Annotated in this window: 43 protein-coding genes and 2 tRNA genes (1 of these 45 only partly in view); 20 read left to right on the forward strand and 25 right to left on the reverse strand. The window is 65.4% G+C overall.

Features of this window, described 5'->3' with window-relative positions; all coding sequences use genetic code 11:
- The 7 genes from ACO2Q1_RS13955 to ACO2Q1_RS13985 form a co-directional block, all read left to right on the forward strand.
- Nucleotides 1-88: the end of a DUF1467 family protein gene (locus ACO2Q1_RS13955; protein ID WP_423330084.1), read on the forward strand. Its footprint begins 161 nt before the window's first position; 88 of the gene's 249 nt are visible here — the last part of the coding sequence; its start codon lies off the left edge, out of view; it ends in the stop codon at nt 86-88.
- A 239-nt stretch (nt 89-327) separates the two neighbouring features.
- Nucleotides 328-1641 (forward strand): proline--tRNA ligase, encoded by a 1314-nt coding sequence (proS, locus tag ACO2Q1_RS13960; protein ID WP_423330085.1) that lies wholly within the window; start codon nt 328-330, stop codon nt 1639-1641.
- On the forward strand, nt 1638-2927 hold the full coding sequence (locus ACO2Q1_RS13965; RefSeq protein WP_423330086.1) for a lipoprotein-releasing ABC transporter permease subunit: 1290 nt from the start codon (nt 1638-1640) through the stop codon (nt 2925-2927). The genes proS and ACO2Q1_RS13965 overlap by 4 nt, the downstream gene beginning before the upstream one ends.
- A 7-nt stretch (nt 2928-2934) precedes the next feature.
- Entirely contained in the window at nt 2935-3636 is a 702-nt protein-coding gene (locus ACO2Q1_RS13970; protein ID WP_423330129.1) for an ABC transporter ATP-binding protein, read from the forward strand.
- Between the two features lie 89 nt (nt 3637-3725).
- Nucleotides 3726-4274 carry a hypothetical protein gene (locus ACO2Q1_RS13975; protein ID WP_423330087.1) on the forward strand — a complete coding sequence of 183 codons (549 nt, stop codon included), beginning with the start codon at nt 3726-3728 and terminating at the stop codon, nt 4272-4274.
- Between the two features lie 394 nt (nt 4275-4668).
- A complete protein-coding gene (dnaE, locus tag ACO2Q1_RS13980) occupies nt 4669-8127 on the forward strand; it encodes a DNA polymerase III subunit alpha (protein WP_423330130.1) in 3459 nt (1152 codons plus the stop codon).
- Complete coding sequence (locus ACO2Q1_RS13985) at nt 8127-8486, forward strand: GFA family protein (protein WP_423330088.1); 360 nt, start codon at nt 8127-8129, stop codon at nt 8484-8486. The genes dnaE and ACO2Q1_RS13985 overlap by 1 nt, the downstream gene beginning before the upstream one ends.
- 4 nt (nt 8487-8490) lie before the next feature.
- Here ACO2Q1_RS13985 and sseA read toward each other — a convergent pair whose 3' ends face one another.
- Both sseA and ACO2Q1_RS13995 read right to left on the reverse strand, forming a co-directional pair.
- Nucleotides 8491-9324 carry a 3-mercaptopyruvate sulfurtransferase gene (gene sseA / locus ACO2Q1_RS13990; protein WP_423330089.1) on the reverse strand — a complete coding sequence of 278 codons (834 nt, stop codon included), beginning with the start codon at nt 9322-9324 and terminating at the stop codon, nt 8491-8493.
- 33 nt (nt 9325-9357) lie between these two features.
- The gene (locus ACO2Q1_RS13995) at nt 9358-10821 is read right to left on the reverse strand and encodes a cryptochrome/photolyase family protein (protein ID WP_423330090.1); all 1464 of its coding nucleotides are present in this window, start codon (nt 10819-10821) and stop codon (nt 9358-9360) included.
- Nucleotides 10822-10957: 136 nt separating this feature from the next.
- On the opposite strand from ACO2Q1_RS13995, the gene kdsA reads away from it, so the two are divergent.
- The 4 genes from kdsA to ACO2Q1_RS14015 are packed head-to-tail and all read left to right on the forward strand — an operon-like array spanning nt 10958 to nt 15417.
- Nucleotides 10958-11824, forward strand: coding sequence for a 3-deoxy-8-phosphooctulonate synthase (gene kdsA / locus ACO2Q1_RS14000; RefSeq protein ID WP_423330131.1), 867 nt, complete (start codon nt 10958-10960; stop codon nt 11822-11824).
- Between the two features lie 37 nt (nt 11825-11861).
- Nucleotides 11862-13310, forward strand: a complete 1449-nt coding sequence (gene rfaE2, locus ACO2Q1_RS14005; RefSeq protein WP_423330091.1) for a D-glycero-beta-D-manno-heptose 1-phosphate adenylyltransferase — start codon at nt 11862-11864, stop codon at nt 13308-13310.
- Nucleotides 13307-14323, forward strand: a complete 1017-nt coding sequence (gene rfaD, locus ACO2Q1_RS14010; RefSeq protein ID WP_423330092.1) for an ADP-glyceromanno-heptose 6-epimerase — start codon at nt 13307-13309, stop codon at nt 14321-14323. The genes rfaE2 and rfaD overlap by 4 nt, the downstream gene beginning before the upstream one ends.
- On the forward strand, nt 14320-15417 hold the full coding sequence (locus tag ACO2Q1_RS14015) for a DUF3089 domain-containing protein (RefSeq protein ID WP_423330093.1): 1098 nt from the start codon (nt 14320-14322) through the stop codon (nt 15415-15417). The genes rfaD and ACO2Q1_RS14015 overlap by 4 nt, the downstream gene beginning before the upstream one ends.
- 72 nt (nt 15418-15489) lie before the next feature.
- On the opposite strand, the gene lpxB is transcribed toward ACO2Q1_RS14015, so the two are convergent.
- From lpxB to ACO2Q1_RS14100, 17 genes are all read right to left on the reverse strand, one after another.
- Nucleotides 15490-16662, reverse strand: coding sequence for a lipid-A-disaccharide synthase (gene lpxB, locus ACO2Q1_RS14020; protein ID WP_423330094.1), 1173 nt, complete (start codon nt 16660-16662; stop codon nt 15490-15492).
- The gene (lpxI, locus tag ACO2Q1_RS14025; protein ID WP_423330095.1) at nt 16659-17492 is read right to left on the reverse strand and encodes a UDP-2,3-diacylglucosamine diphosphatase; all 834 of its coding nucleotides are present in this window, start codon (nt 17490-17492) and stop codon (nt 16659-16661) included. Before lpxI ends, lpxB begins: the two co-directional genes overlap by 4 nt.
- Nucleotides 17489-18277: an acyl-ACP--UDP-N-acetylglucosamine O-acyltransferase gene (gene lpxA / locus ACO2Q1_RS14030; protein ID WP_423330096.1), complete on the reverse strand. Its 789-nt coding sequence runs from the start codon at nt 18275-18277 to the stop codon at nt 17489-17491. Before lpxA ends, lpxI begins: the two co-directional genes overlap by 4 nt.
- Before the next feature lies 1 nt (nt 18278).
- Nucleotides 18279-18749: a 3-hydroxyacyl-ACP dehydratase FabZ gene (gene fabZ, locus ACO2Q1_RS14035; RefSeq protein WP_423330097.1), complete on the reverse strand. Its 471-nt coding sequence runs from the start codon at nt 18747-18749 to the stop codon at nt 18279-18281.
- Between the two features lie 22 nt (nt 18750-18771).
- Complete coding sequence (gene lpxD, locus ACO2Q1_RS14040; RefSeq protein WP_423330098.1) at nt 18772-19782, reverse strand: UDP-3-O-(3-hydroxymyristoyl)glucosamine N-acyltransferase; 1011 nt, start codon at nt 19780-19782, stop codon at nt 18772-18774.
- Nucleotides 19783-19797: 15 nt separating this feature from the next.
- Nucleotides 19798-20385 carry an OmpH family outer membrane protein gene (locus tag ACO2Q1_RS14045; protein WP_423330099.1) on the reverse strand — a complete coding sequence of 196 codons (588 nt, stop codon included), beginning with the start codon at nt 20383-20385 and terminating at the stop codon, nt 19798-19800.
- Nucleotides 20386-20426: 41 nt separating this feature from the next.
- Complete coding sequence (gene bamA / locus ACO2Q1_RS14050) at nt 20427-22868, reverse strand: outer membrane protein assembly factor BamA (RefSeq protein WP_423330100.1); 2442 nt, start codon at nt 22866-22868, stop codon at nt 20427-20429.
- A 35-nt stretch (nt 22869-22903) separates the two neighbouring features.
- The gene (locus tag ACO2Q1_RS14055; RefSeq protein ID WP_423330101.1) at nt 22904-24121 is read right to left on the reverse strand and encodes a M50 family metallopeptidase; all 1218 of its coding nucleotides are present in this window, start codon (nt 24119-24121) and stop codon (nt 22904-22906) included.
- 23 nt (nt 24122-24144) lie between these two features.
- Nucleotides 24145-25353, reverse strand: coding sequence for a 1-deoxy-D-xylulose-5-phosphate reductoisomerase (gene dxr / locus ACO2Q1_RS14060; protein WP_423330102.1), 1209 nt, complete (start codon nt 25351-25353; stop codon nt 24145-24147).
- Entirely contained in the window at nt 25350-26168 is an 819-nt protein-coding gene (locus ACO2Q1_RS14065) for a phosphatidate cytidylyltransferase (RefSeq protein ID WP_423330103.1), read from the reverse strand. The genes dxr and ACO2Q1_RS14065 overlap by 4 nt, the downstream gene beginning before the upstream one ends.
- Nucleotides 26168-26899 carry a polyprenyl diphosphate synthase gene (uppS, locus tag ACO2Q1_RS14070; RefSeq protein ID WP_423330104.1) on the reverse strand — a complete coding sequence of 244 codons (732 nt, stop codon included), beginning with the start codon at nt 26897-26899 and terminating at the stop codon, nt 26168-26170. Before uppS ends, ACO2Q1_RS14065 begins: the two co-directional genes overlap by 1 nt.
- A 78-nt stretch (nt 26900-26977) precedes the next feature.
- Nucleotides 26978-27535: a ribosome recycling factor gene (frr, locus tag ACO2Q1_RS14075; RefSeq protein WP_423330105.1), complete on the reverse strand. Its 558-nt coding sequence runs from the start codon at nt 27533-27535 to the stop codon at nt 26978-26980.
- A 23-nt stretch (nt 27536-27558) separates the two neighbouring features.
- Nucleotides 27559-28293, reverse strand: coding sequence for a UMP kinase (gene pyrH / locus ACO2Q1_RS14080; RefSeq protein ID WP_423330106.1), 735 nt, complete (start codon nt 28291-28293; stop codon nt 27559-27561).
- A gap of 143 nt (nt 28294-28436) precedes the next feature.
- Nucleotides 28437-29378: a translation elongation factor Ts gene (gene tsf / locus ACO2Q1_RS14085; RefSeq protein WP_423330107.1), complete on the reverse strand. Its 942-nt coding sequence runs from the start codon at nt 29376-29378 to the stop codon at nt 28437-28439.
- 103 nt (nt 29379-29481) lie between these two features.
- A complete protein-coding gene (gene rpsB, locus ACO2Q1_RS14090; protein WP_423330108.1) occupies nt 29482-30333 on the reverse strand; it encodes a 30S ribosomal protein S2 in 852 nt (283 codons plus the stop codon).
- Between the two features lie 205 nt (nt 30334-30538).
- Nucleotides 30539-31855, reverse strand: coding sequence for a dicarboxylate/amino acid:cation symporter (locus tag ACO2Q1_RS14095; protein WP_423330109.1), 1317 nt, complete (start codon nt 31853-31855; stop codon nt 30539-30541).
- An 80-nt stretch (nt 31856-31935) separates the two neighbouring features.
- On the reverse strand, nt 31936-33054 hold the full coding sequence (locus ACO2Q1_RS14100) for an amino acid ABC transporter substrate-binding protein (RefSeq protein WP_423330110.1): 1119 nt from the start codon (nt 33052-33054) through the stop codon (nt 31936-31938).
- 96 nt (nt 33055-33150) lie between these two features.
- Between ACO2Q1_RS14100 and metC the strand changes: the two genes are divergently transcribed.
- Nucleotides 33151-34317, forward strand: coding sequence for a cystathionine beta-lyase (gene metC, locus ACO2Q1_RS14105; protein ID WP_423330111.1), 1167 nt, complete (start codon nt 33151-33153; stop codon nt 34315-34317).
- 190 nt (nt 34318-34507) lie between these two features.
- Here the strand turns inward: metC and ACO2Q1_RS14110 are convergent, their stop codons facing one another.
- The 6 genes from ACO2Q1_RS14110 to ACO2Q1_RS14135 all read right to left on the reverse strand — a co-directional run bounded on the left by ACO2Q1_RS14110 (nt 34508) and on the right by ACO2Q1_RS14135 (nt 36709).
- Nucleotides 34508-34771 (reverse strand): hypothetical protein, encoded by a 264-nt coding sequence (locus tag ACO2Q1_RS14110; protein ID WP_423330112.1) that lies wholly within the window; start codon nt 34769-34771, stop codon nt 34508-34510.
- A gap of 25 nt (nt 34772-34796) precedes the next feature.
- A tRNA-Arg gene (locus tag ACO2Q1_RS14115) sits at nt 34797-34873 on the reverse strand.
- A 21-nt stretch (nt 34874-34894) separates the two neighbouring features.
- On the reverse strand, nt 34895-35200 hold the full coding sequence (locus tag ACO2Q1_RS14120) for an ETC complex I subunit (RefSeq protein WP_423330113.1): 306 nt from the start codon (nt 35198-35200) through the stop codon (nt 34895-34897).
- Between the two features lie 76 nt (nt 35201-35276).
- Nucleotides 35277-35353 (reverse strand) — tRNA-Pro (locus ACO2Q1_RS14125).
- Nucleotides 35354-35404: 51 nt separating this feature from the next.
- Entirely contained in the window at nt 35405-35854 is a 450-nt protein-coding gene (locus ACO2Q1_RS14130; protein WP_423330114.1) for a DUF192 domain-containing protein, read from the reverse strand.
- 105 nt (nt 35855-35959) lie between these two features.
- Complete coding sequence (locus ACO2Q1_RS14135; RefSeq protein ID WP_423330115.1) at nt 35960-36709, reverse strand: cold-shock protein; 750 nt, start codon at nt 36707-36709, stop codon at nt 35960-35962.
- 171 nt (nt 36710-36880) lie between these two features.
- Between ACO2Q1_RS14135 and ACO2Q1_RS14140 the strand changes: the two genes are divergently transcribed.
- The 8 genes from ACO2Q1_RS14140 (at nt 36881) to ACO2Q1_RS14175 (ending at nt 45261) form a co-directional block, all read left to right on the forward strand.
- Complete coding sequence (locus ACO2Q1_RS14140; RefSeq protein WP_423330116.1) at nt 36881-38695, forward strand: DUF6538 domain-containing protein; 1815 nt, start codon at nt 36881-36883, stop codon at nt 38693-38695.
- A 19-nt stretch (nt 38696-38714) separates the two neighbouring features.
- Entirely contained in the window at nt 38715-40367 is a 1653-nt protein-coding gene (locus ACO2Q1_RS14145) for a terminase large subunit domain-containing protein (protein WP_423330117.1), read from the forward strand.
- A gap of 26 nt (nt 40368-40393) precedes the next feature.
- Nucleotides 40394-41710, forward strand: a complete 1317-nt coding sequence (locus ACO2Q1_RS14150; RefSeq protein ID WP_423330118.1) for a hypothetical protein — start codon at nt 40394-40396, stop codon at nt 41708-41710.
- Between the two features lie 10 nt (nt 41711-41720).
- Complete coding sequence (locus ACO2Q1_RS14155) at nt 41721-42074, forward strand: hypothetical protein (protein WP_423330119.1); 354 nt, start codon at nt 41721-41723, stop codon at nt 42072-42074.
- Nucleotides 42075-42140: 66 nt separating this feature from the next.
- The gene (locus ACO2Q1_RS14160; protein ID WP_423330120.1) at nt 42141-43049 is read left to right on the forward strand and encodes a major capsid protein; all 909 of its coding nucleotides are present in this window, start codon (nt 42141-42143) and stop codon (nt 43047-43049) included.
- A gap of 230 nt (nt 43050-43279) precedes the next feature.
- Nucleotides 43280-43732, forward strand: a complete 453-nt coding sequence (locus ACO2Q1_RS14165; protein ID WP_423330121.1) for a DnaT-like ssDNA-binding protein — start codon at nt 43280-43282, stop codon at nt 43730-43732.
- Nucleotides 43729-44730 (forward strand): phage minor head protein, encoded by a 1002-nt coding sequence (locus ACO2Q1_RS14170; RefSeq protein ID WP_423330122.1) that lies wholly within the window; start codon nt 43729-43731, stop codon nt 44728-44730. The genes ACO2Q1_RS14165 and ACO2Q1_RS14170 overlap by 4 nt, the downstream gene beginning before the upstream one ends.
- A 96-nt stretch (nt 44731-44826) precedes the next feature.
- Complete coding sequence (locus ACO2Q1_RS14175; protein WP_423330123.1) at nt 44827-45261, forward strand: hypothetical protein; 435 nt, start codon at nt 44827-44829, stop codon at nt 45259-45261.
- Nucleotides 45262-45500 lie beyond the last annotated feature (239 nt).

Genomic DNA, 45500 nt, shown 5'->3' on the forward strand with positions numbered 1-45500 from the left:
CATCACCACGACCTGGGTCTCGGCCATCGTCTGGGCGGTCATCATGCTGGTGATCTGGACCGGCGTGATGCCCCTGCCGACCTTCTGACGCCACGACCGGCCCTGGTTCACGACGGCCGGGGAACTCGAGCGCGAGCTTTGCTTTGCTGTCTCGGCCTGGCTTTTGCCCCGGCGGGGCTAGACCAAAATCGGTTCGGATTGATTCAATCCGAACTCAGATTTTGGTCCAGCATCAACGAATTGAGCGAGGATCTGGGTTCGAATGCGATCGCATTCGAACCGATCTCGCTTTATTGCTGCGCCGACGCTGATTGATTGGATTCCCTGATGCGCCTGTCGCGCTACTTCCTGCCCACGCTCAAAGAAGCCCCTTCCGACGCCCAGATCGTGTCGCACCAGCTGATGCTGCGCGCCGGTCTGATCAAGCAGGAGGCCGCCGGCATCTACGCCTGGCTGCCTCTGGGGCTGCGGGTGCTGCGCAAGATCGAGCAGATCGTGCGCGAGGAGCAGGTGAGGGCAGGGGCGGTCGAACTGCTGATGCCGACCCTGCAACTGGCCGACCTGTGGCGCGAGAGCGGCCGCTATGACGCCTATGGCCCGGAGATGCTGCGCATCACCGACCGGCACGAGCGTGAGCTGCTGTACGGCCCCACCAACGAGGAGATGGTCACCGACATCTTCCGCGGCTTCGTGAAGAGCTACAAATCCCTGCCGCTGAATCTCTTCCACATCCAGTGGAAGTTTCGCGACGAACGTCGTCCGCGCTTCGGTGTCATGCGCGGCCGCGAATTCCTGATGAAGGACGCCTATTCGTTCGATCTGGACGAGGCTTCGGCGCGCAAGGCCTACAACCGGATGTTCGTGGCCTATCTGAACACCTTCGCCCGCATGGGGCTGAAGGCCGTGCCGATGCGCGCCGACACCGGGCCGATCGGCGGCGATCTGAGCCACGAATTCATCGTCCTGGCGGACACGGGCGAAAGCGCCGTCTTCTGCGACCGCAAACTGGTCGAGATGCCCGCCCCCGGCGCCGACGTCGACTGGGACGACCTCCAGGCGATCGTGGACGAGCGCATCGCCCTCTACGCCGCGACCGAGGAAATGCACGACGCCGCCGCCTTCGAAGGCCAGACCGCAGAGGCGGACCGTCTGTCGGCGCGCGGCATCGAGGTGGGCCACATCTTCTACTTCGGCGAAAAATACTCGAAGCCGATGAAGGCTTCCGTACAGGGCCCGGACGGGAAGGAAACCCCGGTCCACATGGGCTCCTACGGCGTCGGCGTGTCGCGCCTGCTCGGCGCCATCATCGAGGCCAGCCACGACGACGCCGGCATCATCTGGCCCGAGGCCGTGGCCCCGTTCGATGTCGTCGTCATCAACCTGCGCGCCAATGACGAAGCCGTCTCCGCCGCCTGCGAGGACGCCGTCAAACAGCTGGAGGCCGCCGGCAAGGACGTCCTCTATGACGACACCGACGAGCGTCCGGGCGGCAAGTTCGCCACCGCCGACTTGATCGGCGTGCCCTGGCAGCTGACCATCGGTCCCAAGGGTCTGGCGGACGGCGTGGTCGAGCTGAAACGCCGCGCGACGGGCGAGAAGTTCACCCTGTCGCTAGCCGACGCCCTGGAGAAGCTGGCTTGACCGACGTCGGCATCAAGCCCGCCGGCCCCCTCTCCGGTTGGGAGGTCGGGCTGGCGGTCCGCTATCTGCGCGCCAAGCGCAAGGAGGGCGGCATCGCCCTGATCGCCATCATCTCCTATGTCGCCATCGCCCTGGCGGTCATGGCCCTGATCACGGTGATGAGCATCATGGCCGGCTTCCGCGCCGAGCTGCTGGGCCGGATGCTGTCGTTCAACGGGCACATGTACGTTCAGGGCGCGGTCCTCACGGCGCTGGACCGCGACCAGGCGCTGGAGCGGATCGCCAGGGTGCCGGGCGTTGTCAGCGTCAGCCCGATCGTCGAGGCCCAGAGCCTGGTTCGCGCCGGCGGCTATACGACCGGCGCCATCGTGCGCGGCCTGCGTCCCCAAGATCTGGCCAGCATGAACTTCGTGGCCGACAGCCTGACGCCCGAGGCCAGGCGCGGTTTCGGCCAGGGCGATTACGGCGGCGACCGCATCCTGATGGGCCAGAGCCTGATGGATCAGATGGGCCTCAAGGTCGGCGACCCGGTCACCCTGTATTCGCCCACCGGCGCCGACAGCGCCTTCGGCAATCTGGGTGGGCTGGAAAAGACCTATTTCGTCGGCGGCGCCTATTCGTCCGGCACGGCCGACTATGACCGGGCCTATATCTTCATGCCGCTGGAACAGGCCCAGCTGTTCTTCGGCAAGGACGGCGTCTGGGACGTGCTGGAGCTCAAGATCGCCGATGCGGACCGCGTCCAGGCCTATCTGGCCCCGGTGCAGCAGGCCGCCGGACCCGGCTCCGTCGTCACCGACTGGCGCCAGCGCCTGGCCGCCTTCTGGGGCGCGCTGAAGGTCGAACGGGTGGCCATGAGCATCATCCTGGGCCTGGTCGTCGCCATCGCCGCCCTGAACATCATCTCCGGCATCGTCATGCTGGTGAAGAACAAGACGCGCGATATCGCCATCCTGCGCACCGTGGGCGCCAGCCAGTCGTCCATGCTGCGCATCTTTTTCATGTCCGGCGCCCTGATCGGGGTTGCAGGCACCCTGACGGGCCTGCTGCTGGGCCTGCTGTTCTGCCTGAACATCGGCGCGATCCAGCACTTCCTCGAATGGGTATTCCAGACCCAGCTGTTCAACGCCGATGTGTATCAGCTGGAGTCGATCCCGGCCCTTGTGGACCCGCTCGACGTGTTCTGGGTCACCGTCTGGTCCTTCTTCATGAGCTGTGTCGCCGGCCTGATCCCGTCCTGGCAGGCCGCCAAACTCGATCCGGTGGAGGCTCTTCGCTATGAGTGAGCCCGTCCTGAACGACACCGTCCTGTCCCTGCGCGGCGTCACCCGCACCTATGACACCGCCACCGGCGGCCTCACGGTGCTCAAGGGCGTCGACCTGGACATCCGTCCCGGCGAGGTCGTCGGCCTGATCGGGCCTTCCGGCTCGGGCAAGTCGTCCCTGCTGCACGCCGCCGGTCTGCTGGAGCGGCCGACCACGGGCGAGGTCCACATCGACGGCGCCGTCGTCGGCGGTCTGGACGAACGCGCCCGCACCCACATCCGTCTGGCCAAGATCGGCTTCGTCTATCAGTTCCATCACCTGCTGCCCGAGTTCGACGCCCTCGACAATGTGGCCCTGCCGCTGCGCATCGCCGGCCACGGCTTGAAGCCAGCGCGCGATCGGGCCGCCGATCTTCTGGGCCGGCTGGGCCTCGGCGACCGGTTGAACCACCAGCCTTCGCAGCTGTCCGGCGGGGAGCGCCAGCGGGTCGCCGTGGCCCGGGCCCTGGCCAACCGGCCCCGCCTGCTGCTGGCGGACGAGCCGACGGGCAACCTCGATCCGGCCACCAGCCAGACCGTGTTCGAGGCCCTGCGCGATCTCGCCCACACGACGGGCGTCGCCGCCCTGATCGCCACCCACAACATGGAGCTGGCGGGCCATATGGACCGGGTCTTCGCCCTCAAGGACGGCCATCTGGAACAGCGCGCGGCCGAGAGCCAGGAATACTGACGCCGCCTCATCGGGGCGACGGAAGGCCGCGCTTGGCATTCCGGGCGAGCCGGGCCTAGGCTGACGCTCTCAGACAAACGAGGATCGCCATGAAGCCCCTGCTCATGAAACCCATGTTCCTGTCCGCCGTTCTGGCTACCGGTGTCATCGCCCTGGGCGCCTGCACCCCGGCCGACACCGGGAAGGCCGAGGCGCCGACCGCGCCGGTCACCGACATCACCCCGACCGCAGCCGCCGACATTCCCGACGCCGTGCGCGCCGTGGCCCTGGCGACCCGACCCGGCATGATCGTCTCGGAGGCCGAACTGAAGGAGCGGGAAGGGCGTCGCTACTACGATGTCGAGGGGACGCTGAACGGCGCGGAGATCGAGCTCGACATGCTGGAGACCCCGCAGGGTTGGCAGGTGGTCGAAATCCAGCGTGACATTCCCTGGGCTGAGGCGCCCGTGATCGTCTCGGGCGCGGTTCAGGCCCAGCGGGCGGGCTTCGCGCCGGTGCGGGTGATCGAAAGCACCCAGGCCGATGACGGATCGGTCATCTACGAGCTCTTCGCCGAGGGTCAGCCGGACACGCCGGCCGTCGAGGTGCGGGTACGGAACGGCCGCGCTGAAATCCTCAAGGAGGTCTGGCCCCACTGATCCGGGGATCAGCCCATGGCGTCGAAGTGATCCACAGGCCTTGACGGGAACGAAGTGAGAACATAGAACATTACAAGAACTCACAGGGCGACTTGGGGACAAGACCATGCCGAGACTGGTGCGTGACATGCTTTCGCTGGCTTCCTGCGGGGGCTTCGTCCTGATGGTCTGGAGCCTTGCTGTGGTCGTGACTCCGGCCTGATCCGGACTCTCCCGACTCTCTCGACTCCGTTTTGGCCGGGATGCTCCGGGCAGGGACGCTATCCACAGGCGTGCGGGCGGTGATTGCGGTCTGGCGGCGTTTTTCGGTGACGGCGGCCGCCGCTGTGTGAGACTCGGGGCAGGATGATCGCGTCGGGCGGTCGTGGCGCCCCAGGTCCCGGAGAGCGAACCGATGTACAGCCAGGGTTTCGTCCACCTCCGCGTCCGCTCCGCCTATTCGCTGCTGGAGGGCGCCATCAAGGCCGGCAAGGTCCCGACCCTGGCCCAGGCCAACGGCATGCCGGCGGTCGGGGTGGCGGATCGGGGCAATCTGTTCGGGGCGCTGGAATTCTCCGAGGCCGCCAAGGGGGCAGGGGTCCAGCCCATCATCGCCTGCGCCCTGCCGGTCACCGGCATCGGCGGCCAGATCGCCGAACGGTGGGCCAAGGTTCCCACGGTCGTCCTGATCGCCCAGACCGAGACGGGCTGGCTGAACCTCTCGGCCCTGTCGTCCGCGGCCTTCCTCGATACGGATCCCGCCGATGAGCCGGGCGTGCCCTGGTCGCGGGTCGTGGAGCTCTCCGAGGGTCTGATCCTTCTGTCGGGCGGTCCGGACGGCCCTGTTGATCCGCTCCTGGTCCAGGGACGCAAGGATGACGCCGTCGCCGCCCTTTCAGAAATGGCGCGCGTTTTCGGGGACCGCTTCTATGTCGAACTCCAGCGTCATGGCCTGCCGTCCGAGGCGGCGGCGGAAGAAGGGCTGATCGACTGGGCCTACGCCCATGATGCGCCCCTGGTCGCGACCAACGACGTCTATTACGCCAAGGCGGCGCAGGCCCGGTCGCATGACGCCCTGCTGTGCATCGCCGACGGGGCCTTCACCGGCCAGGAGGACCGCCGCCGCATCACCGATCAGCACTGGTTCAAGCCGGCCGACGACATGCGCCGCCTGTTCGCCGACCTGCCCGAGGCCTGCGACAACACCGTCGACATCGCCCGTCGCTGCGCCTTCCTGGTGAAAACCCACGCCCCCATCCTCCCGCGCTTTGACACCGGCGCCGGCCGTTCCGAATCCGACGAGCTGATGCACCAGGCCCGCGAGGGCCTGAGGGCGCGACTGAAGCAGGTCGTCCCGGCGGCTCCCGAGGAGGAATACTGGAAGCGGCTGGAATGGGAGGTCGGGATCATCGTCCAGATGGGCTTCCCCGGCTATTTCCTCATCGTTTCGGACTTCATCAAATGGGCCAAGGCCCATGCCATCCCCGTCGGACCGGGGCGGGGCTCCGGCGCCGGCTCGCTCGTGGCCTGGGCCCTGACCATCACCGACCTCGACCCGTTGCGGTTCGGCCTGCTGTTCGAGCGGTTCCTGAACCCCGAGCGGGTGTCCATGCCCGACTTCGACATCGACTTCTGTCAGGAGCGGCGCGAAGAGGTCATCAGCTACGTTCAGGACCACTACGGCAAGGACCGTGTGGCCCAGATCATCACCTTCGGCACCCTGCAGGCCCGCGCCGTCCTGCGCGACGTCGGCCGGGTGCTGCAGATGCCGCTCGGCCAGGTCGACCGTCTCTGCAAGATGGTGCCGAACAATCCCGCCAACCCGGTGACCCTGGCCCAGGCCATCGACCTGGAGCCACGCCTGAAAGAGGCGAGGGACGCCGAACCGGCGGTGGCGACCCTGCTGGCCACGGCTCTGGAGCTTGAGGGTCTGTATCGCAACGCCTCGACCCACGCCGCCGGCATCGTCATCGGCGACCGACCGCTGGTGGAACTGGCGCCCCTGTACAAGGATCCGCGCTCCGACATTCCTGCGACCCAGTTCAATATGAAGTGGGTCGAACCGGCCGGCCTAGTGAAGTTCGACTTTCTGGGTCTCAAGACGCTGACGGTTCTGGATCGCGCGCACGGCTTCCTCGCTCGGCGGGGCGCCGCGAGGGATTTCAACCTGTTGCCGCTGGATGATACCGCGACCTATGAGCTGATGGCGTCGGGCCAGACCGTGGGGGTGTTCCAGCTGGAATCCCAGGGCATGCGCGACACCCTGCGCAAGATGCGCTGCGGCTCCATTGAGGAGATCACCGCCCTGATATCCCTCTATCGGCCGGGGCCGATGGAGATGATCGACACCTACATCGACCGGAAATTCGGTCGGGCGGAGGTGGACTACCTCCATCCCACCCTGACGGAGGTGCTGACCGAGACCTACGGCGTCATCATCTACCAGGAGCAGGTGATGAAGATCGCCCAGATCCTGGCCGGATATAGCCTGGGCGAAGCCGACCTGTTGCGTCGCGCCATGGGCAAGAAGAAGAAGGAGGAGATGGACTTTCAGCGGGCCCGCTTCGTCAAGGGCGCCCTTGAAAAGTCCGTGCCCGAAACACAGTCGGGCTCCATCTTCGACCTCGTGGCGAAATTCGCCGGCTACGGCTTCAACAAGTCCCACGCCGCCGCCTACGCCCTGATCAGCTATCAGACGGGTTGGCTCAAGGCGAACCATCCGGTCGAGTTCTTCGCCGCCTCCATGTCGCTCGATCTGTCGAACACGGACAAGCTGGCCGTCTTCTACCAGGACGCACGAAAGTTCGAGGTGCCGGTCCTGGCGCCCGACGTGAACCGATCCTCCGCTGATTTCGACGTGTCGTGGGAAGATGAAAAGGGCGCGGTCCTCTACGCCCTGGGGGCCATTCGCAACGTCGGGCTTGAGGCGATGAAGCACGTCATCGAGGTGCGCGACGACGGCGGACGCTTCGTCGATATCTTCGATTTCCTGGAACGCGTCGATCCGCGGCAGGTCAACAAGCGCGCCCTGGAAGGCCTGGCCAAGGCCGGCGCCTTTGACGGCATCCATCCGAACCGGCGCCAGCTGGTCGAACAGGCGGACACCCTGATGGCCTACTGCCAGTCCGTCGCCGCCGAACGCGCCTCGTCCCAGGTCAGCCTGTTCGGCGCGGATCAAGCAAGCGCGGCGCGACCCCGTCTGAAGAGCGTGGAACCCTGGATCGGGCCGGAACAGCTGGATCATGAACTGTCGGCTGTCGGCTTCTATCTGTCGGGACATCCCCTCGAAGACATGACCCCGGCGCTGCGTCGCAAGCGGGTGACCTTCGTGGCCGAGGCCGGTCCGCTGGCCGAGGCGGGGCATGAGGCCTTCATGATGGCCGGCGTGGTGCGGCGGCGTCAGGAGCGCGCCAGCGCGCGCACGGGCGAGAAGTTCGCCTTCGTCGCCTTCTCCGACCCGACCGGAGAGTTCGAATGCCTGTTCCCGCCCGAACAACTTCGAAAATGCCGGGACGTGCTCGAGGTGGGTTCGGCCGTCATGGTCAAGGTTCGGGCGAAATCCGCCGACGGCGAGGTCCGCTACTTCGGCGATGACGCCTGGCGGCTGGATGAGATGATCGATGACGCCGGCGCCGCCCTGCGGGTCCATGTCTCGGCCCGATCGCTCGACCCGGCGGCGATCCGCGCCCGCCTGGACCGGGTCTCGGTCGCCGGAGGCGGCAAGGCCGGCAAGGGTGGCGAGATTTCGTTGGTCGCGTCGCTCGACGGTCGGCGGGAGGTCGAGTTGCGTTTACCCGGCCGCTATCGCCTTGATCCCGCCCTGCGCGGCGCCCTGAAGACCGCGCCGGGTGTTCTGATGCTGGAGGATGCGTGATGGCCGAAACGATGACACGGCGGGGCGGCTGTCAGTGCGGCAAGGTCGCCTTCGAGGTCGAGAGCGACCTGGAAGGCCTGATCGAATGCAACTGCTCCCACTGCTACCGCAAGGGTCTGGTGCTCAAGTTCGTACCCGCCTCGGCCTTCAGATTGATGCAGGGGGAGGGGGAATTGTCCGAACACACCTTCAACCAGCACCGGATCAAGCACCGCTTCTGCCGCACGTGCGGCGTCCAGTCGTTCGCTGAAGGCCAGTCCCCGGACGGTCAGACGATGATGGCGATCAACGTCCGCACCCTGGCCGACGTCGAGCCCTGGGACTGGACGGCCGAACGCGTGGACGGCCGCAGCTTCTGAGCGATCAGGCGCCGGTGACGACAGCCGTATCGACCCGTCCGCCCCATTCGGCCCAGGAGCCGTCATAGAGGCGGCTCTCGATCCCCAGTTCCGCCAGGCCGAGGCTCAGGATCGCAGCGGTGACGCCGGAACCGCAGGTGGTCAGAACCGGCCTGGTCAGATCGACGCCGGCCTCGGTGAAGGCCTGAACCAGAGCCTGGCCGCGCAGCAGGGTCCCGTCCGCCGCTATCAGGCGCGAATACGGCAGGTTGATCGCGCCGGGCATATGGCCGGATCGCAGGCCCGGCCGGGGTTCGGCGACCTCGCCCCGGAAACGGGCTGCGCCGCGGGCGTCCAGAACCTGCGCTTCGGCGGCGAGGGCGACCCTGACATCCTCCAGACCCGCGACGCCTTCGGGCGCAACGTCCGCCTCGAACTCCATCGCCGGAAGACGCCGAGGCGCCCCAGTTTCCAGAAGCCGACCCTCGGCCTTCCATTTCGGCAGTCCGCCGTCCAGCACGCGAACGGAACCCGCGCCCATGACCCGAAACATCCACCAGATCCGCGCCGCCGAGAACAGGCCCGCCGTGTCATAGACGACGATGTCATCGGTCGCGGCGATACCCAGCCGTCCCACAGACGCCGCAAAATCAGCGGCCGACGGAAGCATATGCGGCAGGCTGTTGTTTTGATCGGAGACGGCATCCAGATCAAACCTCACGGCGCCCGGGAGCCGCTCGCGGTCGAAGTCAGCGCCGGCGTCGCGTCCATCGAGGTGCCAACTGCCGTCAAGAATTTTCAGGCCTTCGGTTCCGAGTCGGGCCTGCAGGTCTTCGGTCGAGATCAGGGGGGAGGTCATGCTGCCGGCTCGGGATGCCTTTGTTTATCGGCGTCAGTCATCGCCGACCTTGGCGGCGGACACTTCCTTGAGCGCGGCCAACGCCCGCACGCGCGCTTCCGCATGATCGACGATCGGACGGGGATAGTCATGGCCCAATCGAACACCGGCTGCGGCCAGCACCTCCCGGGGCGCCGTCCAGGGGGCGTGGATCCACTTGGCGGGCAGCGCCTTCAGCTCGGGAACCCATTGGCGGACATAGGCGCCGTCGCGATCGAACTTCTCACCCTGGGAGACGGGATTGAAGATGCGAAAGTAGGGCGCGGCGTCCGCGCCGGAGCCTGCGACCCACTGCCAGTTCTGGACGTTCGACGCCAGATCGGCGTCCACCAATGTGTCCCAGAACCAGGCCTCGCCCCGCCGCCAGTCGATGAGCAGGTCTTTGATCAGAAACGAAGCCACGATCATGCGGACGCGATTGTGCATCCAGCCCGTGGTCCACAACTGCCGCATGCCGGCGTCGACGATCGGATAGCCCGTCTGGCCCAGGGTCCAAGCCCGGAACCCCGCCTCGTCGTCGCGCCAGGGGAAGGCGTCGTACTCGGGGCGAAACGCACGCTCCGGCAGGGTCGGGAAGTGATGCAGCAGGTGAGCGGAGAACTCCCGCCAGCCCACTTCCGAAACGAACTTCTCCGCTTCGGCCCCGGGGACCCGGCCATCCGCCGCCGCCCCACGTACCCGGCGCACCGCTTCGCGCGGGGAAATCTCTCCGAAGTGCAGATGGGGGGACAGCCGACTGCAATGCGGTTGCGCCGGGTGATCCCGTCCCCGCGCGTAGTCCCGCAATCCGTCTGCGATGAACCGGGACAGCGCCTGTCGCGCCCCGACCTCGCCGGGTGTCCAGTCAAATCCAGTCGACCAGTCGGGTCGCAAAGGGTGGAGGTTCCAACTGTCGAGATTTTCGCTCGCCACGACGGCGGTCGACGCCATGTCGCGCGGTCCGCGTGTTTCAGAATGTTCATCAAATGCGCCGATCAACTGACGGAAAAACGGTGTGAAAACCTTGTAGGGTCCACCTGAGCCGTTCAGCACCGACCCCGGCCGGGCGAGTAGGGCGCCATTGAAGCCGTGGCACTCCACCCCGTCGACCCTGAGCCCGTGAGCGATGTCGGCGTCGCGGGCAAAGGCGACGGGCTCGAACAGCCGGTTCATATAGACCGCCTGCGCGCCCGTCTCCTCGACGATCCGCCGCAACTCGGCTTCCGCATCTCCCGACCTCAGGGTCAGCCGCCCGCCGCGCTCGGCCAGGGATGCCGTCAGGGCCCGCAGCGACTTGTCCAGCCACCACAGCGACGCCTCGCCCAGACGGCGTCCGGTCAGGTTCAGATCATGGATGTAGAGACAGATGACGGGCAGACCGCTCGAAAAGGCCTTCTCGAGCGCCGGGTTGTCACGGATGCGCAGATCCTGACGGAACCAGAGGATGACGGGCCCGTCAGCCGCCGTCGATGTCGCCATGGCTCGGCGCTCCGTGCTAGGTTGAATTCTCGGGCGACCGGCGCCACTTCACAGCCCCATAGACGCGGCGAAGCCCGCTCATCAATCCGCTTTCGGACCATCCGTTCTCTCGTCCGAATCGCCAACACAAGGTCCGATCGTGAGCGCACCCAACGCCGTCATCTCTCTTTCCGCCGGTCAAGGCGCGCCGGTCGTCATCGGCGGCGGTCGCCGGATCGCCTTCATCGCAGGCCCGTGTCAGATGGAGAGCCGTCAGCATGCCCTGGAGACGGCCCAGGCGCTGAAGGAAATCGGCCAGCGGTTGAACGTCGGCATCATCTACAAGACCAGTTTCGACAAGGCCAATCGCACCAGCGCCGGCGCAGCCAGGGGCATCGGGCTCAAGGACGCCATGCCGATCTTCGCGGAAATCCGCGAGACGCTCGGACTGCCCACCCTCACTGATGTTCACTCGGAGGCCCAATGCGCGCCGGTCGGGGAAGTGGTCGACGTGCTGCAGATTCCGGCGTTCCTCTGCCGCCAGACCGACCTGCTGCTGGCCGCCGCCGCGACGGGCAAGGCGATCAATATTAAGAAGGGCCAGTTTCTCGCGCCCTGGGACATGAAGAACGTCGTCGCCAAGGTCACGGGCGCCGGCAATCCGAACGTCATGGCCTGCGAGCGCGGCGCCAGCTTCGGCTACAACACCCTGGTCAGCGACATGCGGGCCCTGCCGGTCTTGCGGGACATCGGCTGCCCGGTCGTGTTCGATGCGACCCACAGCGTCCAGCAGCCGGGCGGGCTGGGGACGTCGTCGGGCGGCCAGCGGGAGTTTGTCCCGGTTCTGGCGCGGGCGGCCGTCGCGGTCGGCGTTGACGCCGTTTTCATCGAAACCCATCCCGACCCCGATCACGCGCCGTCGGACGGGCCCAACATGGTGCCGATGGCCCAGTTCGAAGCTCTCGCTGCCGAGCTTCTGGCCTACGACGACCTGACCAAGTCCCGGCGTCACGTCAGCCTCTGACTTTCGTCGCGACGCTGAATCCGATAGGCCGAAGATCATGGCCGATCCCGCGCTGAATCTGGGTGAGTTGCAACGTCTGCTCGACGACGCCGCAGGGCGAACTGTCGCCTGTGTCGGCGACATCATGCTGGACCGCTACGTCTATGGTGAGGTGACCCGGGTTTCGCCGGAGGCGCCGATACCGGTGCTGCGCACGACCCGTACGGTCATGATGCCGGGCGGCGTGGGCAATGTGGCCCGGAACGTCGCGGCCTTGGGCGGCGCGGCCAGGCTCGGGGCCGTGATCGGTGAAGACCCCGCAGGCGCGACCTTGACCGAGATCGTCGCGTCCACGGCGGGCCTCGAGGATCACCTGCAACGATCGCCCACCGACACCACGACGGTGAAGACCCGTTTCGTCGCTTCCGGCCAGCAGTTGCTGCGCCAGGACGACGACGCTTCAGGCGCACAGAAGTACGTAATTACCGACATCTTTTCAGAAGTATCAGTGATACTTCTGTCAGACTACGCAAAGGGTGTCGTCGACGACGGGGTGATCGAACAGGCCCTGAAATCCGGCGTCGCTGTGGTGGTCGATCCCAAGGGCCGGGACTTTGCGCGCTACGGGGCGGTTGACCTGATAAAGCCCAACGCCTCGGAACTAGCGGCGGCAACCGGCCTGCCGACGGCGACAGACTCAGAGATCGAGGCTGCGCTAGAGCGGGCGCTCGAAACCACGACCGCCAAGGCGATTGTCGTCACCCGCGCCGGCAAGGGCATGAGCCTGGCCATCCGCGGGGCTCCGGTTCAGCATTTCCCGGGCCGGGCTCGCGAAGTCTATGACGTGTCGGGCGCCGGCGACACCTGCCTGGCCGCATTGGGGCTGGCGATGGCGGCGGGCCGTTCGCTGCAGGACGCCGTGTTGTTCGCCATATTGGCGTCGGGGGTGGTCGTCGGCAAATCCGGGACCGCCGTCGTCACGCCGCAGGAATTGATCGAAGCCGAAATGCGCCAGCACGCCGGCGCGGCGTCCGCCAAGGTGTCGCCGATCGACGAACTGGCCGAGGTCGTCGAGGGCTGGCGGGCGCAGGGCCTGCGAGTCGGCTTCACCAACGGCTGTTTCGACATCCTGCATCGGGGTCATGTGGCGTATCTGAACCAGGCGCGGAGCTGGTGTGATCGTCTGGTGGTCGCCTTGAACACCGACGCCTCGGTCAGGAGATTGAAGGGGGAGGGGCGTCCCGTGAACGACCTGGACAGCCGGGCTGCGGTGATCGGCGGCTTGGCCAGCGTGGATCGTGTGACCTCCTTCGATGATCCCACCCCGCTCGCTCTGATCGAAAGACTGCGGCCAGATGTTCTGGTCAAGGGGGCGGACTATACCCGAGAGGGCGTCGTCGGCGGCGATCTGGTCGAGAGCTGGGGCGGCGAAGTCAGGCTGGCCACCTTCACCGACGGCTTCTCCACCACCCGCACCATCGCGAAGATGACGGGAGGCGCACAATGACTGCGGCGGCCCCGACGCGACGCATCATCGTCGTCACCGGCGGCGCCGGCTTCATCGGTTCCAACATCGTCGCCCGCCTGTCGGACGACAACCGCTATGACATCGTCGTCTGCGATCGGCTGGGTCATGCCGACGAGGCCAAGTGGAAGAATCTGGCCAAGCACGCCGTCGCGGATTTCTGGCTCCCGGAAGAGTTGTTCGATCGGCTGGATCGGCACAAGGCGCGCATCGAAGCCGTGGTCCACATGGGCGCCATATCGGCGACGACTGAACTGGACGCCGACCTCATCCTGCGCACAAACTTCAGCCTGTCGCGCGATCTCTGGGATTGGTGCGCGGGGCAGGGGATTCGGCTCATCTACGCCTCTTCCGCGGCGACCTACGGGGACGGCGACCTGGGCTTCGCCGACGACGACAGCGTCGAGGGTCTGGCGGCTTTGCGGCCCCTGAACGCGTACGGCTATTCGAAGCTGCTGTTTGATCAGTACGCTGTCCGCGAGGCCGATCGCGGCCATCGCCCGCCGCAGTGGGCCGGGCTGAAGTTCTTCAACGTCTATGGGCCGAACGAGGGCCACAAGGGTTCGATGAAGTCGGTCATCGCCCACATCTGGCCCAAGGTGTCGGCGGGCGAGACGGTGACCCTGTTCCGATCGCACCGGCCGGAATATGAGGACGGCGGCCAACTCCGCGACTTCGTCTATGTCGCGGATGTCGTCGACATCATCGCATGGCTGCTGGATGCGCCGGACGTGAGCGGCATCTACAACGCCGGCACGGGCCAGGCGCGGTCGTTCAAGGACCTGGCGGCCGCCGTCTTCGCGGCAGCCGGTCAGACGCCGAGCATAACCTACGTCGACACGCCGGAGTCGATCCGGGATCGTTATCAGTATTTCACCGAGGCGCGAATGGAGCGGCTGCGCGCGGCCGGCTACCCGGGCCAGGCGACGCCGCTGGAGGAGGGGGTCCGCCGCTATGTTCAGGACTACCTGAATCTTCCGGATCCCTATCGATGACATCGGCGCGCCTGACGTTCCGCCAGTGGATCGGCTGGTGCGGTTTCGCTCTCGTGTTTCTGGTGTGTGCGGCGCTGATCGTCTGGCGTAGCGACATTCGCATCTGGGCGATGGATCCGAAGACTCCATTCCAGATCTATCAGCCGCCGGCGGCGCCGGATTATCGGCGACCCGAGGCTTGGGCGATGTGGGATGTCCGGCGCCAGGATGCAGGCTCGGCGGCGGTGTTCTTTCTGCACTCGACCACATTCGACAAGGCCAAGGCCTGGAATGGACCGTTCGACGATCCAGAGGCGGAGGCCTACCTCCGGCGTGTGGTGCTGCCCAACTACGCCGGTCCTTTCGCCGCCGCCGGATCGATCAGCGCGCCCTTCTATCGTCAGGCCAGCCTGTATACGCGGCTGACCCTTCGACGGGACGCCCGCGATGCTCGCGCCTTCGCCTATGGCGATGCCGAGGCGGCCTTCGACCATTGGATCGCCGCACACCCGGAGGGTCCCATCATTCTTGCCGGCGTCGAGCAGGGGGCGGAATTGCTTGACCGCCTTGTCCGCGACCGTGTGGCGACCGATCCGGCGCTGCGACGCCGACTGGTGGCGGTCTATCTGCTGGACGCTGTCGTGGCCGTCGACAACCTGCCGGCACAGACGCCGCCATGTGCGACACGCCAACAGTCGGGCTGTGTCGTCGGATGGTCTCAGGTCGGCGAGGGCGATGACGGCGCGGCCATGCGTCGTCTGCGGCGCGCCCTGGTCTGGAATGCGCGCGACCGTCTGGAGGATTTGAACGGCCGTCAGCCGTTATGCGTCAATCCCGTCAGCGGTGGGGCCGATGACACTCGCACAGAGCCGCGCCGTCATCTCGGCGGCGCCAACGCCACAGGGTTGGAATGGGGGGTTCGGCCGGCGGTTCTTGACCGGCTGGCTTCGGCGCAGTGTCGGGCGGGCCTGTTACGGCATTCGGATCCGGCGACCGAGTCGTTCTCCAATGCCGGCAGCTGGGCAGAACGGAGAATGACGCGTCCTTACAACCTGTTCTTCGCGGATATCCAGGCCGACGCCCTGGCGCGGCTGGCGGGATGGGAGGGGCGCTGACGAGGTGACTTGCCACAGCCTAGAAGCGTCGGTCGTTCTCGCCTAAGATATATTATGCGAAATTTATAGCCATCAGGTTTGGCTTGGGGCGTCCAGAACCTTGAGAACAGCCTCGGCCGCCAAGTCGGAGGGATCGTCTGCTCCGCGTCCCATCAAGGCCAGCGCGTCTGTCTGACGCCGAACCTGCTCCTGACGTCCAGCCACGTCGTCCAGCAGCCGCAACACCTCACGTTCGACATTCTCGGCCTTGGCGTCGGCCTGGATCAGCTCACGCGCGATCTCGGCGTCGGCCGCGTGATTGAACAATGTCGCGTATTTGCCGGTGAAGAACGGCCGCATGATCGCGTAGCTGAGCGGCTGGAACCTGTAGGCGATCACCATGGGCGCGCCCGCGATCGCCAGCTCGGTCGAGACCGTGCCGCTCGTGGCCAGCGCCACGGTCGCGGCGCGCATGGCGGCGTATTTGTCCGCCTCAACCACGGCGTGCGTCCGGAACGGCCAGGCCGCGATGCGAGCCGCGACATCGTCCGCCACCGTTCCGGCCAACACGACCGCCACCTCCAGGCTCGGACGTCTCGCCTTCAGCCTGTGAATCGCCGTTTCATATATCGGCGTCATCAGACGAATTTCTGAAGGCCGACTACCCGGCAGCACAAGCAACAGCTCGGCGTCCGGCGCGATTCCCCGGGCTCGCCGGAAGCTGTCCGGGTCGGCGCGGGACATGTCTGTGTGCAGAGCCTGAGACCCAACGACCGTCGTCGGCAGGCCTTCTCTTTCAAACCACGGTGCGTCGAAGGCGTAGAGCGCCAGCAGATGGTCCACGGTCGACGCCAGCGTCCTGGCGCGGCCAGGCCTGGACGCCCAGACCTGCGGCCCCACGTATTTGATGAGCTTGGTCTGTGGCAAGGCCGTCCGCAGCGCCTTGGCGACCCGGATGGTGAAGCCCCAACTGTCGATCAGGATGACCGCGTCCGGCCGGCGCCTTTTGGCCAATGCCACAGTGTCCGCGACGCGTCGTTTGACCAGTCCATAGGCCTTCAGCCCTTCAAGCCACCCCAGGATGGAAAGGTCGGCGATATCGAAGGGACTCTCGATCCCCTGCTCCGCCATGCGGGGACCGCCGACGCCGACGAAGGTCACGCCGTCGCCGAGACGCGCCCGCAGCGCCTTGGCCAGGCCTGCGCCCAAGGCGTCGCCGGACGCCTCGGCCGCCACAAGCATGATCGTCAGCCGCCGATCCGTCATGGTTCGCCCCAGACGAAAAGGCCCAGGCGATCGGCGGCGGCGACAATCGCCGGACGATCGATCAGGATCAGTCGCCCGGCGCGACCGCCGATCCCGGCCAGTCCGGCCTCGGCCGCAAGTTCGACCGTGCGTGCGCCGATCACCGGCATGTCCACGCGGAGATCCTGAATGGGCTTCGGCGCCTTTCCCAGGGCGCCGCGGCGATTTGCATGATCGCCTCTCAAGGCGACTGGCAGTTCCGCGACCCGGCGCAACATGGCGTCCGTGCCCTCCTGGGCCTCGACCGCCAGCACGAGCCCGGCGCAGACGACGGCTCCTTGCCCGACGTCAAGTTCGCCAGACTTTTCGGCGACATAGAGTGATTTTCTGAGATCGTTGATTTGATCTGACGACGGCGCCAGGCGGCCAAGCGCGCCGGCGGCCAGGGTTTCGCCGCCCAGAATGTCGTCCGCCCCCTCGACCTGAAATCCTTCATCCTCGAAGACCGCGAGAATTTTCCGCAGCAGCGCGTCGTCCCCCTGGGTGGCCGCCTTGATGATGCCCGGCAAAAGCGTCGCGCCTTTAAGATCAGGCGATAACGTCTTGAAATCAGGGCGACTGACATTGCCGGCGAGGCAGACCGCGCCGCAATCGGCCGCTCTCATCGCCTTGAGGATGCCGCCGATACGCGCCATGCCGAAATCGGCGCCGGGCCATTTCGCCAGTCTGGGATCGGCGAACCCCTCCAGACGGATGACGTAGAGGCCCCTGCCCTCAAGTTCGCAGCGTTCGGCCACGGCGACGGGAAGGTCGCCGCCGCCCGCGATCAGAGCCAGCCGGGGCGCGGTCATTCGCCGGGCAGACAGAGCGGCCGCTTCCCGTCCGCGCGGATGAAGTCGCAGATCTCGACGATTTCCGGCAGGTCGGAATAGGCCTGAGACACCGCATCCAGTCGTTCGGAAAACACCCCCGCCCCCTCGAACAGGTCGCGATAGGCGTTCAGAAGTCGACGAATGGCGTCCTTGCCATAACCCTTCCGCTTGAGACCGATCAGGTTCAGCCCGTGCAGTCGCGCATGATTGCCCCAGGCCGAGCCATAGGGGATCACGTCACGCGTGACGGCGGCCAGGCCTCCAACGATCGCCCCCTGCCCCACGCGCCCGTTTTGATGCACCGCGCATAGCCCGCCCAGGAAGACGCGGTCGCCGACATGGGCGTGGCCGCCCAGGGTGGCGTTGTTGGCCATGACCACATGATCGCCGACAACGGCGTCATGACCGACGTGGGCCCCGGTCATGAACAGGTTGTTCGCGCCCACCCGCGTCAGGCCGGTCCCCTGGGGGGTGCCCCGATTGAAGGTGCAGTGCTCACGGATGACGTTGTCGGAGCCGATTTCCAGACGGACGGGCTCGCCGCGATAGCCGTTGTGCTGCGGATCGCCGCCGATGACGGCGAACGGATGAACGGCGGTCCGAGCGCCGATGGAGGTGTCCTGCTGGATCACCACATGGCTGACGAGAAGCACGCCCTCGCCCAGAACGACACCGGGACCCACCGTACACCACGGCCCGACCACCACGTCGTCCGCCAGTTCAGCCGTGGCGTCGATGATCGCCGAAGGGTGAACGACCGCCATGTCAGGCGGCCGGCTGTTCGACGGTGACAACCATGGCGGCGAAGTCCGCCTCGGCCGCCAGCTTGTCGTCGATGAAGGTCTCGCCGCGGAACTTGAAGATGTCGCCACGCGCCCGCGTCACCACCACCTTCATCTTCAACTGATCGCCGGGGCGCGCGGGCCGGCGGAAACGCACGCCGTCGATCGACATGAACATGATCACCTTGCCCTCAACCGCCACATCCAGGCTCTTGGACATCAGCAGGGCGCCGGTCTGGGCCATGGCCTCGACGATCAGCACGCCCGGCATCACCGGATCGATCGGAAAATGGCCCGGAAAAAACGGCTCGTTGTGCGTGACGTTCTTGATCCCGGTGATCGAGGTCGAGGGCACATAGTCCTCGGCCTTGTCGACCAGGAGAAAAGGATAGCGGTGCGGCAGGCGCCGCATGACCTCGGCGTAGTCGATCCGATCTTCGGCGGGTTCGCTCATGGGACTGATCCGTTCGCGACGCTTATGAGCGCGTCTTTCCTGTCGCCTGTTTGGCGAGCCAGACCGCTTCGCGCAAGGACTGGCGGATCGGCTTGGCGGGATAGCCGGACCAGGTCTCGCCCGCCGGAACGTCGGCCAGCACCCCGGCGCCGCCGGCGATCCGGGCGCCTTCGCCGATCTTCAGATGATCCCCGACGCCGGCCTGTCCGCCGAACATGACATTGTCGCCGGTCGTCACACTGCCCGAAATCCCGGTGTGCGCGGCCATCAGATTGTTGCGGCCGATGACGCAGTTGTGGCCGATCATCACCAGATTATCGATCTTGGTGTTCTCGCCGATGACGGTGTCGTCATAGGCGCCGCGGTCGATACAGCTGTTGGCGCCGACGGTGACGCCGTCCTGCAGGACGACGCGGCCCAGTTGGGGCACGTCGACAGGCCCCTGGCGCGATACGGCCGCGCCGAACCCCGCCTCCCCGATCCGGGCGCCGGCATAGATCGACACGCGATCTCCGATCAGGGTGAAGGCGATGCTGGCGTTCGCTCCGATGCGACAGTCCCGGCCGATCTGAACCCCGGGGCCGATCACGGTATTGGCCCCGATGCGAGTCCCGCTGCCGATGCGGACGCCGCGCCCGAGCACCACGCCGGGCTCCAACACGACAGATCCGTCTTCGCCGGCGTCGCCCGGGGCTTCGGTCTGATCGATCACGCGCGCCTTGTGCAACCGGGCTGAGGCACGGGCCCAGGCCGCCTGGGGCTCGGGGGAGACCAGCACCGCGGCGTCGTCAGGCGCAGATTCGACAGCCCATGCGGGCACTATGACGGCCCCTGCCCGCGTGGCCGCGAGAGCCGCAACGAACTTCCGGTCTCCCAGAAAGGCCACGGCCTCTGGGCCTGCCGAGCCCAACGGCGCGACGGCGGCGATCATGAGATCCCCGCCGCGCAGAAGCTCCGCGCCCACGACATCGGCCAACTCGGCCGCCGTCAGAGGCGCAAGGGTTTCAAAGAACCGGGCGTCCGGTCCGGCCATCCGCCCGGCCCTGCCCTACTGGCCCTGCTGCTGGACCGGCACCGCCATGCGGTTGAAGGTCAGCGTCGGCAGTTGGGTGTTAAGGCGCTCGATCACCGTGGCGGTGACATCCATGGCAGGATTGACGATGTAGGCGTTCTCGCGCTCCAGCAGGACGCTGCAGCCGCGCTCCTGATAGACGGCGACCATGATCGGTTCGACGGCGGCGGCGATCGCTTCCCGCTGGCGCGCCAGGGTGTAACGCAGCTCGTTCGTACGGGTCTGCTCCAGCTGCTGGGCTTCCTGCGCGCGCTGCTGCAGCGCCGTGCGACGCTGCTGGAGCTGGTCCGCCGGGATGGTGGAGGCTCCGGCCTGAAGGGCCTGGGCTTCGCTCTGGATGGTCGTGGCGTAGGGTTGCAGCTCACCTTCGACCTCGGTCGCGAGTTGCTGCATGCGGGCGGCGACCGCCTGACCGGCGGCGGACTGCGCCAGAACCTGCTGGTTGAAGATCACGCACAGGCCGGGGATCGGCTGGCCGTGCGTGATGGCCGGCGTGTTCTGGGCCGAGGCGGCGGGAGCGATCAGAAGCGTCGCCGCAGCGACGCCGAGAAGAAGCGATTTCATGACTGGCCTTCATTCGGCCCACAGGGGCCCGGTTATGCGTTCTAGAACTGGGTGGACGTCGAGAAACGGAAGGTCTCGGTCTTGTCGTAGTCCTCGCTGGAGAGAACCTTCGACAGATCGAACCGGATCGGCCCCATTGGCGAGCGCCAGTGGATGCTGACGCCGGCGGCCGCCCGCAGCGACATGTCGTCGACGATATTGGGATCGGTCACGCCCGTGGACGTCAGGGTGTAACGGTTGTCCAGCACCCCAAGGGTGCCGAAATCAGCGAACAGCGAAGACTTGATGCCGTACTCTTCGGGCAGGAAGTTGGGCAGGGTCAGCTCCACCGTGCCCACAGCGTAGAAGTTGCCGCCCAGGGCGTCAGTCGTCAGCAGATCGCGCGGTCCCATGCCGGCGGTTTCGAAGCCGCGGAAACTGTTCCCGCCCTTGAAGAAGCGGTCATTGATCCGCACCGCGTCGCCCTGCCAGCCGGTGACATAGCCGACCGAGCCCTGGAGGCTGACGATCCATTGGGGCGAGATGCCATAGTAGACAGCCGCCTCGGCTTCCGTCTTGACGTAGTTCACGTCGCCGCCGACGCCCGCGAAGTCCTGACGCAGCGACCCGGTCCAGCCTCGGGTCGCGCGGATCGGGTCGTTCCGCCGATCGATCGCCAGGGTATAGCCGACCGACGAATTGAGCGATGCACCGACCTGTTCGCACAGCGCGCGCGAACCCGAGCCGCCGGTCGAACAATAGCCGACCGGCACGATGATCTCGTCATCCTTGATGAAGTATCGGGCGCTCAGGCGGGTGTAGCCGTTGATCGGATACGACAGGCGAACGCCCGCGCCCGTCGAACGGTAGTCGAACGAGGATTCTTCCTGGAAGTCGAAACGCGAGTGAAACAGGTCGAAACCGGCGCCGACGTCCCGTCCCAGGAACTTCGGTTCGGTGAAGCGGAAGTCGATGTTCTGGCGCAGCGAACCCCATTCGGCGCGAGCCACGACGTTCTGGCCGCGTCCACGGAAGTTGCGTTCCGTGATGCCCAGGTTGACGACGAAGGCGTCCACCGAGCTGAAACCGGCGCCGACCGAGAGTTCGCCGGTGGGCTGTTCGGTCACGGTGACGTTCACGATCGACCGATCGGGAGCCGTGCCCCGGGTCTCCTCGACCGTCACATCCTTGAAGAACCCGAGCGCGCGAAGATAATTCCGGGACCGCTCCAGCAGCGCCCGGTTGAAGGCGTCGCCTTCGGTCAGCGCCAGTTCGCGGCGGATGACCGGATCCACCGTCCGGGTGTTGCCGACCACATTGATGCGCTCGATGTAGACCCGCTGGCCCTCGCTGACGTTGAAGGTGACGTCGACGGTGTCCGTTTCCGGGTTCGCCTTGTAGGTGGGCCGGATATCGACGAAGGCATAGCCTGCGGATCCCGCCGCGAAGGTCAGGGCCTCGACCGAGCTCTCGATCTTGTCGCTTTCGTACAGCTGGCCCGACCGGATCGGGATCAGCATCTGCAGGAACTCGGGGTTCAAGCGGCTGTTCTCGGTGACGACCTTGATCTCGCCGAAGTTGTAGCGATCGCCCTCGTCGACCGTCATCGTCAGACCGAACGCGCTGTCGTCCGGCTTCAGCTCCGCGACGGCCGAGATGATGCGGAAATCGTAGTAGCCGCGGTTGGTGTAGAACTTCCGCAGCTGCTGCTGGTCGTAGTCCAGCCGGTTCGGATCGTAGTTGTCATTGGAACTGAACAGGCGCCACCACTGGCTCTGCTTCGTCACCATGACTTCGCGCAGGTCCGAATCCGCGAACGCCCGGTTGCCCAGGAAGGTGATCGCATCCAGCCCGGTGGCGGGGCCTTCGTCGATCTCGAACACGACGTCGACGCGGTTCTGCTCCAGCTGGACCAGTTTAGGCGTCACCGTCGCTGAGATGCGGCCGGAAAGCCGATACAGTTCGATGATCTTGCCGACGTCTTCCTGCACCTTGGCGCGCGTATAGATGCCGCGCGGCGCCAGGGTGATTTCGTCCGTCAGCTTCTTGAGGCTGAGCGCGCTGTTCCCCTCGAACACCACTTGGTTGATGATCGGGTTTTCGACGATCGTGATGACCAGGTCGCCGTTGGGCTGCAGGCCCAGTTGAACGTCGGCGAACAACTGCGTGCGGGTCAGGGTGCGCAGCGCGACATCCAGCAGGGCGGCGTCCACCGTGTCGCCAGGCTGGATCGGCAGATAGGACAGGACCGTCGTCTGGTCGATCCGCTGGTTTCCACGAACCAGGATGCGGTTGACCACCCCGCTTTCGTCCCGGGCGCTCTGCGCCGCGGCGGCGCTAGGCGCGATCTGGCCGGGCGCGATGCTGGGCGCCGGCGTGGTCTGGGCCGCGGCCGTTCCGCCCAGCCCAGCCGCCACGATCAGGGCCAGCGCGCTGCAGACCGGCGCGGTCAGAATGGCGCCATGGCGACCGGTCGAGGAAGGGGAAGCGGTCGGTCGGATCATCGTCATCAAGGAAACCATCGGGGGCTGGCGTCGGCTCACGAGACGAGCCCGCCGAGGAATTTGAACAGGTTCAGCTTTTGCAGGTCGTTCCACGTCGCGAACAACATCAAACAGGCCAGCAAAGCAAGACCGACCCGGTATCCGGCTTCCTGAACGACGGCCGCCACGGGTTTTCGCGCCACAGCCTCATAGGCGTAGAAAACCAGGTGCCCGCCATCCAGAACCGGAATGGGCATCAGGTTGATGAAGCCGATTCCGATCGAAAGTATGGCGGCGAACTGGAACAGCATCAGCGCGAGATTGATGGCCTTCAGGGACGCCGGGGCCTCGCCTTCGGTGGCCTGGCTGGTGATGCCCCCGGCCGCCTTGGCGATGCCGAGGGGGCCGTTCAGCAGGGCGCCGGATTCCCGGCCGGAAAAGATGCGGCCGATATAGCTTAGGGTCGTCTCCAGAACGGTGGCCGTCTGGCGACCGGCGGCGCCGACGGCCTCGACGGGATTGTACCGGATGAACCGAACCTCGTCCCGGCGCGTCACCAGGGGCAGGCCGATACGGCCGACCGCGACACGTCCCGAAATCGCATCCTCCGTGGCCGTTCGCTCAGGAACGGCGGTCAGGGTCAGGGGCTGGCCGTTACGCTCGACCGTGAAGATCACCGGCGTGTTGGAACTCAGGGAGACGACGCGGATCACGTCCTGGGCGCTGCGCGCGGGTCGCCCGTTCACCTCGACGATCAGGTCATTGGGCCGAAAACCGGCGGCGGCTCCCGGGGTGCCCGAGGGAACTTCGGCCACCCGCGGCGGCGCGATCTGATCGCCCAGCAGGGTGAAGATCGCCGTGAAGATGACGATCGCCAACACGAAGTTGGCGAACGGGCCGCCGGCCACGATCAGCATTCGCTGCCAGACAGGCTTGAAATGATAGTAGTCCGTCAGGGCATGGGCCCCCTGCTCGGACGCGATCCGGGCCTTGAGTTCATCCAGCCCGGCCTGATCCGGAACACTGGACGCATCCAGATCTCCGGAAAATTTCACATAGCCGCCCAGCGGCATCCAGCCGATGCGCCACTCAACTCCCCGCTTATCCGTCCGTTGGAACAGGGCGCGGCCAAACCCGATGGCGAACCGGTCGATCTTTACGCCGAAGGCGCGCGCGACCCAGTAGTGCCCGAGTTCGTGCACGGTGACGACGAGGGTCAGCACCAGCAGAAAGGGTACGATGTAGGTCAGGATCTGGCCAAGGAGGTTCAGCATGAAGGGGTGACGCTCCGTTTCGCCTAGGCGGCGACAGCCAGGTCGGCGATGACGGATCCGGCCAGTCCTCGCGCCCCGCGATCAACAGCCAGGGCCGTCTCGCAGGCGTCGCCCGAACCGGACCCGAACCCCTTGTTCGCCGCCCGCTCAAGGGTTTCGGCGACGACTGCGGCAATATTGAGAAAGCTCAGCCGGCGGTCAAGGAAGGCAAGCGCCGCCACCTCATTGGCGGCGTTGAAAACCGTCGGCGCCCACCCGCCCTGCGCCAGCGATTGTCGGGCCAGGGCCAGCGCCGGAAACCGCTCCAGGTCCGGCTGTTCGAAGGTCAGCCGCCCCAACGCCGCCAGATCGAGCCGGGGCGCCGGCCAGGCCATCCGATCGGGCCAGGCCAGGGCGCAGGCGATCGGCGTCTTCATGTCCGGCGGTCCGAGCTGGGCCAGGGTCGAGCCGTCTATGTACTCGACCAGGCTGTGAATGATCGACTCGGGATGAACCACCACGTCGATCCTGTCGCCGGGCGTGTCGAACAGATAGGCGGCCTCGATCGTCTCCAGCCCCTTGTTCGCCATGGTGGCGCTGTCGACAGAGATTTTCGCGCCCATGCTCCAGTTCGGGTGGGCCACAGCCTGTTCCGGCGTGATCGCCGCCATCTGTTCGCGGGACAGCGCTCGGAAAGGCCCGCCTGACGCCGTCAGCACCAGCCGCGATACGCTGGCCGGCGCATCGGCGGGAAAGACCTGAAAGATCGCGGAGTGTTCGGAATCCACCGGGATCAGCCGCCCGCCGGACTGGCGAACTCGCGCCAAAAGCTGGGGTCCACAGCAGACCAGGCTTTCCTTGTTGGCCAGACCCAGAACCACGCCTGTGCCCGCTGCGGCCCAGGTCGAGCGGAGGCCGGCGGCGCCCACGATGGCGGCCAGCAGGAAGTCGGCGGGGCGCTGCGCCGCCTCGACCACGGCATCGTCGCCGGCGGCCACGGCGATCCCGGTGCCCGCCAGACCGTCACGCAATTCGGCGAAACGCCGATCGTCGGCGATGACGGCGACCTCGGGGCGCCAGCGCCGCGCCTGTTCGATCAATCGCGCGACATTGCCGCCGCCGGTCAAGGCGACGACCTGAAACCTGCCGCTGCCCGCGGCTTCGGCCTCGGCCATCAGCTCCAGAGTCGAGCGCCCGACCGAACCGGTGGAACCCAGAACCGTCACACGACGGCGCAGCGCGGCCGCGGTCAAATCGCGCCCTCTAGCCAGAGCACGATCAACCGTCCGGCCGCCACGACGACCACGGCGAACATCAGGCCGTCGACACGGTCGAGCAGGCCGCCGTGTCCCGGAATCAGGGCGCCGGCGTCCTTCACCCCGAAGCGTCGCTTCAGCGCAGACTCCCACAGATCGCCCGCCATCGTCGCCAGGGCGCCGGCCAGACCCAGCACCGCGCCCCAGAACACCGTCAGCATACCCATGTCGAAACCGGCCGTGATGGCCGCCCCGGCCATCGCGCCTGCGCCCATGCCGCCGATAAAGCCCGACCAGGTCTTGTTCGGCGAAAAGCGCGGCCAAAGCTTCGGCCCGCCCACCAGACTGCCGACCAGATAGGCCAGAATGTCCGCCGCCCAGGCCACGGCGAAGACGAAGGCCGTCCAGTGAAGTCCCACCGCGCTGTGTCCGTCGCGCAGCCACACCAGCAGCACCGCCGGCCATCCGAGATACAGAACGCCGTAAGCTGTGTTGAGCGCCTGAAGCCCCCGCAGTCGCGCGGCGAGGCCCCCGATGGCGGCCCCCAGAACCAGGATGCCCAGCGCGATAGGCAGGCGCCCGAGATCTGTCGCCACCAGAGCGGCGGTCACGGCGATGATGATGATCGCCGCCATGGCGCGCCAGGCGCCGTGCGCGCTCATTCGCGCCCATTCGACGGCCAGCAGGGCCGCGCCGACGATCACGAAACCCAGGTACCAGACGCCGCCGGCCCAGACGGCCGCGACCGCCGCCGGCGCCAGGACCAGGGCCGACGCCGCGCGCAGGCCGATGTCGCGCGGATTCAACGCCATCAGCCGGCCGCCATCACATCACGGGCCTCGACGCCGCCGAAGCGACGTTCTCTGCGGCGGAAGGTGTCCACAGCCTCGCCGAGCGCGGCCTCTCCATAGTCGGGCCAAAGCGTGTCCTGGAACACGAACTCGGCATAGGCGGCTTCCCACAGCAGAAAGTTCGACAGTCGCTGCTCGCCGGATGTCCGAATGATCAGGTCGACATCCGGCGCCCCGGCCGAAGACAGGCCCTGGGCGAACTCGGCCTCGTCAAGCTGAGCCGTCACATCTCCAGAAGCCAGCTTTTCGGCATAGCGGCGAGCGGCCGCCACGATGTCTGCGCGACCTCCATAGTTGAAGGCCACCTGCAGGAGAAACTGGCGATTATGCGCGGTCCGGGCCTCGGCGCGCGTGATGATCGCCTTGACGTCCTCGGGCAGGCCCTCGCGGCGCCCCAACACCCGCAGCCGCACGCCCTCCCGCTCCATCCGGTCCAGATCGCTGGACAGATAGTTCCGGACCAGCCCCATCAGCTCCGACACTTCTGCGGCCGGACGCGACCAGTTCTCGGTCGAAAAGCCGAAGACGGTCAGGCACTCGATCCCGAAACGCGGCGCGGCTTCGACCGTGCGCTTAAGCGCCTTGACCCCCTCGCGATGACCCATGACGCGAGGCAGGCCGCGAGCCTTCGCCCAACGACCGTTGCCGTCCATGATGATGGCGACGTGACGCGGGTCCGCCGTGGCGCTCATGACTGGGCGTCCTCGTGCGACGGGCGGCGGATGGCGACGTGTGGGGTCAATTCACTGGTTTCCGGCCGGTCTGTCGCCTCAGACCTGCATGATCTCAACTTCCTTGGTCTTCAAGGCCTCGTCGATACGCTTGATCGCCGCATCGGTGTCCTTCTGGACCTCGGTCTCCATCTTTTTCTGTTCGTCCTGGCTGATGTCGCCCGCCTTTTCGGCCTTCTTCAGGTCGTCGTTGGCGTCCCGGCGCACGTTGCGCACGGCGATCTTCTGCTGTTCAGCGTATTTCCCGGCCAGTTTGACCAGATCCTTCCGGCGTTCCTCGGTCAGCGGCGGAACCGGGATGCGCAGGGTCTGCCCGTCGACGATCGGGTTCAGACCCAGGTCTGCGGCGCGGATCGCCTTTTCGACGGCGACGACCATCGACTTGTCCCAGACGTTGACCGACAGCAGGCGCGGCTCGGGCACGCTGACGGCGGCGACGGCCGTCAGGGGCGAGGCGGAGCCATAGGCCTCGACCCGAACCGGCTCCAGAATGCCGGCGTGGGCGCGTCCCGTCCTCAGTCCCGAGTATTCTTCCTTCAGCGTCGCGACCGAACGATCCATGCGATCGCGATAGGATTTCAGATCTGGCTTGGCCATGGCGTTTCTCCGGCGGTCTTATGTCAGGCGGCGTCGTTGATAACGGTGAAGGTCCCCTCGCCGTTCAGCACGCGGCGCAGGGAGCCTTCTTCCCGGATCGAGAACACGACGATGGGAATGCCGCTCTCGCGCATCAGGGCGATCGCGGCGGCGTCCATGACCTTCAGGTTCCGGCTCAGTACGTCCTGATAGGTCAGTTGGTCATAGCGGGTGGCCGACTTGTCCTTTTTCGGATCGGCGGAATAGACGCCGTCCACGCTGGTGCCCTTCAGCAGGGCGTCGCAGCCCATCTCGGCGGCCCGCAGGGCGGCGGCGGTGTCGGTCGTGAAATAGGGGTTGCCCGTCCCGGCGGCGAAAATCACCACCCTTCCCTTCTCCAGGTGCCGGACGGCGCGGCGGCGGATGTAGGGCTCGGCGATCGCGGCCATGGGGATGGCGCTCTGCACCCGGGTGTAGACGCCCAGCTTCTCCAGTGCGTTCTGCATCGCCAGGGCGTTCATGACCGTGGCCAGCATGCCCATATAGTCGGCGCTGGCCCGCTCCATCCCGGCCGCGGCGGTCGACAGGCCGCGGAAGATGTTGCCGCCGCCGATCACCAGACAGATCTGGGTGCCGCTCTTGGCCACGTCCGCGATGGCTGCGGCGACATTGTCGACCGTCTTCATGTCGATGCCATAGCCCTGGTCGCCCATCAGGACCTCGCCCGAGACCTTGAGCAGGACTTTCTTGAAGCGGGGACGGGCGGCGGCGTCGGTCATTGGGCAATCCATCTGATGCGGCGCCGCTGAATCGGGCCGCCTCTTATAGACGAAGGGCGCGCCGACCATCAAAGCCGAACGCGCCCTTCATTGATTTCTCCTCCCCGCCGCGCTGCGCCGGAGAGGAGATGATCATTTCGGTCTTATTGACCGCCCATCATCGAGGCGACTTCCGAAGCGAAGTCCGGCCCCTCGACCTTCTCGACGCCTTCGCCCAGGGCCAGGCGCACGAAGCCGGCGAGGTGCAGGTTCGACGAGCCCAGCTCCTTGGCGGTGTTCGCGACCAGCTGTTCGATGGTCACGTCCGGGTTCATGACGAACGGCTGCTTGGTCAGGACCACGTCCTTCTGGAACTTGGCGATCTGGCCGTCCACGATCTTGGCGATCATGTTTTCCGGGCGACCTTCTTCCTTGGCCTTCTCGGTCAGGACTTCGCGTTCCTTCTCGATGGCGGCCGGGTCCAGGTCGTCGGTGTTCAGCGACAGCGGGGCGGTGGCGGCGACGTGCATGGCGATCTTGCGGCCCAGTTCGCGCAGGGCGGCCTGGTCGCCTTCGCCTTCAAGGGCCACCAGCACGCCGATGCGACCGACACCCGGCGACACCGCATTGTGGACGTAGGTCGAGACGACGCCTTCCGACACTGACAGGCGGGCGGCGCGGCGCAGCTGCATGTTCTCGCCGACCGTGGCGATCAGCTGGGTGACCTCGTCCTGAACGGTCGCGCCGGATTCCAGCTTGGCGCCGTGCAGGGCTTCCAGGCTGTCGTGGTCCAGACCCTGAAGGGCGAAGGCCTTGGCGGCGTTCTGGAACAGTTCGTTGCGGGCGACGAAGTCGGTTTCGGCGTTGAACTCGATGGCCGAGGCGACCTCGCCCTTGCCTTCGGGACGGGCGGCGACAGCGACCAGACCTTCAGCGGCGACGCGGTCGGCCTTCTTGGCGGCCTTGGACAGGCCCTTGGCGCGCAGCCAGTCGATGGCGGCGTTGATGTCGCCGTCGGTTTCCTGCAGCGCCTTCTTGCAGTCCATCATGCCGACGCCGGACTTGGCGCGCAGTTCCATGACGAGGGCGGCGGTGATCTCGGCCATTGTATAGCTCCTGGGTCTTCGTAATGCGGGAACGGCCGGGCTGATCTAGCCCGGCCGCATGTCAGTTTGACGGGCGGTCCGGTATGCGCCGGACCGCAACCGGTCAGGCGTTGGCGTCTTCGGTCTCGCCCGAAGCGGCCAGCAGTTCTTCGGCGGCGCCCTCGGCGCCTTCCGGCGCAGCGTCAGCCGCGACCGGAGCCGAAGCTTCGGCCAGCATCGGCTCGACCGGGGCTTCCGAGGCGCCCAGATCAACGCCCGAGGCCGAAGCGCCGGCGGCCAGACCGTCCAGAACGGCGTCGGCGATCAGGTCGCAGTAGGTCTGGATGGCGCGGGCCGCGTCGTCGTTGCCCGGCACCGGATAGGTGATGCCGTCCGGATCGGAGTTGGTGTCCAGGATGGCGATGACGGGGATGTTCAGCTTGCGGGCTTCCTGGATCGCGATCGCTTCCTTGTTGGTGTCGATCACGAACATGATGTCCGGAATCGAACCCATGTCCTTGATGCCGCCCAGCGACAGTTCGAGCTTGTCCTTCTCGCGCTCGAGCGTCAGCAGTTCCTTCTTGTTGCGGCCTTCGCCGCCGGCGTCGACGATGGTTTCCAGTTCGCGCAGACGCTGGATCGAACCCGAGACGGTGCGCCAGTTGGTCAGGGTGCCGCCGAGCCAGCGGTTGTTCATATAGTACTGGGCGCAGCGCTTGGCGGCTTCCGCGACCGGCTCCGAGGCCTGGCGCTTGGTCCCGACGAACAGCACGCGACCGCCCTTGGCGGCGACGTCACGAACGGCGACCAGGGCCTGATGCAGCAGCGGCAGCGTCTGCGACAGGTCGATGATGTGGATGTTGGAGCGCGAGCCGAAGATGTACTTGTCCATCTTCGGGTTCCAGCGGTGCGTCTGGTGGCCGAAGTGGGCGCCGCTCTCGAGCAGCGAACGCATGGAGACTTCTGGCAGAGCCATGGGATCAGGTCCTTTCTTCCGATCAATCCTCCGCAGACGGTGAAAGGATCGGACGATCCCTCGGAACGGTCCGAGCCGGGATGTCTCCCCGAAACGAACCACGCCTGCGTGTGAAGTGGCGCGGAGATAGTCCCAACCGCCACAAAAGGCAAGCCGCGCCAGCGTGACGCCGACGCGGCCGGTTCGATCCGTCGATCGTCCCCGATCAGGACGGCGACGGGACCTCCACTTCGTCCGGAAGGCCTTCGTCGGTTTCCCCACGCGACACGACGGTCGCCAGAACCAGGTCTCCGGTCACATTGAGCGTGGTCCGGCACATGTCGAGGAAGCGATCGACGCCCAGGATCAGGCCGATGCCCTCGGGCGGCACGCCGACCATGACCAGGATCATGGCGACCACCGGCAGGGAGCCAGCCGGCACGCCCGCCGTCCCGATTCCACCGAGGATGCAGACCAGCATGACGATGATCTGCTGCGTCAGGCTGAGTTCGATCTGGAAGAACTGCGCCAGAAACAACACCGTCACCCCTTCAAACAGAGCCGTTCCGTTCTGGTTGGCGGTCGCGCCGACGGTCAGGACGAAGCGCGCGATCTTGCGCGGGAGATTCAGTTTCTCTTCGGCGGCCCTCAGCGACACCGGCAGAGCGGCGTTCGACGAGGCGGTGGAGAAGGCCACCACCATCGGCTCCCGCACGCCGCGGAAAAAGGCGATCGGCGACATGCCGCCGCCGATCCAGATCACGGCCGGATAGACCACGAACATGTGGATCGCCATGGCGCCGACGGCGACCCCGACGAAGGCCGCCAGACGGACCAGCAGGTCCCAGCCGAACAGGGCCGCAAGATTGAACATCAGACAGGCGATGGCGATCGGCGCCAGCCGGATGAAGAGGTTGATGAGCTTCATCGACACCTCGAAAACCCCCTCGATCCCCTTCTGCAGGTGATCGGTGGCGGGGCTCCGGGCCATGACCAGCCCGATGCCGAAGAACAGGGCGAAGATCATCACCGGCAGGATCTGATTGTCCGATGCGGCGGTGAAGAAGTTGGACGGCACCAGCTCGAGGAAGAACTGGCCCAGCTGAACGCCCTCCGGCGCCTTGTCGACGATCCCGGCAGCACCCGCCTTGCCCTGCTCCAGCAACTGCGCCGCCAGCACCGGATCGACGCCGTCCCCCGGCCTGAACAGATTGACCATGCCGAGGCCGATCAAAACGGCGATGCTGGACACCACGATCGTCAGGATCAGCGTCCGCCCCCCGGCCCGGCCAAGGCTCTTGAGATCCCCCATCTCCGCCACCCCGACCACGAGGGCCGAGAACAGCAGCGGAATCACCATCATGAACAGCAATCGCAGGAAGATCTGACCAATGGGCCCTGTCACGTTGGACGTTAGCCAGACCACCCACGGCGTCTCGGCGCCCAGCGCCAGGTTGACGGCCAATCCGCCGGCCAGGCCGACGACGAAGCCGATCAGCATCAGCCAGTGAAGCGGCAGTTTGCCGGGTTTGGTCTCGGTCATTCGTCCCCCTCGGACGCCTGGAGCGATGAAGGTCGAAGCCTTCGCGCCGGATGGTCAGGCGACAAGGTCATGCCTCGTCGTCATCGGATCGGCAGCCCATACAGCAGGCCGCCGCTTCTTGTGTTCCATTGTGCATTCATTCCGCGCGCCAGGTCGAGGGGCGACTGCGGACCGAGGTTCCGATTGAAGATTTCACCATAGTTCCCAACCGCGCGGACGGCGTCGAGCGCCCACGTCCGCGACAAGCCGAGCGGTGCGCCATAGTTCCCGTCGGCGCCGAGCAGCCTCCGGATTCTTGCATCCGAGCTGTCGCGCGCCAGCGACTGGGCGTTCGCGCGGGTCACCCCCAGCTCCTCGGCGAGAATCACGGCGTTGAGCGTCCATCGCACCAGTGCGGTCCACTGCTCGTCGCCACGACGGGTGATCGGACCGAGCGGCTCCTTGGACAGAACGTCCGCGAGGATGGCGTGCTGCTGCGGGTCCGGCAGGGTGGTCCGCGCCGCCGCCAGGGCGGAGATGTCGCCGCTGAAGGCGTCACAGTCTTCGCGCGCATAGGCGGCGCGGGCCGCCTCTTCGGTCGGCGTCACCACGGGGGTATAGGCGATGCCTCGAGAGCGGAACTCGTCGGAAAGGTTCAGCGCGCTGGTCGATCCCGACGCCACGCACACGCGCGCCCCGTTCAGTTCCGCGATGTTCTTGAGGTCCAGCGAACGCCTGACCAGAAAGCCCTGACCGTCGTAGTAGTTGACGCCCGAGAAGGCGAACCGGCCCTCGGTATCCCGTGTCATGGTCCAGGAACTGTTGCGCCAAAGCACGTCGACGCGATCCTCCGACAGCGCGTCGAACCGGGTCTCTGCGGTTAGTGGCGTAAAACGCGCGCGGTCCCCGTCCCCGAAGATCGCGGCCGCCATGGCCCGGCAGAAATCGACGTCGAAGCCTCGCCACTGGCCGCGATTGTCCTGCAGTGCGAACCCGACCAGGCCCTGATGCACTCCGCAGCGCAGGTATCCGCGTCGACGAACCGCCGCCAGCGTGGGACTCTCGGACACGCCCGCCCTGGCCGCAGGCGCCGGCGGCGCAGTCTCCGACGTCTCGGCGTCCTCCTGTCCGGAGGGCCCGCAGGACGCCAGCATGAAGGCGGCCGCCGCAAGGAAAACTCGCTGTCGCCATTGACGACCCACGCCAGGATTCGCGTTCATCTACGCCTCTCGGCCGCTTGCGCCCCGCACCCCTTTTGCCGTCTTTAGCCGTGCGAGTTCAACCCGCGAACGACTGACGACGGAGCGATTGGCGCCATGAGTATCCTGAGCGACCGCACCCGGCTGATCTCCAGCGCCACGCGCCGGGGCGGCGGCCGTCGCTCGGTCAGCCCCCCCATAGAACGCGCATCGACCATGCTGAGCGATTCGGCCGGGACGATGCGCGATCCATCTCTGGGCCCGGTCTATGGCCTGGACGGCGGATCGGCCGCCCAGGCGCTCCGACAGGCGATCGCTGACCTGGAGGGCGCCGCCGAGGCCTGGCTGGTGCCGTCGGGCCTGGCTGCCGTCACGGCGCCGCTGTCCGCCCTTCTTCGACCTGGCGACGAAGTGATCGCCACCGACGCCGTCTACGGGCCGAGCCGGAGGTTCATCACGCGCTGGCTGGGCGCCAGGGGCGTCACCTCGACATTCCACCCTGCCGACGCATCAGCCGATGCGATCGCCGGTCTGATCACGTCGCGTACACGGCTGATCCTGATCGAATCGCCCTCATCGCTGACGTTCGAGGTGATCGATGTGGCGCGACTGGCGGAGGCGGCGCGTGCCCGAGGCGTGCTGACGGTGATGGACAATACTTGGGGCGCCGGCCTGGCTTTCAAGCCCCTGGCTCACGGGATCGACGTCAGCGTCCAGGCCGTCACCAAATATGCAGCGGGTCATTCCGATCTGCTCATGGGCGCCATCGCCGTCAAGGATCGAGACGTCGGGCGGCAGATCGACGGGACCCTCGAGGATATGGGCTGGCACGTCTCGCCTGACGACGCCTGGCTGGCCTTGCGCGGCATCCGCACCCTTCCCCTTCGCTATGCTGAACAGGCGCGATCGGCCCTGAAGATCGCCCATTGGCTCGCCGCCCGGGCGGAAGTGGCCACCGTCCTATATCCCCCTTTGCAGACCGACCCGGGGCACGAAATCTGGAAGCGCGACTATTGCGGCGCCGCCTCGGTGATGGGCCTGGTCATGAAGGGCGGTGACGCGGCGGCGGCCGAACGCTTCCTCGACGGTCTCAGCCTGTTCGGTCTCGGCTGGTCATGGGGCGGTTTTGAAAGCCTGGCTACCCATGAAACCGGTCAGTTAGCGCACCGCCTGCGTCCTCCCGCGCTTCCCGGAGAGTTGCTGCGTCTTCACGTCGGACTGGAAGACCCGGACGACCTGATCGCCGACCTTGAAAGAGGGCTGGGCGCCTGGCGTGGCGGCTAGTGTGAATCGACACTTGGCTTTCGCATCTTCCTAATCCGTGCACCCCGGCGAAGGCCGGGGTCCAGATAGCGAACTCCGAACAGAAGGTAAGCCTCGATGCGCCGTCCCTGCCGCCTCAGCCCGTGATCTGGACCCCGGCCTTCGCCGGGGCGCTCGGAGAAAAGTTTACAGTTCCCGAATGTCGATTGTCCTAGTTCGCGCCGAACTCCGGCATGAGACCCAGCACGACGCCGCGCATGTTGGTCTGGTGGGGCAACATGGCCCGCAGGAAGTGCACCGTGTTGCCGGCAGGCCCTTCGAAGCTGAAGTTGGTCTGGGTGAAGGTGCAGTTGATAAAGTTCGGCGGCTGTCCGCCTTCATAGATCAGGTTCGCGTTCACGAACGCGATCTCCGTGAACGTCTTGCCGTCCAGCTTGATGCGCCCCTGCAGGGTTTTGCGTCCGTCGTCGGCCATGTTCGATCTCCGAGTACTTGTGGATTGGCGCGCCCTGCAGGACTCGAACCTGCAACCGTCCGCTTAGAAGGCGGGTGCTCTATCCGGTTGAGCTAAGGGCGCCGTTTGCGACCCACGACCGCTTCAGTGGGTCCAAGACTGTTTGCGGCCTGTCGCGAAGTTGTCGGCGTAGGCCTTCAGAATCACGGGAGGTTCCTGCGGTTCATGCAGACGGAACGGGATGCCGTGCCGCTCGGCGTAGGCGATGGCTTCGTCGCGCGTCTCGAACGACAGACGCACCTGCCCGTTCATGTCGGCCGAACCGGTCCAGCCCATCAGGGGGTCAATCACCCGCGCCGAAGCGGGCTCGAACTCCAGACGCCAGTCGCGCGTCTTGGCCTTGCCGGACTGCATGGCGGTCTTTGCGGGTCGATAGATGCGGGCCAGCATGATCTCTCACTCGCTCGACAGGCGGGTCGGTGCGAACCGGCCCGAGATGACGCCGCATTGACGTCGGGGTGGAAGATGGTCGGAGCGGCAGGATTCGAACCTGCGACCCTCTGCTCCCAAAACAGATGCGCTACCAGGCTGCGCTACGCTCCGAAGGCGCGGTGTTTGGCACGCCCGACGTCTGCGGGCAAATGCCAAAGACGCTCAACCGCCAAAGAACGGATGTTCGACACGATCGCCGGCCTTGGCGCCGATGTCGTTCATGCGTCCGGCCCGCACTTCCAGCACGCCCTTCGCCGCACCGTAGGAGGGCACGGGAGCCTCCGAAAACGGGGTCGTATGGGCGGCGATCGAGACAATTCGCCCATCCGCCGAGATGTAGACGATGTCGAGGGAGCTCGGTGTGTTCTTCATCCAGAAGCTGCGTTCGGCGGCCGCCTCGAACTGGAACAGCATGCCGCGATCGTCGGCCAGCGGTTGTCGGTACATCAGCCCCTGCTGACGCTCGGGTTCGTCATCGGCGATTTCGACCAGAAACTCGTGGCGGCCGGATGCGGTCACGACCGTCAACGCCTCGAGCGGCCGCCCGGCCTGATCGACCGGCCCCTTCGGCGCGCATCCGCCGACGCCCAGGGCGCCGACAGACGCAAGCACGGCCGCGGCCAGCGCAACTCTTCGATTGAGCGACGCCCGAACGCTGCAAGTCATGGATTCACCTCGCGACACACGCGGGCACAACGCCGTCACTGGCGTGTCCTGTCAACCGGCGCGGATCTCGGCGACCACCAATCCCTTGGGACCTTGTGAAAACTGCACCCGAACATTTTCGCCGGGCGTCAGGTCATCCAGCCCGAAACGCCTCAGCGTCTCGATGTGCACGAAGATGTCCTTTTCATCGCCGGGGCGGACGACGAAACCGTACCCCTTGGTGCGGTTGAACCATTTGACGGTCGCGGGCTCCAGATCCGCGCCCTCGGTCGTCGTGCTCGGCGCCACCGCTGGTCGTTTCGCCGGCGCTTCGCCGGCAGGCCCGTCCTGCAACTCATGAACGCGAAGCACCTGCCACCCCTTCGGGCGCTCGGCGCAGTCGAACGCGATCTGCGCTCCTTCTCCGGCCGTCTCCTTGCCCGTGTCCTTCAGGCAGGTGACATGCAGCAGAATGTCACGAAATCCGGTCAGCTCGGGATCGTCGGCGACGACGAACCCATAGCCCTTGCCGGGATCGAACCACTTCACCCGCCCGTTCAGTCGGACGACGCCCGCCTCCCCAGGCTTGCCGTCTTCAAACACGCTCTTCCCCCACTCGCCGCAAACTGGCGGATTGATCCGTTTACCACGGTTCTTTGAGCTGGGAGAACTGGAAACTGCACGTTTTTGTCGCGTATCGACCAAAAATCGGCAGGTCGCTGCAAGACGCGGCGTGATCGCCTTATCCTGCGCACGATCTGCGCGTGATCGCAGATCGCGGTCGTGGGCGAAAGACGATCGCGCCGACGTTTCGACGACCAATCCGGCAATGTGAGGGAAAGCCCCGCGTGGCAGTCCCTAGGGGAGGCTTCAGCGACCATTGTTACACCATTGAATGGATTGTATTTTCTACCATTTTCCGTAGGTTGGCTCGAAATCGTAGAGCCGATCGTAGAAAAAACTGTAGAAAAGTGACGCCTCGCAGAGGCGATTTTGGACGCTGAAATGGCCCTTCGAGGTAGCCGCATTACCCGCAAACTGAACCCCGGCGTCTATGCGCGACCGGATGGCAAAATGCAGGCGCACATACCCATCCCTGCGGACCTGAGATTCGCCTACGGGGGACGACAGAAGCTTGTCCGGTCGCTCCACACAGACGATGCGGCGACGGCCAACATCCGTCACGCGCAACTGGTCGCAGAAATGGAGGCAGGCTTCGACCTCCTCCGGCGGGGCACGACATCCAAGGCGTTCGAATCGTTTGCCCTGAAGCTTCATGAAAGCCAGCGCCGGGTGATCGCGACCGGGAATGACCGGGTCATGACATCGGACATCGCCGACGCTCAAAACCACTACCTCTCCCGCTCCTTCGGCGAACGACTGTTTCGCGCCCATGGCGAAGAGCTTGAGGCTACGGTCGGTTGGGCGGCGGACTGGTTTTTTGCCGAACAGATGGGCGTCGAGCCTGAAAGCCTTTCAGCCGAGCTCCGGTCATCGCTGATATACAAGCAGACGCTCCGTGAGTGCGCCGAAGTCCTCAAAGACTCATGGCGTGAGGGGCGGGAGCGTTTGGAGGGCCAAGTCCCCTCCCCGCCCCAATACCCGGCGCTCAAGGCCACCCCGGACGAATCGCCGGATGGCAACCGGGCGACTGACGACCGGGCTACCTGGTCGCTCTCAGATTACCACGAAAAGGTCTACCTCCCGGCCAAGACCGGGGAGATTCAGGCGCATACGGCCAAGGTCAAACGCTACAGCGTCCAGCTCTTCCGTGACCTTGTCGGCGACCCTCCCCTCTTTATGGTCACCCGAGCCCAGCTCGGCGACTATCAGGACCAGCTCAAGCTATTGCCGGACCTTCGCAGGGTAACCGGCGACCTCGCGAAAATGCCGGTACGTGAGATCGTCGCCCGCCAGCGATCGGGGGCGCTAGACCTACCCAGGACCAGCGCGACGACCATCAACAAGCACGTCCTCAATCTGAAAGCCGTCCTGGCCTATGCCCAAGGGCGCGGCCACATGCGCCTGAACCCGTCCATGGGGATGGACAATCTACAGCCAACGGAAGCGAACCCCGTGACGGAGCGGAGGCCGTTCACGCGGCTGGAGCTGGAGGCCATCTTTTCGCATCCGCTGTTCGCCGGGTGCGCGGAGGACAGCCATCGCGGCTTCTCCCGTCCCGGTCCCGTGAAAATCCGAGATGAGCGGTTTTGGATTCCCATGCTGCTGTTTCTCACTGGAGCGCGAGCGGCTGAGATCGCCGGGCTGGAGAAGGCCGATGTGAAGATCGCCGATGGCATGGCGCGCATCGTGTTTCGCTACACCGCCGTTCGTCGCTTGAAGAACCGTGAGAGCGAGCGCGTGATTCCGCTGCATCCATGGGCGCTCAAGATGGGCTTCGAGGAATACGTCGCAGGGCTTCCGGCGGACACGCCATACCTGTTCCCTGCCGTGGTGGCCGCGACCCGCGACCGCGACACCGGGCAAATGAAAGAGGCAGGGGTCAACGGAGCATCGGTGTTCCGCCAGTTCAACCGATCCGTACTCAAACACCTCGGACTGGAGGACGACCCTAGCGTTTCACTCCATTCATTCCGGCACACGTTCGAAGAAGCCATGACAGGGCGGGACATCCCGGAAGAAGTCATGTTTCGCCTCACGGGCAGAACGGTCGGCGGTAGCCGCCGCATATATACTAAGAGCCTCCCCCTGGATGAAGAAAGCAGAGATCATAGAGCTAAAGACTACATGAGACATGTAGAGCGTATCGATTTCGGCGGCGCAAATATATCGAGCCTGTTTATCTAGGGCATGGTATACTATCAGCATGTCTTATGCTGATACGGTGGCCCGCTGGAGGAATGGGTCCGAAGGTTTCTTCCGATTTCTAGACGACGTTAAGCCAGTCATCCGCTCATCGAAGGGTGGCTTCGTCCCGTTCATCCCCGGCCCGCGCGAACGGGCCGAGATCGTCAAAGCTCTCGACGGCGACCATGCGACGGTCGTGCTGAGCTGGCCTCGACGTCACGGCAAGAGCGCCACGACGTGCATGATCCTGCTGTGGCGGTTCATGAGCCGCCCGACCGAGAATATCGCTGTAGTGGCGAACTCGGAGAAACAGGTCACCTCGACGGCCTTCAAGATTCTCCGAGACGCATTCGCCAACACCCCGGCCCTCAAACGCATGACGGATGCGGGCAACATCGAAGTTGGGCAGGACTTCATCCGCTTCCCCGCCACGTCTTCGCTGATACAAGCCTATGCCAGCAATCCGAGCGCCCTATGGGGGAAGGCGCTAACTTGTGCCCAGCTCTCCGAACTTCACGCTTCGAAGGGCGCGGACGTTCTGGAGGTGCTGACAGGGAGCTTGCTGGATTCCGAAGGGTCCATGCTCCTGATCGACTCCACGGTCGGGCCGATGTCGTCACCGCTATACACCCTGTATCAGGCCCACCTGGCGGGCGACGACCCCAGCCTGTTCTTCTCGCACATCTGCTACAGCGACCTCGACGATGCCTGTGCCAACGGGCCGTCGTGGATTGATCCGGTCCGGCTTCGCGCCGCCGCTCGCCGAATGCTCCCGCAGCAGTTCGGCCTCTACCACCTGAACCGATGGGGCGACGCATCGAGCCTGCTGATCGACAGCGAAACCCTCTCTCGATGCACCGAACAGACCTACCAATCCGATCCGAAGGCTATCTCAGCCGGTGCGGCCTATGTCGTGGCGGGCGGATTGGACCGGGCCTTCGGAGGTTCCCGCCATGGCGACGCCACCGTCACAACCGCCGTCGTCATGACCACGATAGACGATGAAGAGCACTACTTCGTCCTCGACAGCGACGCCGTCATGTTCTCACGCCTTGGCGGTATCAAGACGAACTTCCGGCGCTACCATAAGGATTGGGGGATGAGCCGCGCCGCGCTTGAAACCTACGGCGCGCAGGACGTCTATGATTGGGCGCAGGCCGAACCCTTCGCCGAAGGCACCGAACTGATCACGCCGTCTCGGAAGGTCCAGTATCAGGCGTTCACGTTGCTCGCCACAGCCGCCGTAGAAGGCCGCCTCCATATCGATCCCCGCTTCGAAAAGCTGGTCGAAGAGTTGAAGACCTTCGAGATCGTGGACGACGGAAAGGAGACGGTCGGCAACGAGGCTCTTCCGAAGTTCGGTCACCCCACCGGTAAGCACGATGACCATGTGTACTCGCTCGCCTGGGCAATGTTTGCGACCCGCGAGATCACGCTCAATCCATACGAACTGTCGGGCGTCCGATGCACTGACACCGGCCCGGCCCGAACGATGTGCGCGCTCAACGGCGGGGCAATCATCCCCATGTGCGCCGGTTCATGCCGATCCATGCGACGGGCCTTCGACCTGTTCGATCAATACGCGTCCAGGGGGCCGAGGAATAACTTGCCGGTCGAAGGCTTTATTATCGAAAATATAAAAAACATCGGAAGCCATACGATCGCGCGTTAAATACTGTTGTTGAAAATCGCCAACCGTTGTATACTTATATCATGTTTGGCCTTTTAGACGAAGAAAGGAAGTCGTTTCTCGATCTAGTAAGAAAATCGGAGCCGCGAAAAATCCGCGCTGCCGAAGCTCTCGCCTTCTATGAAGATGAGCAAGACGTCACGACTCTCGCCCTGATCCGGCGACGCTTCGCCAATCCGGAGAGCTTCCGGGTCTTTTCGATCAACGTCACGAAGAAGATCGTGAACCGGCGGGCTACGGCCTACCAGACACCCCCGACGCGTACCTTCGAGGGATGGGATGAGGCGGCCGGAGCCGCCCTCTATCAGGCGGCCAATATCGACGCGGTGATGAAGCGGGCCAGCAAGCTGACGAAGCTGCTGAAGACGACCGCGCTTCAAGTCGTCTGGCACGACATTCACGGCCTACAGGTGCGCGTCCTGACACCGAACATTCTGGACGCCGAATGGGACGATCCGGCCCATCCCGATCGCATCGTGGTCACTCACGCCGCCAGCAATCCGGCGAACACCACCTATTCCGATTGGACCGCAAGCGGCTTCGTCCGTCGCAACGCCAACGGCCACGCCATACCGGTTCCCGGCAATAGCGGCTCTACAAATCCCTACGGCGCGCTTCCGTTCGTGCCCCTCTTCGATCGCCTGCCAGACAGCGATTTCTTCCTTCCGGGCGGTGCTGATCTGATCGGCGCTCAGAAGGCGCTCAACGTCAGCCTAACCAACCTGTGGCGCGCCGTGGAGTTGCAAAGTCATGGTCAGGCCGTGGCGAAGGGCCTGCCGATCGGCGACCCGATCCAGACCGGCCCCGACAAGGTGATCCTCCTGCCGAAGGACGGCGAGTTCGCATACGCGGCCCCGAATACGCCGATCACAGATATTCTCGAAGCCATCGAGTTCGTCATGCGATCGACGGCGGCGACGAACGATGTCGCGGCTGACGTTCTCGACCTGTCGAAAACCGCCGAGTCCGGATCGGCACGGGAAGCCACGCGGATCGACCTCAAGGAAGCTCGCCTCGACGACATCGCCCTGTGGCGTGGCTACGAACGTCGTCTGTTCGAGGTCATCAAGCGGGTTGTGAATACGCATCGCCCCGGCACCATCCCCGAGGCCGCCACCGTCCGCGCCGACTTCGCGGAGCTTCAGGACACCCTTTCCGAGGGCGACGTTCTGGAGAACCTGAAGGCCCGCGCGGAGCTTGGCGTCAGCTCGCCCGTCGATGCTCTTCTGACCCTGAACCCCGATGGCTACGCCACGCGCGAGGACGCGTACCGCGAGCTTGCACGACGCAAACAAGAATCTGAGGAACTTCTTCTAAGCCTATGAAAGGAAACCCATGGCTACCGAAACCGAACCCGATGGCGTTGATCTGTCTGCTGAACTGGCCGCGCTACGTGATGATCTGAAATCGATCCGAGAAGAGGCCGCCGCGTTGATGAATGACGCCGACTACGACGGCCTGATTGGGTCGCTCGAAGAGTTCATTCCCGAGGGCGATCGCGTCTCCCTGCCCTCGACCGGCTCCAAGCGAGATCAGGTCTACGCCCGGATCGTCGCTGCCCTGAAGGCATCCCAACGTCCCGTCGTTCCTCCCACTGCCAGCAAGCGTCCGCCGCTTTCGCCGCCAGCGGAGGACATCTTCGCCCTCCCGGCCCACGCCCGGATCGCTCGCGGTTACGCCTCGGCCTGATCGCTTCCACCCATCCCTCAAACGTCTGGCCCGGCCAGAAGAAAGGAACCCAAATCCGCTACCTGAATGCTGACAATCACAGAATGGTCGAAGCTTAACCCCAATCCCCTGCAATCTGGCGTCGTCGAGGTTTTCGCCCGCGAAAACCCCGTCCTGGCGCTCATGCCGTTCGCCAATGTGGCGGGCAACGCCTTCACCTACAACGTCGAGGACACCCTGCCCGGCGTTGAGTTCCGGACCTACAACGAGGGCTATTCGGAAAGCACGGGCGTCATCAATCCGCAGACCGAACGCCTGACGATCCTCGGCGGTGATAGCGACTATGACGTCGCCATGATCGCCCAGCAGACCGGCGACAACGACACCCGCGCAATCTACGACACCCTGAAGAGCAAGGCCCTGACGCTCAAGTGGCTCCGGACCTTCTTCGACGGCGATGCCGACACCAACCCGAAAGAGTTCGACGGCATCAAGAAGCGCCTGACCGGCGATCAGGTCATTTCCGCTGGAGCCAATGGCGGGGCGCTCAATCTCGCGATGCTGGATGAACTGGTAGACGCCGTCCAAGGCCAACCGTCCGCGATCTTCGCCCGGAAGTCCGTGATCCGCGCCTACCGCAATCTCCTGCGCGCCACGGGCGGAGCGACGCCGGAATCCATCATGATCCCGAACTTCGGTCGCCCGGCGATCGCCCACAACGGCGTCCCGATCCTGCCGATCGAACTGGACACGAACGGAACGGAAATCCTGACCGGCGACGAAACCCAGGGCACGAACGACAATACCTGTTCGGCCTACGCGGTTCGCTTCGACCTCGACGCCCTGCACGGCATTCAGACGGCTCCGATCAGCGCCCGCGACCTTGGGGAAATCGACGCCAAGCCCGCGTATCGGACCCGCATCGAATGGTACTCGGGCATCGTCGCCAAGTCCGGACGTTGCGCCGCCCGCCTGAAGGGTCTGACCAACATCTAACCGCAATCCGTCGCCGGTTTCGTTCGGTTCCGGCGACGACGGGCTTCCCCAACTGGCAGAGGCGGGGAAGCCCCACGGTAGCGCGTCTCGCAGCCGCGCCGCCGCCAGAGAGGCGGGTCGGGAAATAGGCAGCCCGGCCCGCCGCTCACCCGGAAAACATCATGGAATATTACGATGACGACCTGACGCTCGAAGAGAGCCTCATCCCTCTCGAAACCGCCGACGCCATCTTGTCGAAGACCCTGCATGGGCGCGACTGGACCGCATACGCCGACACCGACCGTCGGGCCGTGTTCGATGACCCTGAGAAGACGCCGCAGCGTGACGACCACAAGGCCGCCCTCCGCGACGCCAGCTTGATCCTCAAAGCTCATCCGTGGCGCGGTCATCCCGCCGTCGCTGATCAACCGCAGGCATTCCCGCGCACCGGCATCCATCTCGGATCGGGTTTCGTCGCCAGCGGCATCCCCGAGGCGATCCAGAAGGCCACGGCCTATCTCGCCGCCCATCTGGTCAAACAGGCCGATCAGCCGATCCAGCCCGAACTTTTCGCGAGCTACACCGTCGGCGAGTCGAGCGGCACATTCCGCGCCCCCTCGCTCGACAGTCTGCCGAAGCACATCCGGCAACTCATTGCGCCATTTCTGACCACGGGAACGACCTGGGCTCCGGTGCGCCCATGACCGACGACCTCTTCGACCGGAAGGCCGACGACCTAGAAGCGGAGTTCTTCGCCGCCATTTCCCGAGCGTATGCGAAGGCCGCCGACGCCATCGATCTGGAGGCGCTGACCGCAGCCCTCGAAGCTGACGATGAGGACGCCGTCGCCGCCGCCCTGAACGTCACGGGAGGATGGCAGGACGACCTATACGAGGCTCTCTCGACCGGATGGATCTATGCCCTACTAGGCGGCGTCGTCTGGGGAATGACCCTCTTCGCCCAACAACACCGCAGCCGGGCGAACCCTACGTCGGAAGCCCGCCGTCTTGAGCGCGAGCTGAAAGACAAGGCGATCCTGCCTCTAGCTCTTCGCGCGTTCGAAGCGCCGATGAAGGTCTATTCCCGGATGCGCGGCAACGGCATTCCTTCCGAACACATCGCCCAAGCCATGAAGGCGGCCATTGCCCTGACACCGGATCAAGCCGCCTCGACTGCCGCCCTTCGCCGCGTCCTGCATCGCGCCATCCACGCCCCCGGAAACACCCACACCAAACAGGGCGTGGTCCTTTCGCTGGCTAACAGGAACGCCGCCCGGAGTAGCAGCGCCGGTTCTATCAACGCCGCCCAACGCGCCATACTCACAAAGTTCATGCAGGAGCCGATGACCGAAGAAGCGATCCTTCGCTTCGCCGCCCGACATGAGCGAGCCCTGGCGAAATACCGACACAGGGTCATCGCCCAGCAAGAAGCCGTCCGCGCCCTCCACATGGGCGAACACCTGGCATTCCGACAAGGTCAGGCCAACCGGACCATTCCACGAACGGCCCGACGCTTCTGGCAAACACGCGGAGATGAACGAGTCCGACATAGCCACCGCGAAGTCCCCGGCATGAACGCGGAAGGTCGGGCCGCCAATGAGGCGTTCAAGACGCCGCTAGGCCCGGTCATGTTTCCGCCGCTGGAAGTGAACTGCCGATGCCGTGTGGTCATCAGAGTGCCGGAAGATGATGGCGGGGAATAAACCAGGAGGGATCAGGCCCACCAATCCGCGCCGCTCCCTTCCCCGCGCCACGCATCAATCCCGCCAGAATCCCCGCCCGGAAAGGAGGGCGACCAGATGCAGATGAACGACAACGCCCTCGATACCGCCGACCTAGCCGCCGTGTTCTCGCTCGAAATAGCGGGCCGGAAGGTTGATGGCCGAACCCTCGCCGCACGGGCGTTCAAGGTCATTGCTGGCGACCTCATGGATCAGCTTGCCCGGTCGCCGAAGGCTTCGGAAGCGGTCATGATCAGGCAAGCCGCGACCCTGTCCTTTCTGTGCGACAGAGACACAGCCCGACTCATGGCGGGCGAGACGTTTGACGAAGAGAACTATCGCCGGAATGCCCAGGCGCTTGGCGCGGTGCTCATCAAACTTGGCATGGCGGCGAAGAGCCGTGACGTGACGAAGGGCGGCTCGAAGGCGACTGATCCGTTCGCGGATGCGATCAATGGGAGTTGGACATCGTCGGCCTACCGAAAGCAGCCGGTGAGGTCTGTAGATTCGTAGACCTTCGCTGACTCCATCCGGCGCTTCTCTGCTCGTTCTTCCGCGAGCCGATACTCTCCAGCCGCGACGAGGTCGGGACGCCCGATAATCGCTTCCCTCACCTTCCTCTCGCTGACGTGACCCCCTGAAACTCCTCCAGGAATAGCTAGAGTCCGCCCTAACAAAGGACGGACACAATGAAGCGATCAAGGTTCACGGAAGAGCAGATCATCGGGATCCTGCGGGAGCAGGAGGCCGGT

Source organism: Brevundimonas sp. VNH65 (assembly GCF_049445955.1).
Classification (GTDB): domain Bacteria; phylum Pseudomonadota; class Alphaproteobacteria; order Caulobacterales; family Caulobacteraceae; genus Brevundimonas.

What these genes read in the sequence shown, in the direction of transcription:
- ACO2Q1_RS13975 (WP_423330087.1), top strand. Translation starts at nt 3,726, where the DNA reads ATGAAGCCCCTGCTCATGAAACCCATGTTCCTGTCCGCCGTTCTGGCT.
- metC (WP_423330111.1), top strand. Translation starts at nt 33,151, where the DNA reads ATGAGTATCCTGAGCGACCGCACCCGGCTGATCTCCAGCGCCACGCGC.
- rfaE2 (WP_423330091.1), top strand. Translation starts at nt 11,862, where the DNA reads ATGGCCGATCCCGCGCTGAATCTGGGTGAGTTGCAACGTCTGCTCGAC.
- ACO2Q1_RS14160 (WP_423330120.1), top strand. Translation starts at nt 42,141, where the DNA reads ATGCTGACAATCACAGAATGGTCGAAGCTTAACCCCAATCCCCTGCAA.
- ACO2Q1_RS14110 (WP_423330112.1), bottom strand. Translation starts at nt 34,771, where the DNA reads ATGGCCGACGACGGACGCAAAACCCTGCAGGGGCGCATCAAGCTGGAC.
- ACO2Q1_RS14170 (WP_423330122.1), top strand. Translation starts at nt 43,729, where the DNA reads ATGACCGACGACCTCTTCGACCGGAAGGCCGACGACCTAGAAGCGGAG.
- ACO2Q1_RS14055 (WP_423330101.1), bottom strand. Translation starts at nt 24,121, where the DNA reads ATGCTGAACCTCCTTGGCCAGATCCTGACCTACATCGTACCCTTTCTG.
- tsf (WP_423330107.1), bottom strand. Translation starts at nt 29,378, where the DNA reads ATGGCCGAGATCACCGCCGCCCTCGTCATGGAACTGCGCGCCAAGTCC.
- lpxD (WP_423330098.1), bottom strand. Translation starts at nt 19,782, where the DNA reads ATGGCCGGACCGGACGCCCGGTTCTTTGAAACCCTTGCGCCTCTGACG.
- lpxA (WP_423330096.1), bottom strand. Translation starts at nt 18,277, where the DNA reads ATGGCGGTCGTTCACCCTTCGGCGATCATCGACGCCACGGCTGAACTG.
- ACO2Q1_RS13985 (WP_423330088.1), top strand. Translation starts at nt 8,127, where the DNA reads ATGGCCGAAACGATGACACGGCGGGGCGGCTGTCAGTGCGGCAAGGTC.
- ACO2Q1_RS14155 (WP_423330119.1), top strand. Translation starts at nt 41,721, where the DNA reads ATGGCTACCGAAACCGAACCCGATGGCGTTGATCTGTCTGCTGAACTG.
- lpxI (WP_423330095.1), bottom strand. Translation starts at nt 17,492, where the DNA reads ATGACCGCGCCCCGGCTGGCTCTGATCGCGGGCGGCGGCGACCTTCCC.
- pyrH (WP_423330106.1), bottom strand. Translation starts at nt 28,293, where the DNA reads ATGACCGACGCCGCCGCCCGTCCCCGCTTCAAGAAAGTCCTGCTCAAG.
- frr (WP_423330105.1), bottom strand. Translation starts at nt 27,535, where the DNA reads ATGGCCAAGCCAGATCTGAAATCCTATCGCGATCGCATGGATCGTTCG.
- proS (WP_423330085.1), top strand. Translation starts at nt 328, where the DNA reads ATGCGCCTGTCGCGCTACTTCCTGCCCACGCTCAAAGAAGCCCCTTCC.
- ACO2Q1_RS14095 (WP_423330109.1), bottom strand. Translation starts at nt 31,855, where the DNA reads ATGACCGAGACCAAACCCGGCAAACTGCCGCTTCACTGGCTGATGCTG.
- ACO2Q1_RS14045 (WP_423330099.1), bottom strand. Translation starts at nt 20,385, where the DNA reads ATGAAATCGCTTCTTCTCGGCGTCGCTGCGGCGACGCTTCTGATCGCT.
- ACO2Q1_RS14015 (WP_423330093.1), top strand. Translation starts at nt 14,320, where the DNA reads ATGACATCGGCGCGCCTGACGTTCCGCCAGTGGATCGGCTGGTGCGGT.
- ACO2Q1_RS14065 (WP_423330103.1), bottom strand. Translation starts at nt 26,168, where the DNA reads ATGGCGTTGAATCCGCGCGACATCGGCCTGCGCGCGGCGTCGGCCCTG.
- ACO2Q1_RS13995 (WP_423330090.1), bottom strand. Translation starts at nt 10,821, where the DNA reads ATGGCGACATCGACGGCGGCTGACGGGCCCGTCATCCTCTGGTTCCGT.
- sseA (WP_423330089.1), bottom strand. Translation starts at nt 9,324, where the DNA reads ATGACCTCCCCCCTGATCTCGACCGAAGACCTGCAGGCCCGACTCGGA.
- ACO2Q1_RS14145 (WP_423330117.1), top strand. Translation starts at nt 38,715, where the DNA reads ATGTCTTATGCTGATACGGTGGCCCGCTGGAGGAATGGGTCCGAAGGT.
- rfaD (WP_423330092.1), top strand. Translation starts at nt 13,307, where the DNA reads ATGACTGCGGCGGCCCCGACGCGACGCATCATCGTCGTCACCGGCGGC.
- dnaE (WP_423330130.1), top strand. Translation starts at nt 4,669, where the DNA reads ATGTACAGCCAGGGTTTCGTCCACCTCCGCGTCCGCTCCGCCTATTCG.
- rpsB (WP_423330108.1), bottom strand. Translation starts at nt 30,333, where the DNA reads ATGGCTCTGCCAGAAGTCTCCATGCGTTCGCTGCTCGAGAGCGGCGCC.
- uppS (WP_423330104.1), bottom strand. Translation starts at nt 26,899, where the DNA reads ATGAGCGCCACGGCGGACCCGCGTCACGTCGCCATCATCATGGACGGC.
- bamA (WP_423330100.1), bottom strand. Translation starts at nt 22,868, where the DNA reads ATGATCCGACCGACCGCTTCCCCTTCCTCGACCGGTCGCCATGGCGCC.
- lpxB (WP_423330094.1), bottom strand. Translation starts at nt 16,662, where the DNA reads ATGACGGATCGGCGGCTGACGATCATGCTTGTGGCGGCCGAGGCGTCC.
- fabZ (WP_423330097.1), bottom strand. Translation starts at nt 18,749, where the DNA reads ATGAGCGAACCCGCCGAAGATCGGATCGACTACGCCGAGGTCATGCGG.
- ACO2Q1_RS14120 (WP_423330113.1), bottom strand. Translation starts at nt 35,200, where the DNA reads ATGCTGGCCCGCATCTATCGACCCGCAAAGACCGCCATGCAGTCCGGC.
- ACO2Q1_RS14175 (WP_423330123.1), top strand. Translation starts at nt 44,827, where the DNA reads ATGCAGATGAACGACAACGCCCTCGATACCGCCGACCTAGCCGCCGTG.
- ACO2Q1_RS14100 (WP_423330110.1), bottom strand. Translation starts at nt 33,054, where the DNA reads ATGAACGCGAATCCTGGCGTGGGTCGTCAATGGCGACAGCGAGTTTTC.